Origin of the sequence: Rhodanobacter sp. C06, from assembly GCF_002001105.1 — a bacterium.
GTDB lineage: Bacteria > Pseudomonadota > Gammaproteobacteria > Xanthomonadales > Rhodanobacteraceae > Rhodanobacter_A.
In genome coordinates, this window is the sequence record NZ_MUNP01000037.1 from 1 (window position 1) to 56904 (window position 56904).

Here is a 56904-nt window from a genome sequence, read left to right on the forward strand (position 1 = left end):
CATGAGCAACGGTGGGAGACGTGCGTCCGCAGGGCGGGAAAACGCGCCATGCGCCCACCATCACGACCGTCATGCATAGATCGCGGCTATCGAGAGTGGCGCGAGACGGTGCTTCTCAACAGCCTGCAAGGTCAGAAACATAATCACTTGGTATTTCATATCGACCCTCCGTAGACGCTTCCGTCTTTTCACAACCGATTCCCCCGCTTGATCGCCAGATACCGCTCGATCAACGCCCCCGACAACTCCGCGCAACGCACATCCAGCACATTCACCCCTTCCCTTCGCAGCGTCTCGTGTACCCGCTCGCGCTCGGCAAGGTAATGCATCGCCGACGCGCTGCGGATGCTGGTTTCCAGCGTGGCGCCGGGGTCGTGGGCGGCTTCGTCCAGTGCCTGTTCACGCAGGCTGGCCAGCACCACCAGATGCTGGCGGGAGAGCAGGCTGAGCGCGGTGCGCAGTTCCTTGTCGTCCTCGTCGCGCACGTTGGTGACGAGGATCACCAGCGCGCGCCGGCGCTGCTGCACCTGCAGGGCGTTCGCGGCGGCGAGGTAGTCGGTGGCCAGCGGCTGGGCGTGCAGGTCGTAGCCGGCGCCGAGCAGCAGGTCCATGCCGCCGCTGCCCTGCTGCGGCGGCAGCCAGCGCTGCTGCTGGCCGAGGCAGGCCAGCAGGCCCACCGCGTCGCCTTCGCGCAGCGCGATGCTGGCCAGCGCCAGCGAGGCGTTGAGCACGTGGTCGAAGTGCGCCAGCGGGCCGTCCTGCGCCAGCATGCGGCGGCCGCAGTCCAGCATCAGGATCACCTGCTGGTTGCGCTCCTCGCGGTATTCGCGCGAGATCAGCCGATGGCTGCGTGCGGTGGCCTTCCAGTCGATCTTGCGCAGGCTGTCGCCGACGCGGTAGTCGCGCAGCTCCTGGAATTCGGTGCCCTCGCCGCGGCGCCGCTGCAGGCGCGCGCCCACGCTGCGCGAGGCCAGCTCCACGCTGAGCCCGGCCAGCTCGGCCAGCACCGCAAAGTTCGGATACACCCGCGTGGCGGACGGCTCGCCCAGCACGCGCCGGCCGTGCCACAAGCGCCACGGCGACGGCAGCAGCGCGTGGCAGCCGCCGAAATGGAACAGGCCGCGCGCGTCGGGCGTGGTGGCGTAGTCCAGCCGCAGCGCGCCGCCGGGCGGCAAGCTCACGCGGCGCGGCATGCCGCGCACCGCCCAGCCGCCGGGATGCAGGTCGTGCAAGCGCAGCGACTGGCGGCGCTTGGTGGGATTGCGCAGGTGCAGCGCCACGTTCGCCTCCGGCCCCAGCGGCAGCACCGGCGCCAGCTCGCGCTGCAGTTCGGGCGAGGCGAGGCGGCGCAGACGCCAGGCATCGAGCAAGGCCAGTGCGGCGAGCGCGGCGCCGAAGGCCAGCCATGCCGACAGCGGCAAGCGGCCCAGGCTGGCTGCCGCGCCCAGCGCGGCCCAGGCCAGCAGCAGCCACAGCAGCAGCGGTGCGGGCCTCAAGTGCCGCACCTTGGTCGATGGACCATGCCGCGATTTTGCTCCTCCCCCTGCGTGCAGGGGGAGGTTGGGAGGGGGTGTTTTCGGGAGCGCCGCGCAAGCAAAAGCACCCCACCCCGGCCCTCCCCTGCAGGCAGGGGAGGGAGTACCGGGACTCGGCGCCAACCGGGCGCAGGAATGACAGGCAAAACGGCGGCGACTCGGGAGTTCTTCATTGCCGCGGCGCGACCACCTTGTGCAGCAGCGCGCCCAGCACGTCGTCGGGGCGCTGGCGCTCCAGCAGCGCCTCGGGCGCCAGCAGCAGGCGGTGGCGCAGGGCCGGCAGCACCACCGAGCGCACGTCGTCGGGCACCACGAAGTCGCGGCCGTCGAGCGCGGCGCGCGCCCGCGCCAGCCGCGCCAGCGCGAGGCCGCCGCGCGGGCCGGCACCGCCGATCACGCCGGGCCACTCGCGGGTGGCGCGCACGATGCGCACGGCGTAGTCGGTGACCGCGGCATCCATGCGGATCGCGGCCACACCGCGCTGCATCGCCAGCAGGCCGGCCTGGTCGACCACGGGCTGCACCTGCGACACGTCGAGATCGGCGGCCAGCTTGCCGTCGACCACTTCCGCCACCATGCGGCGCTCGTCTTCAAGGCTCGGGTAGCCGATCAACACCTTGACCAGGAAGCGGTCGAGCTGGGCCTCGGGCAGTGCGTAGGTGCCTTCCTGCTCGATCGGGTTCTGCGTGGCCACCACCATGAACGGCGCGGGCAGCGGCAGGCGGCGGCCCTCGATGGTCGCCTGCCCTTCCTGCATCGCCTCCAGCAGCGCGGCCTGGGTCTTGGCCGGCGCACGGTTGATCTCGTCGGCCAGCAACAGGTTCGCGAACACCGGGCCGCGGCGGATGCGGAACGACTCGGTCTTGGGGTCGTACACCGCGTGGCCGGTGACGTCGGCCGGCATCAGGTCGGGGGTGAACTGGATGCGCCCGAAGCTGCAGCCCACCGCGGCGGCCAGCGCGCGCACCAGCAGGGTCTTGCCCAGCCCCGGTACGCCTTCGACCAGCACGTGGCCGGCGGCGAGCAGCGCCAGCAGCGCCTGCTCGAACACTTCGGGCTGGCCGATGAAGGCACGGCCGACTTGCTCGCGCAGCGCGCGGGCGCGTTCGCCCAGCTCGGCGATCGACATCGGCATCGCGGCAGCCGGCGCGGCGGCCGGGGCGGCGGCCAGGGCAATCGGGGTTTCGGTGGTCATGGGCGGCTCCTGAGTCGCGCCAGGGTGAATAGGGAAGCGCGGAACGCCTGTGCGTTCGCGGGTGACTGGAAGGCCTGCGCGACTTGGCCGGCGGCTAGCCCGCCGCGTTCGGCGAGACGCGCGTACAAGGCTTCGCCGTTCAAGCGCACGCTGGCGGGATCGCGCCGGCGCAGCCGCGCCAGCACGGCCTGGCAGGCCAGCTGGTGCAGACTGCGGCCACCGTCGCGGCGGTAGAGGAATTCGCCGGCGGCCTGCACGTGTTCGAGCAGCGCGCGACGATGCGGCGCGGGCGCGGGCAGCAGCGGGCCAAGGCGCGCACTGCGCATCGCCACCCACGCCGCCAGCAGCGCGGCCAGCGCCAGCAGCGCGGGCCAGCCGCGGGTCGCCAGCAGCTTGAGGAACGGCTGGCCGTCCAGCGCATGGATCAGGTAGATCTGGCCGCGGCCGCGGTTCGGCGCCAGCAGGCGCCAGGCGAAACGCTGCGCCTCGGCCTGCTTCAGTTGCTGCCGTTCCAGCGGGGCAAAGCTGGCGAGCAGGCTGACGTGGCCGCGGCCGAGCGCGGTGCGCGCGAACAGGTAGCCGCCGTCGGTGTTGCCGATCGCTGCATCCGCCTTGGAAGCGGCCGCGGGCTTCAGGCGGAAGCGCAGGCCGCACAGGCTCGCGGCCTTTTTCCCGTCGCCGAGACGGCTGCAGCCGAACGTGCTCGGGCGCGGATCGAGCAGGCCCAATGCGGCAAACACCGGCGCACGCGCGCCCGCATCGGGCGCGAGCAGCAGATGACCGCCCTCGCGCACCCATGCGGCCAGCCGCGCGGCGGTGTCCGCATCGATGCGCCCCGCGTCCGCGCCGACCAGCACTGTGTCGCCCGGCCGCAGCGGCACCTGGCGCGGGTCCAACGTGGTCAGCGAGGCCGCCGGTTCGCCCATGTCGCGCAGCGTCTGTTCGAGGGCGAACAGCGGATTGGTCTGCGCCGCGCCGCTGGCCGGGGTCGGCTCGACCACGTCGCGGCGCTGGAACGTGGCGAGGAACAGGCCGACCAGCACCGCCACACCCAGCAGTACCAGAGCGGCGACGAGCAGGCCGCGATGCTTCATGCCGCGCCTCCCGATGCCGCAGCTCCCGGCTGCAGCGGCCAGCCGTCGAGCAGTTGCTCGAACGCGGCCTGGTCGGGATAGCGGCCGGCGTAGGCGGCGAACTGCCAGGTGCGCACGATCGTGGCGACGCGCTGCGAGCGCGCCGGATCGCCCAGCGCGGCGGCATGGCGCAGCCAGTCCGACTCGGTGGCGTCGACCGCGAACGGCATCTGCAGCTGCTGCGCGACGCGCTCCGCACAGCCGCGGTAGAGCAGCGCCAGCGCCTCGCGCCGCCGGCGCGCCTGCCACAACTCACGCGCAGTACCGGCCAAGTCTTGCGGGAGGGTTTCGGGCGTCTCGTCCACCGTCGTCGACAGGTTCGCCTCGAACGACGACGGCAGCGCCTCGTCGCGCAGCCCGCTGCTCCAGCGCCACGCGAACCAGGCCAGCGCCGCCACGACCGCGCCCAACGCCAGCCACAGCACGGCGTTGAACAGGCCGGAGAGCATGCGCAACGGCCCGAAGCCCATGTTCACGTTCTGCTGCGCGGGCGGACGGCTGTACTTCAATTCCCAGCGCCGCACGTGATGTTCGCCGCCGAAACGCGGATCGCGGTACACCTGCGCCGCGGCCGCCGCGAAACGCCGGTCGTCTTCGTCCAGCGGCTGGCGGAAGACCTCCTGCGGCGTGCTCACCGCCGCGCTCTTCGCGACCGGCGGCGTCGGCGACGCGGCATGGCCGGCCAACGGCAAGCCCAGGCACAGCAGCAGGCCGAGCAGCTTGCTCGCGTCCTGCAGGCGCGCGCGCAGGCGGCGGAACGCGAGGTCGATGTCCCAGGCTTCCAGCTGGGTGCGCCGGTTGAGGTAGAGCGCGAAGCCGCAGGCCACGTACAACGGCTCGATCGCGCTGATCGCGAGGTAGGCCACGGCGGACGCCGCGAGCGTCCACGCGGTGCCGGCACTGTGCACGTCGTGGCGGAAGAAATCGGCGAACGAGGCCGGCCGCCATTCGTTCGGCAGCAGCCACAGCGCCAACAGCCAGACGCTGAGGAACAGCACCAGCTCGAACTGCAGGCAGCCCCAGGTGAGCAGGCTGGCTTCGCCCACCAGCTTGCGGCGCAGCACCTTCCAGCGTGCGGCGCGCTGCCGGCGCGGCGCGCCTTCCAGCAATTCCAGCGGCAGGCGCAGCGCGCGATGACTGTCCAGGCGCAACCAGCTCAAGCCGGCGAGGGTCGGCCGCCACGGCAGGCCGCGCTGGCCGCGCAGGGTTTCGCGCCAGCGTGGTGCGCGGTCGAACACCGCGCGCGAGAGCACGTACAACGGCACGCGGTCGAACAGCGGCAGCAGCCACCAGGTCAGCGCGAGGCCCAGCCACGGCAGCTGCAGCAGCAGGCCCAGCGCGTTGACCAGCACGAACAGCGGCAAAGTGAAGGCGAACCACGCCGACCACACGGTGCCGGCGTTCGCGCGCAGCATCGTCGCGCCGAGATCGAGGGCTTCGCGCGATTCGCGCGGGCGCAGCACCACGCCGATCCGTTCAAGCTCCATGCCGCCCCGCCCTGCCGCCGAAACCCAGCCAGCCCAGCACCAGCAGCCAGGCCAGCGCGGCCACGCTGAAGCGCAGCGGATCGGGCAACCATGCCTGCGACGACCAGTACGCCTCGATGCACGCCGCCACCACCAGCATCGCGAACGCGCCCAGCGCCAGCTTCGCGCCGATCCAGCCGGCCTCCACCAGCGCCGGCCCGCGCCGGCGCCGGCCGGGTGCGAGCAGGGTCAGCCCCAATTGCAGGCCGGCGCCGCCGGCGATCACCAGCGCGCTCAGCTCGAACGCCGAATGAGTCACCACGAAGCGCCAGAACGGGCCGCCGTAGCCGATCGCGGTGAGGTGGCCGGCCACGCCGCCGACGATGATGCCGTTCGCGGCCAGCACGTAGATTGCGCCCACGCCGAACAGCAGGCCCGAGGCGAAAGTGCGGAAGGCGATGCTGACGTTGTTGAACACGTAGAAGCCGAACATCTGCAGGTTGGTGCCGCTGCTGCGGCCCAGGTGCGGATTGGCGGGGTCGTACATGCGCTCGAACTCGGCCAGCCGCGCGCTGCTGAACAAGGTGTGCGCGAACTCCGGATGCACCTGCAGCCACGCCAGCAGTGCCAGCGCCGGCACGTAGAACAATGCCGCCGCCAGCGCCATGCAGCGCCACTGCGCGCGCACCAGGCGCGGAAAGTCGGCGACCAGGAAGGCGGCCGCGCGATGCCAGCGCGGCGGTGGCGGACGGTACAGCACGCGGTGCCCGCGCTGCACCAGCTGCTGCAGCCGTTCGGTGACCTCGTGGCTGTAGCCGCGCCCGCGCGCCAGTGCGAGGTGGTGGCAGACGCGCCGGTAGGCTGCCGGGAATTCCAGCGCCTGCTCGCGGCGCATGCCGCGTTTCGGCTGGCGGTCGAGCTCGCCCAGCCAGGCCTGCAAGCCGTCCCACTCCTGCGCGTGCAAGGCCACGAAGCGTTCCTGTTTCATGGGCGCCCCAGCAGGCCGTTCGCGTAGCCGAGCAGGCGCGCCACCGCGGCGGTGTCGCGGCAGCCGGTCAGCGGTTCCAGCAGGTTCGCCAGTTCCTCCTGGCGCTGCACGGTGAGCTGGTCGGCGCGCTCGGCGAAATCCACCAGCGCGGCCTGCTCCTCGGGTGCCAGCGGCACGGGCAACATTTGTGCCGGCGACGCCGGCACCTGGTGGCCGAACGACGACTCCTTCGCGTGCACCACCATCGTGCCGGCCACGATGTCGCCGAGCCGGCGCGCGCCGGGATCGACCAGGGTGCTGGCCAGACCTACGCCGTACACGCCGGGCAGCGCGTCGACCACGCGCAGCAGGTTGCGCGTCACCGACGGCAGCCAGGTCACCGGCGTGCCATCGGCATTGACCACGCGCAGGCCCAGCGCGCGCTTGCCCAGGCTCTGCCCGTCCAGCCACAGCTCGCAGACCACCCAGTACGCCCACAGCAGGGCGAACATCGCCAGCATCGCCAGTCCGCGGCCGCCGGTGCCGAGGAATGCCAGCGGGATCATTGCCAGCATCAGCAGCACGAGGCGGATGATCGTGTCGATCATCCACGCCTGCGCGCGCGGCAGCGGGCCGGCCGCACGCAGGCGCAGCGAGATGCCTTCGGGCGTCTCGATCTCGCGGACGGAGTCCAGCATCAAACGTCGACGACGATGGTGTCGGCGATCAGGTCATGCAGGCAACGCCGTTCCTTGCCGAAGATCAGCAGCGGATCGATCAGGCCGACGAAGCGCCCCACCAGCGGGATCATGCCGAGCAGCACGACCGGCACCACGCGCAGGAAGATGTAGCGGAGCAGCGTGATCGGACTGCCGTCGGTGCGCACCATCGCGATCTCCAGCATCCGCTTGCCGATGGTCTGGCCGCTCTGGTGCACCATCACGCAGTTGACCACGAACACGCCGAGCATCAGCAAGAAGCCGAGGAAGATCAGCATGCCGGCGGTATGCGGCGCCGGAAATCCCTGCCGAGTCGCGCTGTAATACATCACGCCCGCCCAAACGAACAAACCGAGCCAGGGCAGATTGATCAAGCCATCGATGATCGCCGCGCCGAGGCGCTTGCCGCGACCGGCCTTGCGGCTTTCCAGATCGGCGGCGTCGCTGCCGCCCACGTCCCCCACCACCGCGGCAGGCGCCGCGTACGGATTGCTTTCCATACTTTCCCCCGGTTGCTGTCCATGGCCGCCCGTCCCCCCGACGTGCGTGTCTGCGGAGTATAGGAGCGCTTTTCGCCGGCTGGCTAGGCACCGAAACCGCAGGAATTTTCGACGCAGGCAGCGCCGGCGCCGGTACGAAAACCGGCGCCCGCCGGGTGGCTCAGCGCTTGGGCTTGAGCAGCGTGCCGCTGCAGTTCGGCGCGCCGCACAGGCACTGCCACAGCTTCTTCAGGCGCGCGGTGTGCGGCACGTCGAGAATGATGCCGTAGTCGTAGGTGAGTTCCTCGCCGGGCTTGATGGCGCGGATCGTCTCGATCAGCACCTTGTCGTGGCGCGGGTTGCCGTCGGCGGCTTCCTCCACCACCGCGCGGCAGTTCGGCGCGCAGCTGTGGTTGATCCAGCGCGCGCTGTTGCCGTGGCGGTTGGCGTCGACGATGTAGTCGTCGTTGAGCGTGAACAGGAAGGTGTGGCCGGTCTCGCCGCCGTCGCCGTACATCTCGTCGGCCTCGGCATGGGTCATCAGCGTGCCCTTGTACTGGATGACTTCCTCGCCCTTCTTGATCGGGGCGACGGCGAACACGCCATTGCCGTGGATGGGGGAACGGCGGGCGACGATGCGACGGGTCATGGCAATCGATATCGGTGGGGAACGCGCCATGATGCCTGCAGTCCATTGCGCTGGAAACCTCCCGGCATTGACGCGCGCGCCGACCCCGGGTCAAGATTCAAACAATCGTTTGAGGTACATCCATGAAGCGACTGCTGCGCTGCCTCGTCCTCGTCGCCCTCGTTGCCGCCCTGGTGGCCTGCGGTCCGCCGCGCAAGAGCGTGTTCCCGCCCACGCTCAGCGTGCAGCAGTTGCAGGTGCTGCCGAACGGCGCGTGGCGCCTCACCGTGCGCATCCAGAACAACAGCTACGGCGGCATGGATTTCAAGGCCATCGACGGCACGCTGCAGGTGGCCGACGGCATCCCGGTACGCCTGCATGCCGCGTTCGATCTCGACATCCCCGCCTTCGCCGGCGACGTGACCACGCTCGACGTGCTGCCCACGCCCGCGATGGGCAGCGCGCTCGCGACCGTCGCGGCCAAGGGCAGCGCCGGTTCACTGGCTTACGCGGTCGGCGGCACGGTGCACTGCCTGCCGGATCTGGCCGACCATCCGGACGACAAGAACCCGCGCGACTTCAGCTTCCAGCACCGCGACTTCCTCTCGCCGGTGCCTGGCATCGCCCACACCTTCCGCTAGGCACGTCGCGGCTGAAGCCGCGAACCAACACAACCCGCAGCCCAGAGGCAACGCCATGACGATCTACAAGGCCCCGCTAGCCGACCAGCGCTTCGCTCTTTTCGACCTGCTCGGCGCCGAGACCGTGCTCACGCAACTGCAGGGCGGCGCCGAACACGGCCGCGATCTGCTCGATGCGGTGCTGGAGGAAGCCGGCAAGCTCGCCGAGCAGGTACTGGCGCCCACCAACGCGCCGGGCGACGCCGAGGGCTGCCGCTACGACAAGGCCACCCACACGGTGACTACGCCCAAGGGTTTCAAGGAGGCGTTCAAGGCCTTCGCCGAGGGCGGCTGGGCCGGCCTCACCGCGAAGGAGGCGTTCGGCGGCCAGGCGTTGCCGGGCGTGCTGGGCATCGCCACCACCGAGCTGTTCCAGTCGGGCAACCTGGCGTGGAGCCTGTATCCGCTGCTCAGCGAGGGCGCCTGCCACGCGATGGAGCTGCACGGCACCGAAGCGCAACAGCACACCTACCTGAAGCCCATCGTGGAAGGCCGCTGGACCGGCACGATGTGCCTCACCGAGCCGCAGGCCGGCTCCGACCTGGGCCTCTTGAAGACCCGCGCCGAGCCGAACGCCGACGGCAGCTACGCGATTAGCGGCACCAAGATCTTCATCAGCGCGGGCGAGCACGACCTCGCCGAGAACATCGTGCATCTGGTGCTGGCGCGCCTGCCCGATGCGCCGGCCGGCAGCCGCGGCATCTCGATGTTCATCGTGCCGAAGTTCAAGGTGAATGCGGACGGTTCGCCGGGTGCACGCAACGCCGCGTTCGCCGGCGCCATCGAGCACAAGATGGGCATCAAGGGTTCGGCCACCTGCGTGATGAACTTCGACGGCGCGGAAGGTTTCCTGATCGGCCAGCCGCACAAGGGCCTGGCCGCGATGTTCACCATGATGAATGCCGCGCGCCTGTCGGTGGGCGTGCAAGGTCTCGCGCTGGCCGAGCGCGCGTACCAGAACTCGCTCAACTACGCGCGCGAGCGCCTGCAGGGCCGCGCGCTGTCCGGCGCGAAGTTCCTCGACAAGGTGGCCGACAACCTGCTGGTGCAGCCCGATGTGCGCCGCATGCTGCTGACCCAGCGCGCCTTCGTGGAAGGCTCGCGCGCGTTGCTGTACTACACCGCGCTGCAGACCGACATCGAGGCGCGCGGCGTGGACGAAGCCACGCGCAAGGCGGCCGGCGAGCTGGTCGCCTTCCTGATCCCGATCGCCAAGGGCGTGGTGACGGAACTCGCGCAGGAGTGCACCAAGGAGGCGCTGCAGGTGTATGGCGGCCACGGCTACATCGGCGAGAACGGCATGGAGCAGTTCGTGCGCGACGCGCGCATCATCACGCTGTACGAGGGCACCACCGGCATCCAGGCCGCCGACCTGCTGGGCCGGAAAATCCTGCAATTGCAGGGCGTGGGCTTCAAGCATTTCGCCGGCGAGATCGGTGCGTTCTGCAAGACGCACGCGGGCGATGCGAGGCTCGCGCCGTTCATCGCGCCGCTCGGCGCCGCGATGAAGCAGTGGGGCGAACTCACGCTCGCGCTGGCGCAGCGCGTGCAGGCGAATCCGGAGGAACTGGGCGCCGCCGCGACGGACTACCTGTGGTATTCGGGCTACGTCACGCTCGCCTACTTCCAGGCACGCAGTGTGGCCGCCGCGGAAGCGAGCACGCAGGGCGCGGCGTTCAAGCAGGCCAAGCGCGACACCGCCGCGTTCTACTTCGCGCGCATCCTGCCGCGCACGCTGATGCACAAGGCGGCGATCGAAGCCGGCGTGGCGACGCTGCCCGACATCGCCTGACCGCACGCCCGCAGGAGTGGCTTCAGCCGCGATGCTCTTCGTTGCGTTACCGCGAAGGCGAATCGCGGCTGAAGCCGCTCCTACGGTTTTTCGCGCGCCAGATGCAGCCGCATGATGCGGCGCAGTTCGAGAATCGCCGCGGGCGTCTCCTGCACGCTGTGCCAGGACGGGATCACCACCTCGGAAGCCGCGCCCGCGAGATGCGCGCTGGTATAGGGCACCACGCCGTCGCTGCTCTGCGCCAGCTCGCCGTGCGGCTTGTACAAGCCGATGATCGAGTGGTAGCGCACGCCCGGCGAGATCGGCAGATTCTCGGTGGCGACGATGAAGGGGTCGGTGTCGCTGAGGTTGTCCACACTGTTGGAGACGTGCAGCGGCGCGCCCTTGCCGCTGTCGTCCTTGAGCAGGTCGGAGATGCTGGTCATTTCCTTGAGCACGCTGAACGGCAGGCGGATCAGCTCGGCCACCCAGCGGGCGAGACGATGCCGCGCCGTCGGCGTGCCGCGGTGCGGCGCGGCGAGGAACACCGCCTCATCCACCTGCGGCATCGGCGAGAACTGCAGGTAGGGCTCGAGCGCCTTGTGCAACCGCGCGCGCTTGGCGGCGGAGAGTCGGCTGCCCTCCGGCACCAGGCTCCACAGCCGGTCACCGCTGGACGACACCAGCAGGCGCGCGATCACCCCGCCCATGCTGTGCCCCACCAGCATCATGTGCTGCGTGGCCCGCGTGGTTCCGCCGGGATCGAAGTGGCGGATGGTGGCATCCAGCGCGCGGCGGATCTGCATCAGGTTCACCGCGATCGGCGCGTTGGTGGGGTAGTAGACCTGCCACACCTGGTAGTGGCGACGCAGTTGCTCGTCGCCCAGCACCTCGTTCGCCACGTTGACCCAGGCCTCGGGGCTGCTGGCCAGGCCGTGCAGCATCACCACCGTCAGGCGATCCGGATCCCACGGCTGCATGAGGATCACGCGCGGCTCCTTGATGCCGCCCTCGCGCCCCAGCAGCGAGCGGATCGACTGCATCGCGAAGCCGGAACGGGCCAGCCACAGGCCGTAGGGCGCGGTGAAGTTCGCGCCCAGCGGCACGCTGCGGCCGGCGATGGCGACGTCCGCGTCGCGGTAGGGATCGCGCACCAGCAACTGCGCCTGCCGCGTGTCCAGCACTTCGTCCAACGTGTGGCCACCGAACACCAGCACGCCGGTCATCGCCGCGTAACGCGGCTCGCGCCACGGTTCAGCCGGCGCATCCGTTGCGGACGGCGGCGCCACCGCCACGAAGTCCGAGCCGAAACCGTCGCGCCGATAGACGTTGCGCAAACCCTTGAAGCGCAGCGCCGAGGCGGGGATCAGCTCCGTCGGCGCGGTGCGCAGGTGCAGGTCGGTATCCGGCCGCAGCACGGTCCAGCCCGCCAGCTCGGTCTGCGTCCAGCCGGTGCTGAGCCTGGGCAGCTCCTCGAACCAGCGTCCGACCACGCGCTCCACCGCGTAGTCGTAGAACGCGATCACCTTGGCCTGGCGCTGGTCGAACACGCGCTCGGCGGGCGTGCGCTTCGTGTAGAACAGGTAGGCGTAGGCGTAGCGCGCGCTCTGCAGGTAGGCGTCCAGCGTGGCGTCGTCGATCGCGGGCTCCTTGTCGCCGCGCAGCGCGCGGCCCAGCCACAGCTCGGACAGCGCGGACAGCCGGCGCTCCTCGTCCAGCCCGCTGGCGTGCTCGACGATTTCGGTGCAGCTGTCGAAGGATTGCGTGCACTGCTTCGCGTTCAACGCCACCACGTTCAGCGCCTGCACGGTGCCATCGCTGAACTGCCGGCTGCCGATCACGTCGGCGCGCCGCTCGCTCACCACGTCGCTAGGCTTGAGCCGGCTTACGCCCACCATCGCGCAGGCATTGAGGCATGGCAGCAGCGTCGCCATGGCAAGCCGCGGCAACCAAGCCCAGCTGATCGAATGACCCCGCATTCCCTGCCCCGCTTCCGCCCTGGCAACTGGCGCGATTGTAGTCGCGGCCGCCGACGCCCCGTTGCCTTCCCCTGCGCATCGCGGCAGGCTGGCGACATCCGGCAAGGCATCGACAGCATGACGAACCTCCTGCGCGCGATGGGACGCGGCCTGGCGCTGCTGCTGGGCGCGCTGGTCGCGCTCGTCTCCGGCGCCTGGGGCGCGCTGGCGCTGTGGTACCAGCTGCCCGGCGGCGTCGCGCTGCGTACGCTGGGCGCCGTGCTGTGGTCGGTACTGGTGCTGGCGCTGTTCGCGCTGGCGATCCTGCGCCGCGCATGGTGGCCGCTGGGCGGCTACGCGCTGCTGTATGCGCTGCTGCTGGTCTGGTGGTCGGGCATCACACCCGGCAACGACCACGCCTGGGCCGACGACGTGACGCGCCTGCTCGCCGGCGAGGTGCACGGCAACGTGGTCGTCCTGCACAACGTGCGCGACTTCCACTGGCGCAGCGACAGCGACTACGACGCGCGCTGGGAAACGCAAAGCTACGACCTCGACCATCTGGCTTCCGCCGATGCCGTGCTCTCGCACTGGGGCAGCAAGGCGATCGCCCACGCGATGATCTCGTTCGGCTTCGACGATGGCCGCCACCTGGTGTTCTCGGTGGAGATCCGCAAGCGGCGCGGCCAGCAGTTCTCCTCGATCGGCGGCTTCTTCAAGGACTTCGAGGCGATCCTGATCGCCGCGCCGGAAAGCGACCTGATCCGCGTCCGCACCAACGTGCGCGGCGAGGACGACTATCTCTATCCGCTGGCGATCGAACGACCGACGATGCGCGCGCTGTTCCTGTCCTACGTGGACAAGGCGAACCGGCTGGCGACCACGCCGGTGTTCTACAACACCGTCACCTCGAACTGCGCCTCGATGGTGTATCGCATGGCGCGCCAGCTCGATCCCGGCCTGCCGCTGGACCCGCGCCTGCTGCTTACCGGCTACCTGCCCGGCTATCTCTACAAGATCGGCGTGCTGGACCACCGCCTCACGCTGCAGCAGTGGAACGCGCGCGCACGCATCACCGAGCGTGCGCGCGCGAGCCGGCCGGGCGAGGATTTTTCCGCGGCGATCCGCGCGCCGCAACGCTGAAGTGCGTGCCGCATCGTGCACGCGATGCCGCAATGAAATCTTCACTACCTGCACAGGAACCTGAACCTTGGCGCAGCAGCGATGCCGCGAAACGTGCATGTGCGCGCGGCATTGGGGTAGGGTCGAAACGGCAGCACCCCCACGCTTCCTCGAACGACCTGCAGACCGCTGTCAATCACGTCGCAGGCACGCACCCAGGAGACACGCGATGAACCTCCCCTCCCCCCGAATCGCCGTGCTGGCGGCGAGCATGCTGGCCGTTGGCCTGGCCGGCTGTTCGCAATACGTGAAGAAGGATGACTTCAGCGCCGCCATCCAGCAGTTGCAGCAGAAGCAGCAGGACCAGCAGCAGCAGATCGATTCGATCAAGCAACAGATGCAGGAGCAGTTCTCCAAGTACGACACGCAGATCACCGCGATGCAGGGCCGCGTCAGCGTGGACACCGTGGCGCACTTCGCCTTCAACAGCGCCACCCTGAACGAGCAGGACAAGCCGGCGCTGCAGAACTTCGCGCAGACGATCAGCAAGTACCACCCGAACGTGCTGATCACGGTGGAAGGCTTCGCCGACCCGGCCGGCTCGCGCGCCTACAACCATCGCCTGGGCATGCAGCGCGCCGACGCGGTGCGCGACTTCCTGGTGCAGAACGGCATCGGCGCCGACCAGGTGCGCGCGGTGAGCTACGGCAAGGATGCGAACCGCCAGGTGGTGAAGGGCGCCAGCCGCGACCACGGCGCCGACAACCGCCGCGTCTCGCTGACGGTGGATTCCACCGGCGCCGGCGCGGTGGCCTCGGCGCCGGCAACTTCCTGAAACCGGTTTCCGCGCAACACGAAAACGCCCGGCCTGCCCGGGCGTTTTTCGTTGGCGGCGCGTGCGCTCGCCGTCGTGCGTTCACACCGAGGCGAGACGCTGCTCCAGCATCGCCTCGAACTGCGCCGGCGGCATCGGCCGGGAGATCAGGTAACCTTGGAAACCGTGGCAGCCTTCGCGCATCAGGAAGTCGTGCTGCGCCGCCGTCTCCACGCCTTCGGCCACCACCTCCAGGCCCAGCCCGCGGCCCATGCCGATGATGGTCTGCGCGACCATCGCGTCGTTCGCATCCTCCGGCAGGCGGGCCACGAAGGCCTGGTCGATCTTCAGCTGGTCCAGCGGCAGGCGCGAGAGATAGGCGAGCGAGGAATAGCCGGTGCCGAAGTCGTCCAGCGAGATGCGGATGCCTTGCGCACGCAGGCGCGCCAGCTTGACGGCGGCCTCGGCGAGATCGCCCAGGATCGCGGTCTCGGTGATCTCCAGCATCAGCTGCGCAGGGTCGGCACCGCTCGCGGCGAGCACCCGGCACACGTCGTCCACGAAGCCCGGCTGGGCGAACTGCCGCGCGCTCACGTTGATCGCGAGCACGAGTCTGCATCTGGATGGCCGCGCCGACCAGGCGACCAACTGCGCACAGGCGCGCCGCAATACCCAGTCGCCCAGCGGCAGGATCAGGCCGCTCTCCTCGGCGACGGGGATGAACCGCTCCGGCGACACCGATTCGCCGTCGGGGCGGGTCCAGCGCAGCAGCATCTCGGCGCCGACCACGCGCCCATGCCGGTCGACCTGCGCCTGCAAGTGCAGCTCCAGCGTCTCCTCGGCGATCGCGCGGCGCAGGTCGCCGACCATTGCCTCGCGCTGCACCAGTTCGTCCTGCATGGCCGGCTCGTAGCGGCACAGCTGGTCGCGCCCGCCGGCCTTGGCGGCGTACATCGCCAGCTCCGCCTGCTTGAGCACCGATTCCGGCGAGTCGCGTCCCGGCACCAGCTCGGTCCAGCCGATGCTGACCGTCATCCCCACCGGCACGTCGTCGTCCAGCTGGAACGGCATCCGCAAGGCCTCGCGCACTTGCTCGGCGCAGTCGCGCACCTGGACGACGCGCGCCAGCGGTTCCGGCGCACGGCACCGCAGCAGCAGCGCGAACGTGCCGCCACTGAAACGACTCAGCACGCAGTCCTCGTCCAGCAGCTTGCGCAGACGCTGCGCGATCAGCACCAGCAGGCGGTCGCCGGCGGCGTGGCCGCGCAGGTCGTTGACCCGCTTGAAGTGATCGAGATCGATCAGCAGCAGGGCGACGCCGCGCGTGGCGTCCTTGCCCAGCAGGTGCTGCAGGCGGCCGTGCAGGAAATGCCGGTTCGGCAGCTCGGTCAACGGATCGAAGAAGGTCATGCGATCGACGCTCGCATGGGCCTCGCGCTCGCCGGTCAGATCGATCATCGAGCAGACGAAGTGACCCGGCTGGCCACCGGCGCCAGGCACGGCTGAAATCGCGACGCGCGCCACCCTGGGCTGGCCCCGCTTGACGTGGATCCACAGCTCGCCCTGCCCATGGCCGACGCGACGCGTCGTTTCCCAGAGGCTGTCGTAGGCATCCGGCGCGCGCTGCGGCGAGCGCAGCATCGACGACGGCTGCCCGACCGCTTCGTCGGCCCGGAATCCGGTGAACCGGGTGAAGGCATGGTTGACGCGCTGGATGACCTGGTCGGCATCCAGCACCATCGAGGCCTCCTGCGTCTCGAATGCGACGGCGGCCAGGCGCAGTTCGTTCTCCGCCTGCTTGCGCTCGGTGATGTCCTGCGCATGGATGAGCACGTACTGCGCAAGCCCGTCGGCATCGTGGAACACCGAGCAGTCCAAGCGCACCGGGAAGCGCCGGCCATCCTTCGCCACCTGCTCGGTTTCCCACACGTAGTGGTCAAGCCGATCCGAGGTCGCCCGCAAGGCCGCGCGCTCGGCCACCAGGTCTGGCGGATACAGCGCATCCACCGGCATGCCCACCATCTCCTCCGGCGTGTAGCCGTGCGCGCCGGCGAAGGTGGGGTTGGCGGAGATCAGGGTCTTGTTGCGCGCATCGCAGATGTACACGCCGAACGCGGCGTTCTCGAACGCATGCCCCCACAGCTGCAGTTGCGTTTCGGTCCGCTGTCGCTCGGTGACGTCGCGCGCCGCGCTCACCACGCTGTACAGCTCGCCCTGCGGCGTGAACAGGGGCGCGCTGATGACCTCGAACTGCCGGTTCTGGCCGTCTCCGGCGGCCAGCGACAGCAAGGCGCCGGCATTGCGCCCCAGCCGTGCCGCCTCGCCATCCAGCTCGCGCATCCCGGCCGCGAACGCCGCGTCGAACAGCTCGTCGCAGCGCCGTCCGGCCGGCGACTCGCAAGCGGAGCGGAACAAGGCCTCCGCACGGTCGTTGCCATCGCGGTAGATGCCCTGGAGATCCTTCACCCACATCGCGTCAGGGCTGGCGTCGAAGATCGCGCGCAGCTTGCCCTCTTCCGCCCGCAGCGCGGCCGTGCGCGCCGCCACGGTGCGGCGCAGCGTCCCCACCCACAGCAGCATCAGCGCGATCAGCGCCAGCACCGCCGCCAGCGCGACGCCGGCGACGCGCCCGTAGGGCGTCGGGATGAGCGGATGCTCCAGCCAGCGCTTGTCGAGCACAGCAAGCTCGGCCGGCGCGATGCCCGCCATGCCGCGTTCCACCGTCTGCAGCATCGCCGTGTTGCCCTTGCGCACGGCCCAATGGAACTGGCTGGTGTCGAGCACGAACGCCCGCTCGAAACGGCCCAGTGCGGCAGATTCGGACAGGTAGCGATATGCCCGGTTCTCGTCCATGCAGAAGACCCGCGGGTTGCCGCGAATCGCCGCGCGGACGACCTGGCGCGCATCGCCGAACTCCCGCAGTCCGGTAAAGCCCAGCGACTGCAGCTTCGGCCCGCAGGCATCGCCGCGATCCACGCCCACCTGCAAACCTTGCAAGGAGGGCAGATCGTGCACGCCTTCGACGCTCCGGTCGACGTAGACGCCGGTAGGCAGCGTGGCGTAAGGCAGGGAGAAGTCGTATTGCGCATCCCGTGCCGACGTGTGGTAGATCATGTCGATCACGTCGGCCTGTCCCGACAGCAGCGCCTGCGTGGCGGCCCGCCAGTCCATGGTCACCAACTCCACGCGGATGCCGGTGTGCGCCTGGAACAGCTTCCATCGGTCCACCTCGTAGCCCTGCGGCTTGCCGTCCGCATCGAGCGACAGGAAGGGTGGATAGTCGTCGGGCGCGACCACGCGGATCTGCGTGGGCGTGGCGGGAACGGATGCCGCGGCAGTGGCGAGCGCGGCCGGACTGCACGACAGCCATGCCACGCATGCAAGACCCCAGCCGCTCATGCGCATGCCACTACCGCCCGAAGCCTCCCCGATGACGGCTAGCATCGGCACTCACGTGCAACCACGCAAGTAGTGCGCCATCAACTTCCGGCACTGGCGGGCGCCGGGCGGCACGCGGCGCTCAGACCGCCAGCTCGAAGCGCACCAGCCGCTGCATCGGATCGGCCGCGGCCAGCCGCACCGTCACCTCCTGCCCCAGCGGCAGCGGCGTCGCGGAAGCGACGCGGGCCTCGATCGCGGGATCGCGCAGCATCACCACGCCGCCGTGCGCGAGGGCGCCGTTGCCGTCGCCGCGAGCACGCTCCGCGCCGTTCGCCTCGACGATCGCGCCTCGGAAGGTCTCGCCCACGCGCGGCGCCAGCAGCACCGCCTCGACCAGATCGATCACCTGGCGTTCGTACTGGTGCGCGCGGCGATCGGCCTCGGCCATCGTTTCGGGCAGGGCCGGCAGCGCGGCGCGCGCCCAGTCCGGTACCGGCTGGTTCGCGCACAAGGCCACGCAGACCTCGCCCACGTAGCGGTCCACCAGCCGGCGCAGCGGCGCGGTGGCATGCGCGTATTCCGCCGCCAGCGCGGACTGCAGCGGTTGCGCGGGCAGCGCGCCGTCGAAAGCCACGTAGCCGGCGCCGCGCAACACCGTGGTGCACGCGGTGAGCATCGCCACATGCGCGTCTTTCGACGGATCGAGCGCGCGAATGAAGTCGGGGTAAGACTGCGTCGCGGCCCACGCGATGCCGAGCACCTGCGCGGTGAGCTTGAGCCGTGCGATCGCGGCCGGATCGGGCGGCGGCAGCGTGCGCAACAGGCCGACCTTGCCCTTGACCATCAGCTGCGCCGCGGCCATGCCGGTGAGCAGCGAGATCTGCGCGTTCCAGTCCTCGATCGGCTGGTTGACGCGGTACTCCAGCTGCCACTGGCCGTCCGCCACGCTGATCTCCTGCTCCGGCAGCGCGAGACTGATGCCGCCGCGCGCCTGTTCGCGCCGCTGGCGCAACTCGCCCACCTCGCGCAGCAGCGACCACAGCGGATCGGCGGTGCCGGCGTCGAGCTGCTGCTGCACGCCGGCGTAGTCGAGCCGGGCACGACTCTGCACCCGCGCGCGACGCACGTCGATCGCGGCGATCTCGCCGCCCGCGTCGAGATCGATCATCCACAGCAGCGCGGGCCGCAGCTGGTCCGGCAGCAGCGAGGCGGCGCCTTCGGAGAGCGACTGCGGATGCAGCAGGATGCGCGAGTCGGCGCCGTACAGCGTCTCGCCGCGGCGGTGTGCTTCCGCATCCACCGCATCGCCCGCACTCACGAACGCAGCCACGTCGGCGATCGCGTAGTACACGCGGTAGCCGCCGTCGCGGCGCTCCAGGTGCATGGCCTGGTCCAGGTCCATCGAGCCGGGCGGATCGATTGTGACCAGCGGGATGTCGGTGCGATCCAGCGCCGGCAGCCGGGGCTGTGCCGCCGCCTGCGCCGCCGCGGCCTCGACCTCGGGCGGGAACGCACCCGGCAGTTTCATTTCGCGCTGGATCGCGGCGATGCCTTGCGCGAGCGTGGCGTCGGCGCCGGTCTGCAGGCGGATGCGGGTGGCGGGCATGGGACGTCCCTGGCATGGGCGCGGCGGCGCGCGAAGGCCGCACTATAGCCGTGGCCGGCTGGCGCGGCGCACTTCCGTCGCACGCCGCGACGGTGTAGAACCGGCGGAAGTCCCCGTACCTCCGACGACCATGAGCGAACCGTCCCTGCTGATCCGTCTGGCCGAAGACGACGACGATTTCATCCTGGCCTTGGTGCCGCGTTTCGTGGATTTCCCGCTGCCGTCCTGGCGGCGCCGCCACGAATGCATCGAGGGCATCCGCGACGAGCTGCTGCGCCACCTGGAGGAGCAACCCGCGAACAGCCACCTGTTCGTGGCCGAGGACGCCGACGGCACGCGAGTGGGTTTCATGCACTTGCAGCGCACCGAGGACTTCTTCACCGGACGCAGCAACTGCCACATCTCGGATCTCGCGGTGGTGCCGGCGCACGAGGGCCGCGGCGTGGGCAAGGCATTGCTGGCGCATGCGGAACGGTGGGCGCGCGAGCACCAGTGCCAGCTGGTGACGCTGGCGGTGTTCCCCGGCAACGAGCGCGCACGCAAGGTGTACGAGGCGGCGGGTTTCGGCGCGGACCTGTTGCGGCTGGCGAAGCCGCTGCGCTGAAAGGAACCTCGAAAACCTCTCAACTTGCGTCATTCCGGCGAACAAGTAGCGGTTATTCGAGGCACCCAGAACGGCAGAGACGAACCCGGTGCCGCGCGACGCGGCACCGGAGGGCGGTCAATCGGCGTCGTTGTTGTCCAGCGAGTTTTCCAGCAGCTTGCCCGTCTTCGCGTCCACGCCCACTTCGCGGGTGTCCTTGCCGGACTTGATGTCGAACGAGTAGCGCAGGCCGCTGCCGCCGGCCTCCTTTTCCAGTTCCTGCTTGACCACTTGGCCGGGCACCGCCTGCAGGGCGATCTTGCGCGCCTGGGTCATGCTGATCTTCGCCTGGGCGGCGAGCTGGGCCGGGGTTTCGGCCTGCGCGGCGAACACGAGGCCGCACAGGGCGAACGGCAGGGTGAGGACGATGGACTTGCGCATGGGCTGCTCCTTGGGGGTTGAGAGGTGTCGCCGGCGCGCCGGCGACACGACAACGCTACGCTGCGGTACTTAGGGGAGGCTTGCGGGGAGAGCAAGCAAATCCGAAGGCATTGGTCGCTGGAGGCGGTGTTTGAAGAACGCGATCGGTGCGGTTGCGCTTCGCGCGACATCCTCGATGGAAGCCGTGCAAGTGCTGCCCTCTCCCCAACCCTCTTCCTCGCTCCTCCACGCGGAGAGAGCACAGGGATGTGCTCGGCTCCGGGGAGCGAGGAAAGCAGGGCCATCCATGACCCTTCCCCGCGTCCGCAAGCGGGAGAGGGAGAGGGAGAGGGAGAGGGAGAGGGAGTGATCGTGCCAGCGGGTTCGTGATCTTCAACGATTGGCTATGCGGAGCGATTCAGCTTCGTTGTGCGGCGGGTTCTTTTGTGATTTACGCAGCAATGCGTAAATCACGGGCATCACCAGCAGCACCAGCGGCACCTGCACCAGCATGCCGGCGATGATCGCCACCGCCAGCGGCTGCTGCATCTGCGAGCCCTGGCCGATCGCCAGCGCCAGCGGCAGCAGGGTGAGGATGGCGGCGATGGTGGACATCAGGATCGGCCGCATGCGGTGGTGACCGGCGTAGCGCAGGGCCTCGTGCAGCGGCATGCGCTGCTCGGCGTCGGCCGCCTCGGTGAAGTAGAAGATCGCCAGCTCCGTGACGATGCCCACGATCATCGTCATGCCCATCATTGCCGAGATGTTGAGCTCGATGCCGGTGACCCACAGGCCCACGAACACCGCCGCCATCGCCAGCAGCGGCGCCACCATGATCGCCAGCGCCACGCGGAAGCTCTCGTAGAGGAACAAGAGCAGCGTGAACACCAGCGCGATCGCCGCCAGCATCACGATGCTGAGGTCGTGGAACGCGATCTGCTGCTGCGCGTACAGGCCGCCCAGCTCGTGGTACATGCCCGGCGGCAGCAGGCCCGGCTTGGCCAGCACCTGCTTCACGTCGGCCACGGTGGAGCCGAGGTCGCGGCCCACGATGCGCGCGGTCACTGCCACCATGCGCTTCAAGTTGTCGCGGTTGATTTCCGGCTGGCCCTGCACCGCGCGGATCGTGGCGATCTCGGACAGCGGCAGCACGTGGCCGTCGGGCGCGCGGATCGGCAGCGCCTGCAACTGCTCCAGCTGCGCGCGCGAGTCCGGCGGCAACCACACGCGCACGCCTATCATCTTCGGCCCCTGCGGCAGCTGCGCGGCCACGTTGCCGGCCACCGCGTCGGACACCTGCTGCGCCACCGCCACCGGATCGAGCCCGTACAGGCCGGCCTTGACCGGATCGACCTGCACGTCCAGCGCGTCGCCCGCGGGGTTGATGCCGTTGCGCACCTCGGCCACGCCGTTGACCTTGGCGATCGCCGCGGCCACCTTCTTCGCGGTGGCGTCGAGCTGCGTCTCGTCGTCGCCGTAGAGCTTGATCTCGATCGGCTGCGGCACTTCGGTGAGGTCGCCGATCAGGTCTTCCATCAGCTGCGCGACATCGACATCCAGTCCCGGCACCTGGGCTGCGACCTGTTCGCGGACCTGCTCCATCACCGTGCTGGTCGACGGCCGCGAGCCGCTCTTCAGGCGCACGAAGAAGTCGCCGGTGTTCGCCTCGGTGAGGCCGCCACCGAGCTGCAAGCCGGTACGCCGCGAGTAGGTGTCCACATAGGGATTCGCATGGACGATCGCCTCGACCTGGCGCAGCAGGCGGTCGGTCTCGTCCAGCGAGGTGCCGGGCGGCGAGAGGTAGTCGAGCACGAAGCCGCCCTCGTCCATCTTCGGCATGAAGCCGCTGCCCACCTGGCGGTAGGCCAGCACGCCGACCAGCAGCAACGGGATCACCCCGAGCAACACCAGCACCGGCCGCTGCAGCAGGCGACCCAGCGTGCGTTCGTAACCTGCCAGCATGCGCTGCGAGAAGCGGCCCGGCGGATGCTCCACGGCGTGGCGCTCGTCGATCAGCCACTCGGCCAGCAGCGGCACCGCCACCCAGGTCAGCAGGTAGGAAATCACCAGCGCGCTGGCCATGGTCAGCGACAACGCCCGGAAGAACGCGCCGGTGACGCCGGTGAGGAAGGCCAATGGCAGGAAGATCACGACGGTGGCCGCGCTGGAGCCGGTGAGCGGGCGGGTGAATTCCCACGCCGCGCCGGCGATGCGCTCGCGCACGGGCCCCGTGCCGTCGCGCAACCGGCGCATGATGTGCTCCAGCATCACGATCACGTCGTCGATCAGCAGGCCCACCGCGGCCGCCATGCCGCCCAGCGTCATCATGTTGAAGCTCATGTGCAGCAGGTCGAGCAACAGCACGGTGGTCGCCAGCGTGGCCGGTACCACGATCAGCGCCACCAGGATCACCCGTGCGTTGCGCAGGAACACGAACAGCACCAGGCCCGCCAGCACGATGCCGATCAGGATCGCGTCGCGCACGCTGCCGGCCGCGCCCAGCACCAGCTGGGTCTGGTCGTACCAGTTGGCGATGTGCAGGCCCTTCGGCGCCTGTTGCTGGTAATCGGCCAGGCGCTGCTTCACGTCGCGGGCGATCTGCACGCTGTTGCCGCTGGGCTGCTGGAACACCTGCATCAGCACCGCGTCGTGGCCGTCCGCGGTGGTGCGCACCCATTGCGGTTCGTGGCTCATGGCCACCGTGGCCACGTCCCTGAGGTGCAGCACGCCGTGCGCGTCGGCGCGCAGCACGATGTCGCCCAGCGCCGCCGCCGTCGCCGGCTGGTTGTTCGCCAGCAGCAGGTAGAGCTTGTAGTGATCCTGCAGCCGGCCCATCGCCTGGATGGTGGCGGCGCTCGCCACCGCGTGGTCGAGGTCGGCGAGGGTGAGGCCTTGCGCGCGCAGCTTCGCCGCATCCACGTCCACGTGGAACTCGGCCACGTCGCCGCCCTGCACGTCCACCTGGGCCACGCCGGTGACGCCGGACAGCAGCGGGCGCAGCTGGAACTCGGCGATGTCGCGCAGCTGGGTGGGCGTGAGCGTGTCGGAGCGCAGGCTGTAGGCGAGGATCGGGAACACCGTGGGATCGAGCCGGATCGCCCCCACGTTCACGCCGGGCGGCAGGCGCGGCAGCACCTCGCCGATCGCGGCATCGACGTCGAGCAAGGCGCGGCCCATGTCCGCGCCCCAGTCGAAGCCGATGTTGATCTCGGCGCTGCCGCGGCTGGTGGTGGAACGCACCTCGCGCACGCCGCGCACGCGACGGATCGCCTCCTCCACCGGCCGGGTCACGCTCACCACCATCTGGTCGGCGGGCTGGTCGCCGGCATCCAGCGTCACGCGCACGCGCGGGAACGACACGTTGGGGAACAGCGAGACCGGCAAGTTGAACGCGCCGGCGATGCCGCCAATGGCGAGGATCAAGGCGAGGAACAGCAGCGAACGCCGGTGGCGATGCATCCACTGGGTGATCGTCATCGGTACGGCCGTCACGGCTTGGGCTCGCTCTTGGCCTGGCTGTCCCCTTGGCGCACTGACGCGCCGTCGTCCACCTCGTAGGCGCCCTGCACGATCACCGGCAGCTTCGCGTCCAGCTTGCCGAGTACGCCCACGTTGTCGCCGGCCGACTGGCGCAGTTGCACGTCCACGCGATGCGCCTTGCCGTGATCGAGCTGGAACAGGTAGTCGCCTTGCTCATCGTGCAGCACGGCGGCGCGCGGCACCGCCCAGGCGGTGTAGCTGTCGCTCTGGATGCTGGCCTGCAGCGCGGCGCCAGCCACCAGCGCGGCATCGGCAGCCGCAGGAATCTCGGCCTGCACCGGCAGCAGATGGGTTTGCGGATCGATCGCGCGTCCCACCATGACGAGCTTGCCGGTGAATGCTTTAGCGTCGCCATACACGCCCTGCACGGACACCGGCATGCCCGCACGCAGCGCCGTGCCCGCATCGGGTTGCACGCCCAGTGTGGCGATCAGCGCGTGCGCGGGCATGAAGACCAGCAGCGGCGCATTCGCGGCGAAGCGGTCGCCCAGCGTCACCGACACCGTGGTGACCACGCCGTCGTCCGGCGCCGCCACGGTTTCCTGCGCCGCGCCGCCGCCCAGCGCCTGTTGCGCCGCGAGCGCGGATTGCGCATCGGCCAGCGTCTTGCGCGCGGTGGCGACTTGCGAAGCGGTGGCCAGATGCTGCGCCGCCATTTGCTCGGTGCGCTGCAACTCGCCCTGCGCCAGCGCCGCCGCGCTCTGCGCCTGCTGGTACGCGCTGCGCGCCGCCGGATCGGGCGCCACCGTCAGCAGCGGCTGGCCGCGCTTCACCGTCTGCCCCGCGCTCACCTTGAGCGCGACCACCTGGCCGCCGTGCGCGAGGCTGACCGAGCGCGCGGCATGCGGATCGGCCACCGCGCTGCCCCACGCCGCCACGCTGTCGTGGAAGCTCTGCTGCACCGGCATCGCCGTGGTGACCAGCGCCACGCCCTTGACATCGTCGGCGGCGTTGTCATCGCCGCCGCCCTTGCCGCAGGCGGCCAGCAGCAAGGTCGTGACGGCCAGCGCGGCACAGCGCGCGAGGAAAACCTGTTTCATCGTTTGGACGTCCGTTGCATGACGAAATCCGTGCGGCCCAGCAAGGCCTCCAGCGCGATCGCGGCGGTGGAGCGGGCCTGCCGCAACGCGACCAGGTCCGTGTCGGCGGCCAGCGCGTTGCCACGGATGGCGAGATAGGTGGGCCAGTCGAGCAGGCCGTTCTTCCATGCCTGCTCGGCGGCGTCGCGCGCCGCATCGAGGTGTTGCGCATGCTCGGCCTGTGCCGTCTGCTGCCGGTCCAGCGTGGCGAGATCGGCCACGAGCCGCTGCATGTCGCTGCGCGTGGCCAGCAGGCGCGCGTCGTAGTCGTCCTTCAGCTGCTGGCGGGTGGCGGTCTCGATCGCGATGTTGCCGCGGTTGCGGTCGAACAGCGGCAGCGTGATGCCAATGCTGAAGCCGTTGGTGGTGATGTTGCTGGTGTCACGCGCACGGGTGAGGCCCACGGTGATCGCGGGGAACTGGGCGAGGATGGCGCCGCGCAGCCGCGCCTCCTGCGCGCGATAGCCCGCCTGCAGCGCCAGCAGGTCGGGGCGCCGTTTCGGCAGGTCGGCCAGCGCGGCCGCAAGCTGCGCGGTGTCGGGATCGACCTCGTACGGCGCGCCCACCAGATCCAGCGGAGCGCTTGGCGCGAGGCCCAGCAGCTGGCGCAGGTCGCTTTCGGCCTGGTGCAGCGCCACCGCGTTGTCGCCCGCGCGCTTGCGCGCGTCGGCCATCGCGTTGAGCCCCGCACTGGCGCTGTCGTAGTTGAGATTGCCGGCGGCGAGCGCCGCCTGCACTGCCTGGTCCACCGGCGCCAAGGCGTGCTGCTCGGCGTCCAGCGCGACCTGCTGCGCGCGCAGGCTCCGCACCTGGTCGAACAGCAGGCGCGCCTGCGCGATGGTCTGCCATTCCGCCCACAGCAGGTCGAGGTTCACCTGCTCGGCCTGCGCGTTCGCCGCGTGCTTGCGCGAGGAGCGCAGCAGCAGCGCGCTCACGTCCTCGCTGAGGCCGAGGTTGTAGGCCTTGGTCAGGCCACCGCCGGAGTTGTGCGGAAAGTCCGCGCCGAAACTCAGCTGCGGATCGGGCAGCAAGCCCGCGGCGAAGGCCTGTGCGCGGGCGATGCCCAGCGCATCGCGCTGCAGCTTCAGGTCGGGACTGTTCGCCACCGCCAGCATCGCCACCTCGGTGACGTCGAGGCCATCGGCAGGATCGAAGCGGTGCGTGGCCAGTGCCGGCACCGGCATCGCGCTGGCCGGCACGCTGAGCTGCGTGGCGCTGGCGGCGCCTTCGCCCTGGCCCAGCGGCAGCGGATGGTAGGTGGCGCAGGCGCACAACAGCGTGGCCACGGCTGTCGTCAACAGCCCGGCGCGAGCGAATGGCGGTAGCCGAGCGTCGAGGATCATGAACACAGCTTGCCGGGGCGCGCTTAGCGCTTTCTTATCGTGGTCGCGCGGAACCACTCGCAGTAAGCAGTAAGCTGGGCCGGCCGTCCTCCAGGGGAGTCGATCGCCATGACATCACACCGTATCACTGCGGGGCTGCGGACTGCGCTGCTCGCCTTGCTGATCGCCGCCAGCGGCGCGCTGCCCGCGCAGGATGCGCCGCAGGCCAAGTACCCCGACTACCCCAGCGAGACGCCGGCCAGCTTCAAGCCGGCCACCGGCAGCTTCGACTACGTCGAGCGCGACGTGATGATCACCATGCGCGACGGCGTGAAGCTCAACACCGTGATCCTGGTCCCGAAGGGCGCGCAGCACGCCGGCATCGTGCTCACCCGCACGCCCTACGACGCCCACCAGCTCACCCACAACTTCATGAGCGGCCACCTCGAACCGCTGCTGCAGGGCTACGACAACGCGGCCGACGTGATCGTCGAGGACGGCTACATCCGCGTGATCCAGGACATCCGCGGCAAGTACGGCTCCGAGGGCGACTACGTGATGAACCGGCCGGTGCACGGCCCGCTCAACCCCACCCCGGTGGACGACGCCACCGACACGTACGACACGATCGACTGGCTGGTGAAGAACATTCCCGAGTCGAACGGGCGCGTCGCCACCATCGGCATCTCCTACGACGGCTTCGAACCACTGATGTCGCTGGTGCATCCGCATCCCGCGCTGAAGGCCGCGGTGCCGATGAACCCGATGGTCGACGGCTGGATGGGCGACGACTGGTTCCACCACGGCGCCTTCCGCGAGCAGAACCTCAGCTACATCTACGAGCAGGAGGCCACCCGCGACAACACCGCGAAGTGGTGGACGAATTACCACGACGAGTACGACCTATTCATGCACTACGGCTCCGCCGGCGCGATGGGCAACGCCTACGGCATGCAGCAATTGGGCTTCTGGAACAAGATCCTCGCCCATCCTGCCTACGACGCGTTCTGGCAGCAGCAGGCGGTGGACAAGGTGCTGGCCGCGCAACCGCTCACCGTGCCGGTGATGCTGGTGCACAGCCTGTGGGACCAGGAGGACATCTACGGCGCGCTGGCCGTCTATCGCGCGATCAAGCCGAAGGACACGAGCGGCGACATGGTGAAGCTGGTGATGGGCCCGTGGCACCACGGCCAGGAGATCGAGGAAGGCAGCTCGCTGGGCGCGATCCGCTTCGGCAGCGACACCGCGAAGTATTTCCGCGAACACATCCTGCGCTCGTTCCTGGCGCAGTACCTCAAGGATGGCGCGCCGAAGGCCGGCCTCGCCCCGGTCACCGCGTTCCAGACCGGCACCGACCGCTGGCAGCGGTTGGACCGCTGGCCGCTGTCATGTGATGGCGGCTGTCCCGACAAGAGCCGTGCGCTGTACCTGGAGCCCGGCATGCAGCTCGGCTTCGACGCATCCGCAGGCGGCAACACTTACGACGAATACGTCTCCGATCCCGCGCATCCGGTGCCGTTCCGCGCGCGGCCGATCCAGCCGATCGGCTACGACCACGGCCTCACCTGGTCCGAGTGGCTGGTGGACGACCAGCGCGAGGCTTCCGGCCGCACCGACGTGCTCAGCTACGAAACCGCGCCGCTGACCGCGCCGCTGGCCATCGCCGGCGTGCCGGTGGTGCACCTGGTCGCCTCCACCAGCGGCAGCGACAGCGACTGGGTGGTGAAACTGATCGACGTCTATCCCGACCAGGTGGCCGAGCAGCCGGAGATGGGTGGCTACCAGCTCGCGGTGGCGATGGACATCTTCCGCGGCCGCTACCGCAACGGCTGGGACAAGCCCGAGGCGCTGACGCCCAACCAGCCGCTGGCCTACCGCTTCGACCTGCCCGCTGCCAACCATGTGTTCCTGCCCGGCCACCGCATCATGGTGCAGGTGCAATCGAGCTGGTTCCCGCTGTACGACCGCAATCCGCAGACCTTCGTGCCGAACATCTTCCTGGCCAAGCCGGCGGACTACGTGAAGGCCACCCAGCGCGTCTACCACGCACCCGGCGAAGCCAGCTACATCGCGTTGCCGGTAGCGGGGCGCTGAGACTCCCCCAGTAGGTGCCTGCGCGAATTCAAGTCACCCGACTTCGTTGCTCAAGCGAGCGCCGGTGATGCTCGCGGCAGCTCGATGCCGTGGAAACGCACCGGGCGGCCTCAAAAGAGAACGCCGCGACGGTTCCCCGTCGCGGCGTTTTCCGATCACGAAACGCTGCTTGCCTCAGTTGCGGGGAGCGCCCGCCTCGGCCTGCTCGCGCTCGCCCAGGCGCTGGCCCAGGCGGTCGATGTTGTTGAGCGACAGCAGGTGCGCGTAGATCCAGCCGAGCACGCCCTCGCGCAGGAACTCCTGGGCGGTCTTCTCGTCGAGCTGGCGCAGCTTCTCCTCGTTCACCACGAACAGGCCGTTGAGGTTGATCACGTGGCCGTCCGCGCTGTCCGGCGCGCCCTTGCGCAGGCTCATGTTGCGGGCTTCGAGCAGGTTGTGCTTGCGCAGCTGGTCCATGAACCAGCGGGTGCGCGCCACGTGCTGCTGGAACTCGCCAAGGAAACCCACGGCACGGCTCAGCAGCTCGGTGTCGCTGCCGTCCTCGTTGAACAGGCGGTCGCCCTCGGCGCCGAAGCCTTCGTAGCCCTCGTCGAGGAACACGGCGAAGTCGTCGCCTTCCTGGCCGGCCGGCTTCTCGGCCAGCACGAACGGATAGCGGCGCACGAAGGCGGGGATGTAGACGTTCGGCGCCCACTGGCCCTCGGCGTCGACGAACAGGTTCTCGTTCTGGCGCAGGCCCAGCAGCGCCACCGGGCCGGCATCGGCGAGCTCGTTGCCGGCGAACACGATCGGCAGGTCGCGCGCGGCCAGGCCGAACTCCACGCCGGTCAGCGGCACGGAATGCGCGCCCAGCGCGAACTTCATGTTCGGGATCGGCTTCAGGCGCAGATCCTTGTGGTCGTTGCGGTTGAGCGGCACCGGGCGCTCGTAGAAAAGAACTTCAGCCACGTGATTTACCTCTGCCCCGCCGTGCCGGGGTTGCCACCATCGGCTTCCCCTCCCAAACCCGGCGTCGGGTCTACAGATGAACAACCACTATATCAGCGCCCGTGCCCGTCCGCGAATCCCCGGCACGGGATCTATCTGATTGACCGCAAAGAGTTTCGCCTGCGCACCATCCACAAATGTGTTCTATGCTGCAGCGCATAAGGGAGCGTGGGCGGCAAAAGCCGCTCGGGCTGCAAAGCTCGCTGGGCGGTCCATATTTCCGCCGTTTCTTGGCCCACAGAACCACTATGGGCCGGCGAATCGGCGAAAATCTGTCCTCGCGCAGCAAGCTTTTCGCCTCGATCGTTTCTGCCGCACACACTCCTGGCACCGTTGCATGGCCGCAGCGCTCTTTCTGGTGAGGAAGGACGAACCGCATGCTGATGGAAGTCACGAACCGGGCCGACCTGTATTCGACCCGCGTGCTGTCGCTGGACGCCGCCGGCCGCATCCTGGACTGGATCAGCTGGCAGGACGCCGTGTGCCTCTACGTGCGCGGCGCAGTGGCCTGGACGCTGGGCGATCCCTGCCTCACCGTGCACGGTGGCCACAACCGCATGCTGGGCGCGCAGAGCCGGCTTGACCTGCATCCCATCGTGGCCAGCACCGGCCACTGCCACGAGCACGCGATCGACCCCGCCCCCGCGCTCACCAACACCGCGCTGTTTGCCCGCGATCGCCACCTGTGCCTGTATTGCGGCGAGCACTTCAACCGCGGCGAGCTGACCCGCGACCACGTGCAGCCGGTATCGAAGGGCGGCCGCGACGAATGGGAGAACGTGGTCAGCGCCTGCCTTGCCTGCAATCTCAGGAAGGGCAGCCGCACCCCGCAGCAGGCGCACATGCCGCTGCTGGCCGTACCCTACCGGCCGAGCTGGGTGGAGCACCTGATCCTGTCCAACCGCAACATCCTGGCCGACCAGATGGAATTCCTGGTCAGCCACCTGCCGCGCGACCGGCGTCCGCAAGCCGCTTGACGGGGCGATGGCGCCCACGCGCCCGGGTTGCGCCCGGCCCCCGCCCTTGCCGCGCCCCGCCGCTGGCTCAACAATACGCGGATGAAAGATCCTGCACGTTATCCCCATCTGGCGGCCATCGAGGCGCCGGCCGACCTGCGCCGTGTCCCCGACGAGGAATTGCCCGCTGTCGCCGACGAGCTGCGGCAGTACCTGATCGAGGCCGTGGCCAGCTCCGGCGGTCACTTCGGCGCGGGGCTGGGCGTGGTGGAACTCACCGTGGCGTTGCACCACGTGTTCGATACGCCCACCGACCGCCTGGTGTGGGACGTGGGCCACCAGTGCTACCCGCACAAGATCCTCACCGGCCGGCGCGAGCGCATCACCACGATCAAGAAGAAGGACGGCCTCGCACCGTTCCCGCGCCGCGAGGAGAGCGAGTACGACACGTTCGGCGTCGGCCACTCCTCCACCTCGATCTCCGCCGCGCTGGGCATGGCGATCGCCGCGCAGCGCAAGGGCGACCCGCGCAAGGTCGTGGCGGTGATCGGCGACGGCGCGATGACCGCCGGCATGGCGTTCGAGGCACTGAACCACGGCGGCGATGTCGAGCCGAACATGCTGGTGGTGTTCAACGACAACGGCATGTCGATCAGCGAGAACGTAGGCGCGATGACCAAGATGATGTCGCGTGCGCTGGCCAGCCGCCGGCTCAATGCGGTGCGCGAGCGCGCCAAGCGGGCGATCCCGAAGCAGTCCTTCGTGGGCCGTTTCGTCAAACGCTGGGAGGAACACGCCAAGGGCATGTTCGTGCCGAGCACGCTGTTCGAAGAGCTGGGCTTCCACTACACCGGCCCCATCGACGGCCACAACATCCCGCAGCTGCTGGCCGCGCTGCGCACGGTGAAGAACCTGCCCGGCCCGCAGCTGCTGCACGTGATCACCACCAAGGGCAAGGGCTACGCCCCGGCCGAAGAGGCGCAGATCGAGTACCACGCGGTGGGCCCGTTCGATCCGCAGGCCGGCCTGGTCAAGAAAAACGCGCCGGCCAGGCCGACCTACACCGACATCTTCAGCGACTGGCTGTGCGACCAGGCCGCCGCCGACGAGCGCCTGCTCGGCATCACCCCGGCGATGCGCGAAGGCTCGGGCCTGGTGCGCTTCTCGAAGGAATACCCCGAGCGCTACTTCGACGTGGCGATCGCCGAGCAGCACGCGGTGACGCTGGCCGCGGGCATGGCCTGCGAAGGTGCCAAGCCGGTGGTGGCGATCTACTCCACCTTCCTGCAGCGCGCCTACGACCAGGCGATCCACGACGTGGCGCTGCAGAATCTCGACGTCACCTTCGCGATCGACCGCGCCGGCGTGGTCGGCCCCGATGGCGCCACCCACGCGGGCAGCTTCGACCTGAGCTTCCTGCGCTGCCTGCCGAACTTCGTGATCATGGCGCCGGCCGACGAGAACGAATGCCGGCAGATGCTCTCGACCGGCTTCCAGCATGCCGGCCCCGCCGCGATCCGCTATCCGCGCGGCACCGGCCCCGGCATCGCGATCCGCCCGCAACTCGATACCTTGCCGATCGGCAAGGCCGAGCTGCGCCGCCGCGGCCACGGCCTGGCCCTGCTCAGTTTCGGCGCGATGCTGGCGCCCGCCGCGGTGATCGCCGGCGAGTTGGACGCCACCCTGGTCAACATGCGTTTCGTGAAGCCGCTGGACGAGGCGCTGATCGTGGAACTGGCGAAGAGCCACGACGCCTTCGTGACGCTGGAAGACAACGCCATCGCCGGCGGCGCCGGCAGCGCGGTGGCCGAATGCCTCGCCGCGCACGGCATCGTCAAGCCGATCCTGCACTTGGGCCTGCCGGACGTTTATCTGGAACATGGCAGCCGCGAGGAAGTCCTCAGCATGGCCGGCCTCGACCTGCCCGGCATCCGCCACGCGATCCACGTGCGCTTCCCGCAACTCGCCGGCAGCAACCTCGCCAGCGCGGGTTAGCGGCACGGCACCCGCGGCTGCGTCCTCCGCGGACACACGACCTGGCAACGACAATGACGACGGCACATATCACGCGCCGCCGCATGCCGATGCGCGCCCTGCACCAAGCTCGACGACAACGGACGCAAGCCCGGGGACAGCATGACTCATCCGCTGGATGACGCCGCACGACGCGAGCCAGCCTCAGCAGGTCCGCGGGGCGACCGCGCTCATGAGTCCGATTCGGCCACGAAGCATTCACGTGGATTAACGCGGGCGGACCGCGGCTTTAATCCAAGCTGACCGAAATCGCGGCCGTTCACGGTCACCTCACCGGTCCCCGCCTATCACTGTATCCGCCTTCGCTCGCCGCGCACGCATGCCGGATCGACGCGAAGGCGCCAGCAATCTGCCGGCCCTCGTCATCGACTCGAAATCGACTCGCGGCATCGAACCGATGCCCGCAACGAGGGGCCGCCCCCTTCCCAATTGCCGGAGGCACTGATGAAAACCATGACCAGCCTGACCACACTCGCCCTTGCCGCGGCCCTTGGCCTTGGCAGCCTCGCCTCCCCGGCGCAAGCCCAGACAGCCTCGAGCAGCGAGCACTCGTCGAGCATGGGGCAAGCCGGCAGTGATGCTTGGATCACCACCAAGGTGAAGACGGAACTGGCCACTACCAAGGGCGTGTCGAGCACCGACATTTCCGTCCAGACCGTCGATGGCGTGGTGACCCTGACCGGCGTGCTTCCCACCAAGGTTGCGGTGAAGAAGGCAGTCGCCGCGGCCCAGAGCATCAAGGGCGTCAAGAGCGTGGATGACTCCGGCCTCAAGGTGAAGTGACCCACCACGCCGCGGCACCGTTTGCTGGCAGTCCGCCAGTTTCCCCCTCCCCACCGAGAGAGACCGACATGAATGAAGATCGCATCAAGGGACAGTGGAAGCAGCTCCACGGCAAGCTCAAGGCGCGCTGGGGCAAATTGACCGACGACGACCTGAAAATCGCCGATGGCACCACCGAATATCTCGCCGGCAAACTGCAGGAACGCTACGGCATCGCCAGGGACGAGGCGCAGAAGCAGATCAAGGAATTCGACCGCAACCTGTAAGTACATCCTGGCCGCCGGGAGCGGAGGGACCCGCTCCTGGCGGCAGCGTGCAAATGCAGGACCGCCTCCGCGACAGCATCAGGCATGCCCAAGGATGCATCGGCTCGCCGCTGCCGCATCACCGAGCGCAACTGGATACCGGTTTGCGCCCCAACATGGGAGAAACCCATGCTCTACTACGCCATTGTCTTTCTGATCATCGCACTGGTTGCCGGTTTCTTCGGGTTTTTCGGCATCGCCGGCCTCGCCGCGAGCATCGCCAAGATCCTGTTCGTCGTCTTCATCATCCTGTTCATCGTGTCGCTGATCTTCGGGCGCCGCCGGCCACTCTGACGGGAGCGGTTCAGTCCTTGCGATTCGCCGCCCCGACGAATCGCGGAAAGCCGCCGTGTCCGGCATGCAACCGGAGCGGCGGCTTTCGCATGCCGCAATCTTTCCGCTGAAAATGCCAGGAGGTGGCGGCGATCCGCCGGCGCAATCCGCCGGCATTCCAGCTGTAGTGCGCGCTTTGACTGTAGCCACGCCGGCATCACGACCCTGCCTGCGCGCTACCCATCCCGGTCGCCGCATCCGGGCGCAAGACCAAGGCGTGCACGATCACGGAAAGCGCATCATCGACGCATGATCCATCGCCGTCGCACGGGCAACGATCGCCGGCCCGGCCAGACCCCGCGCGGCCAAAGGTGCACTCGTCCGGGATCATTCGCCGGTTTTTCCGCCGCTCACCCGATCGCGCGCTTCCAGGTCCTGCGCGGTGAACACCTGCGCATAACCTGCCTCGCGCAACAGCGCGCGAGCGGCATCGCCCTGGTTCCAGCCGTGCTCGAACAGCAGCCAGCCGCCGGCTTCGAGGTGTGCCGGGGCGTCGGCGATGATGCGGCGGATGTCATCGAGACCGTCGGCACCGGAGGCCAGCGCCGCGGCCGGTTCGTAACGCAAGTCGCCCCGTGCGAGATGCGGATCGGCCGCCTCGATGTAAGGCGGGTTGGACACGATCAGCGCGAAGCGCTCGCCCGCCAGCGGCGCCAGCCAGTCGCCTTGGACGAAACGCACGTTGCCGAAGCCCTGCCGTTGCGCGTTGCGACGCGCCACCGCGAGCGCATCCGCGCTCGCATCCGTGGCGACGACCTGCGCCTGCGGACGCTCGCTGGCGATCGCCAGCGCGATCGCGCCGCTGCCGGTACCCAGGTCTGCCACGCGACAAGCCATGTCGCGTGGCAGACGTTCCAGCGCCAGTTCCACCAGCAGTTCGGTCTCCGGGCGCGGGATCAGCGTGGCCGGTGTCACTTCCAGCTCCAGCGTCCAGAAGCCGCGCCGCCCGGTGAGATAGGCCACCGGCTCGCCGGCTGCACGGCGCGCGACCAGCGCCTCGAAGGTCGCCTGGACGTCCGTATCCAGCGCATCGTCGGCATGCGCGAACAGCCAGCTGCGCAGCTGTCCGAGCACGTGCAGCAGCAGCGCTTCGGCATCGGCGCGTTCGCCAAGTCGCGCCGTGGCGGCGACCAGCAGGGTGCGCACGTCAGCCACGTGGCGCCTCCCCCGGCGAGGGCGGCAGCGGCGGCGGTGGCGGTGGCGTCACCGATTTCGGCTCGCTTCGATGCCAGTAACCGCCGTGCGTCCATGCGCCGAAGGCCCACTGCAGCCAGCCGATCAGCGCGAACGCCAGCCACAGCGCCCATGCCAGCATCGCGAGCTTGTACCACCACAGTGACACGCTGAGCACGCCGCTCACGGGCAGCGCGCCGCCGCTCTGGTCGGCGAACCAGCGCAGCCGCCAGGCGTCGGAGCCGTTGCCGGCCACGTGCATGTCCGGCACGCCGAGCAGGCCCTTGGGCACCGCGGCCACCAGCACGAGCAGCGCCAGCACGGTAAGCAGTGCCAGCCCGAGCTGCGCGAGGTTGAAGCCTTTCGCTCGCAGCCGCTCCGGTGGCGTCCAGCGCGCGCGCAGGCCGAGCAGGATCAGCCACGCCGCCACCAGCGCATACGCACCCCACGCGAACGCGGAGAAGCCCAGGCCCAGCAGCAGCCAGTGGCGGTAGCGCAGCGGCGTGGGCGCGTAACGCGCCAGCAGCCAGGCGACCAGTAGCAACACCACGAGCTGCGACCAGTACAGCACCGCCGGACCGGTGGTCGGTCCCCAGGTCCACAGCACCCAGCGGTCCTGCGGCAGATCCAGCTCGGTGGCGATGTTCGCCACCGGCGCCTCCAGCGCGAACGCTGGCGTGCGCGTGCGCGCAGCGATGCCGTGCGGCTCGCGCAGGCGCACGCGGTAGTCGTGTTCACTGGGCAGCAGCGGCAGGCCGAGCTTGCCGTTGCGCACGGCGAGGTTCAGCGGCTCGCCGTCGCGGCCGGCCTCCAGCAGTTCGGCGCCGGCCGGCAGCGTGATCGCGTGCTCGCCGCCGCGCGTGCTGCGCGCCGTGAGCGCGAGCGTGGTTTCGGTGCTGCGCTCACCCACTTTGCTTTGCACGACCACGTTGTCGAAGGCGAGGCTGCCGCCGCCGACCGCGACCGGCTGGCTGAAACCGAGTTGCAGGGTTTCGCCGGGCAGCGGCTGGAAGCGCAGGCCCGCGTCGCTGGCGCTGGTCGGCACGCCTTGCGCATCGACGTGCCACATCGGCGCGGCGACGATTTCCCAGACTTCGACGCGCTCGCCCAGCGCGGGCGCCCTGAGCGCGAGCTTCGCCGCGTGATCCAGCCGGCTCGTCCAGCGCACGGTGTCGCTGCCTGCGTTGAAGGTGACGTCGATGCGGCCGCTCTTCACCAGCGCGCCATCGCCCTGCGGATGTTCGCCGGGCAGCAGCGGCAGGCTGAGGCTGAAGCCGCCATTCGCGGGGGCGATGCGTTCGACCGTGTTTTCCACTCGCCAGTCCACGCCCAGCAGCAGGCGGCGGGTAAGCCGCACGTAGGGCGGGAAGTCCTGCGCGGCCACCGCCGGGCCGCCGTTGTCGGCGACGCGCACGCGTTGCAGCGCGAGGCTGTCGCCCAGCATGCGTCCGCCGTCCACGCCATCGAGCGACCAGCCCTGCCCGTTGAAGGCCACCCGCTGCGGGCGCAACGCGAAGCGCAGGCTGGCGCTGTCCACCGTGCCGATGCGGTAGCGCAGGCCGATGCGATGCACGCCGCGGTCGAGGCGCAGCAGCGCATCGTCGTCGCGGACCAGCGCGGCGGGATGCCCGTCCACGCTGGCATCGAGCAGTTGCAGCGCGGCGTCGGGCTGCGGCAGCGGCAACGCCACGGTGGCACCCGCGGCCACCTCCAGCGCCACGTCCAGCGTGTCGCCGCTGGCCTGCAGTTGCGCCTGCGCCACGCTGGCGCAGTCTGGCGCGCACTTTGGCGCTTCGGTGAGGCGGGCCTTCAACTGATCCAGCAGTTGTTGATTCGGCAAGCTCTGCGCGTGCGAAATCGAAGGCAGCAGCGCGACGGCGAGCAGCAGCGCACCGGCCACACCGGCGCCGCGTGCAGCGGTCCAAGGCAGGCGCCACGGGCGCAGGCTGGCGAGCAGTTTCGCCAGCAACGCCGCCAGCAAGGCGACCATCGCCACGCGCAACAGCCGCACCAGCCAGCGCGGCGCGATCAGCAAGCGCGTGGTTTGCTCCGCAGTCACCGGGCCGGACCAGCCGAGTTGGTAGTCGTTGCCTTGATCCCAGCCCGGCGTGCCCGCGCCGGCCTGGATCGTGCTGCGGCTGTCGAAGTCGTCGAGGCCGGGACTTTGCAACGCCGTCGCAGTCACGACAACGGAAGAAAGATATTGCTCATTGGTGCGTACGCGTGGCGCCGGCTGCGCCGGAGCCGCAGGCTCAGCCAGCACCACCGAAGGCGGCGCGGGTGGCGCAGGTGGTGGTGGCGGCACGGCGTTGCTGGAAGCCAACTCCGCCTGTGGTCGCACTTCCTGCTTGAGTCCCGGGTTATGCATCGCATCCGCAAATTGCACGTATATGGATGCCCCGCCCTCCAACTGCGGATGCAGGGCGTACTGCAATTGCCGCGCAGCGAACGGCAGGCTCCACAGCACGGCGAGCGCGAACACCGCGATGGCAGCGCCGCGCGCCGCGACACGCAGGCGCCCATCCGGCAAGGCGCGCAGCAGCAGCGCCAGCAGCAACACCACGGCCAGCGTCCACAGTGGCGCGCCGCTTTCATGGCGGCCCAGCGCGAGATAAAGCGCCGCCAGCAAGGCCCAGCGCCAACCGAGCAGACGGCCGGCCAGCAAAGCGACCAGCGCGAGCACGAACAGGTCGAGCAGGCTCCATTGCGCCACCCAGGTATCCGGCGCGCGATCCGCGCCGGGCGCCGCGATCAGGCGATAGCCGAACGGCAGGTGCAGGCTGGCGCTGATGCCTTCCAGCGGCAGTCGCCAGCCGGAACTGGGGATCGCGCCACCGTGTACGGGCAAGCGCAGGCCAGCGTCGAGATCGAGTTTGCGCGTGCGCAGTTCGACACCGCTGCGGCCGTCGCTGCCCTTGCTGACCAGCAGCGGCGTGCCGCCTTCGCTGGCGCGTTGCAGTTGCCACGGCGCGGTCACGTCCAGCCGCTGGTGGTGGCGCAGTTCGCCGCTGAGATGATCGGCCGTGCGCAAGCCGCCGCCGTCGAAGTCCAGCCACATCTCGCGTTGCAGATGGATCTGGTCGCCCTTGCCGCCTTCGTCGCCGCGTGCGCCGGCGGTGATGGTCAGGCCCGAGCCGTCGTTCAGCGCGAACGCGGGCAGGTCGCTCCAGTCGCCGGGCACGCCGGCCTGCGCGGCGTCGATGCCCTGCCCTTCCGCGCGGCTGCCGCGCAGCGCGGGGTCGTCGCGGTAGCTCCAGATTTCCTGCCGCGGCCAAGGCGCGGCGGGCAGTTTCAGCGCCACCTTTTCCAGCGGCGCAATGGCGCGCGCCGTCAACGTCAGCAGCCAGTGTCCCGGCCGCAGCTGCACGCGCAGGCGGCCGTCGCTTTCAAGCTTGGCCGGCAGGTCGCCGGACAGCGCGGCGGCGACGAAGCCCGCGGGCAAGGCCGGGCCCAGCACCACTTCGCGCGCGCTGCCGGCCACGTCGAGTTGCAGCTGCGTCAGCAGCATCGCAGGCAGGCCGTCGCCAAGCTCGCGATAGACGCGCAGCGACAAGGCATCGGCGACGCGCTGCGCGGCGGCGGCTTCGCCCAGGGTGAGTTCGTCGCCGTTGCGCTCGACGCGCGCCACCGCCGCGCCGTCCAGGCTGAGCGCGACGAGGCCGATTTCCGTGGGCACGCGCAGGCGTGCGGGCCGCTCCGACCACGGCAGCGTGCCGCGCAACTGGTAGTCACCGGGCGCCAGCCACAGCATCGGCTGGTCGTCGTGCTGCAGCACCACGGCAGGCTGGTTGTTCGAGGTCACCGCCTGCGGCCAGGCGTGTTCGTCGCCCGGCAGCGCCACCCAGCCGGGCGCGTCCACGTGTACGTCCAGGCTGAAGGTCGCGCCGTCCTTGCCGGCATCCAGCGCCAGCCGGCCGGGCCAGGCGCACTGGTAGCTGTCCGCGCCCGGCGACTGGTTGGCGAGGAACGGGCAAGCATGCTGCGGCACGTCGTGCAGCACCCAGCCCTGCCAGTCGCGCAAGGGCGGCGGTACGTCCTGCGCCGGCAATGGCGCGGCCAGCAGCAGGCACAGACCCAGCAGTGCTATCTGTCGAGCAAGCATGCGTTTCTCCCTGGATGCCGCGCGGCCGGCAACAACAAGTAGAACATGCCACCCGCATACCGCGGAACGGCCCGGTCGCTCGGCTCAGTCCGACACCGCCAGCACGCACTCGTCGGCGCCGAAGCTGCGGCAGCAGACCGGGAGGACCGACAGGCTGCGCCGCGCCAGGGCCGGCACTAGCAGGCCTTCGAGGAAGCCACCATAGAAGCCGCAACCGGAATGGCCGTCCCCGGCGCACAACGCGCTGTGCCGGATATGCAGCTGGCCATCCTGCAGCTCCGCCTCGGCGAAGGCATGCAGCGCCGGCACGGCGAGGGCGGAAAGTGCGGCGGCTAGCGCGAGTCCGGTGTCCAGCGAATATTCGCGCGCGAACACCCACGCGCCCACGCGCTGGCCGGCCAGTTGCAGCGTGGCGGCGCGCGCCCCCGGCTGCACGCCACGATCCAGCGCCAGCAGGCGCGGCAGGATGCGCGGGTATTCCTGCTCCAGCGCTGCCAGCGCTTGTTCGACTGCTGCCTCGTCGGCCGCCAGCTCCGGCAGTTCGACGTAGGGTTCGGGCTCCGGCTCGGTCGGTGCGGGCGGCGGCGCGGGACGGCGGATCACCAGTTCCTCGAAGGTCTCCGTTTCCGGTGCGGGCTGCGGAGCCGCCGCGATGGCGACTCCGGCCTCCGCGCTCACGGCCGGCGCGGGCGCGGCATCCTGCTCCGGAACGGGTGCCGGAACGGGTGGCGGCTCGGGTGGCGGCGCCGGCGGCGGCACGTAGCCGCTGGTGACCTTGCTGGTGGCGGCGAAATGCGTGCGCACCTCGCCCTCGACGGCGGGCGCCAGTTCGAAGCTGATGAGCCGGTCGCAACCTTCCAGCGCCTGGCGCAACGCGCGCTTTTTGAACCACGAGCCACGCACCACCATGCTCAGCAGCGTGCCATGGGGGTCTTGCGCCAGGCGCTGCCGCAGCAGGGTGAAGCCATTCGCGGCCGCCAGGCGGCCAACCTCGATGAGCAGGCCCTCGCGTTGCAGCGCGAGCGCCTGGATTTCCAGCTCGATCATCCGTCCCCCTGTAGACGATGTCGGTGCGTTGAATTTCCGCCCATGCTACGACTTGCGTCGGCGGGCCACCACAAACGACAAGCCCCGCCGCAGCGGGGCTTGTCGCATCCATGACTCAAACCGATCAGCGCAGGATCGAAGCCGGCTCCTGCTTGGCCTGCAGCGCCGCGCACAGCTCGATAGCCTCGGTGGTTTGCGCCAGGCCGCGCGAGATGCCGGCGGCATCGTTCATGCGCGGCTTGAAGAACGCCTGCACGCGCTGCGCCTCGGCGCTGGAGCAGCCGCCGCCCGCGGCCAGCATCGGCAGGTAGCCGCCGGCGAAGCTGCCGGTGCGCTTGAGGATCTGCGGGTAGTGGCCGGCGAACCAGCTCCACATCGCGTCGCGCTGGGCCTCGGTGTCGCGACCCGAGCGCAGCAGCGAGGCCATCTCGCCCACCTTGACCGGCTTGCTGATCGCGAAGTCGCGTACCTGCTCGGCGAGCGCGGGGTCCTCGACGCTGGCCAGGCCGCCGAGAATGCCGTTGCGCAGTGCCGGATCGCTGGTCTGCGGCAGTTCGGCGATCAGCGCATCGACCGCACTCTTGCCCTGGGTCTGCACCGCCACGCCCAGCGCGTCGCCGAGCAGGTCGGGGTTCGCGGCCGCGAGGTCGAGGCGACCGTCGGCCTTCTTTTTCAGCGCCGCCTCACCCTGCTGGAGCAGGGCCGCACGCACCGCGGGCAGTTTGTAGTCGAAGGCCAGCGTGGCGGCGAGCGTGCTGCGCAGGAGCGCATCGTCCTCCGACTCGCCAGCCTTGCGCTGGTAGCCCAGCGCTTCGAGCTTCGGCAGGTAGGCGGCCTTCACCCAGTCCGCGACGCGGGCGCGCTGGACATCGGTCTTCGCCACGTGATGGTAGATCCAGCTCACGCGTCCCAGCGGTGCGGTGAACACCTGGCTCGTCTTCGACTGGGTGAGCGGCTTCAGCGCGGCGAGCACTTGGCCGGCATCGAGATCGCCATGCTGGAAGCTGGCGCCGATCGCGTCGGCATAGGCCAGCTGCTCGGCATCGCTGAGCTTGGCGACCTCTTTCACCAGCGCGGCCAGCTCGCCCTTGTCGAGGCTGAAGCGGTAGTAGCCGGCGGCGTTCGCGTTCGGCATCACCCAGGTCGGGTTGCTGGCGCCGGCCAGCACGATGGAGCCGGTCGCCTTGTCGAGCATGTCGCAGGCCACCTTGCTTCCGTCAGCAGTGCCATAGCGCACGCACACCGGCACGCCCCAGATGCGCGAGGCATCGCCATGGCTGCCCAGCGGCAGGTAGCGGCTCTGCTTCAGTTCCAGCACGGTCTGGCCGTTCCTGTGCTCCAGCTTCGTCTGCACGTAGGGCACGCCGGACTGGTCGAGGAAGCTCTTGAACGCGTGCTTGAACGCGTCGCCCTTACCCGCCGCGGTGGCGATCGCGTTGACGAGATCATCCGCGGTGGCGTTGCCGAACTTGTGCGCCTGGATGTAGGCGCGCATGCCCTTCTGGAACGTCTTGTCGCCCACGTAGTTCTCGAACATGCCGATGACGGCGGCGCCCTTTTGGTAGGTGATGCCGTCGAACGCGGTCTCGATGTCGCCGTTGCCGGTGATCGGCTGGCGGATCTTGCGCGCGCTGACCAGGCTGTCGTTGCCCATCGCGCCCTGCGCGCCGCGCACGCGGTCGAGGTCGGCGCGGTATTCGGGATGCACTTCCTCGGTGACTTTCTGCTGCATCCAGGTGGCGAAGGCCTCGTTGAGCCAGATGTCGTTCCACCAGGCCAGCGTCACGGTGTCGCCGGTCCACTGGTGGGCCAGCTCGTGCGCGGTGACGTTGAAGGAGCCACGCACGTTGCGCGCCGGCGAATCCTTGTCGAGCAGCAGCAGCCAGTCGCGGAACGTGACCAGGCCCGCGTTCTCCATCGCGCCGGCGGCGAAGTCCGGCGCCGCGAGCACGTCCAGCTTGTCCCACGGATAGCCGAAGCCGTAGTAGTTCTCCAGCGCGTGGATGATGCTCGGCGTCTCGGAGATCACGTGGCTCATGCGATGCGCCTCGCCGGCGGCGGCGATGCCGCGCAGCGGCAGCGGCTTGCTGCGGTAGGCGTCGGGCGAGATTTCCGCGGTCGGCGTGATGTCCCACGGGCCCACGGCGAACGCCACCAGATAGGTCGGCAGCGGCAAGGTCGGCGCGAAGTTCACCGTCTTCCAGCCCTTGCCCGCCGGCTTCTCGCTTACCAGTTGCGTGTTCGCCACCGCGGTGTCGCCTTCCGGCAAGGTGATCGAGATGTCGAACGGCGTCTTGAAGCCGGGCTCATCGAAGCTCGGGAAGGCGTAGCGCGCGCTGATCGGTTCCATCTGCGTCATCGCGTAGGGCTGGCCCTTGGCGGTGACCTTGTACAGGCCCTGCAACTGCGCGTTGAGCGGCGCGGTGTACTCGAACTTCAGCGTGATCTCGCCGGCCGGCAGCGTGCTGCCGAAATCCACGCGCACCACGCCCGCCTTCGAATCGGCTTCCACGTACTTCGCGTCATGCGTCTTGCCCGCGGCGTCGGTCACCGTCACCTTCGACACCGTAAGCGAAGCGCCGTCCAGCCACACGTGGTCGGAGGCCTTGGCCAGCTTCACCTTGATCGTGGTGGTGCCGGAGAAGTCGGTTTGCGCCGGATCCACCTTGAACGCGATCTGGTAGGACTGCGGCACCGCCCAGGACGGCAGGCGGCCCGTGGGTGCCTGGTCGGCACCGGCGGCGAACGCCAGGCCGCAGCCGGTGGCCAGCGCGGTGAACAGGAGAGGACGGACAAGACGACGCATGAGGGGTTCCCCGGGTGTGTACAGGAACCCGTCACGCTAGGCGGCACATGACTTTCCACACAGTGCCATAAGGCATGTCGACGCCGGCGCGGCGCGCGCGCTTGCGTCAAGCGGCTCAATCACTACTATGGGCTTTCATAGTTCACGTCTATGATGGGGCTCGTCATGAACCTGCGCGACCTGCACTACCTGGTGGCCCTCGCCGAGCAGCGCCATTTCGGCCGCGCGGCGGAGGCCTGCTTCGTCAGCCAGCCCACCCTGTCCACCCAGATCAAGAAGCTGGAGGAGGAACTGGGCGTGGCGCTGGTGGAGCGCACGCCGCGCAAGGTGCTGCTCACCGACGTGGGCCGCGAGATCGTGGCGCGCGCGCGCGACGTGCTGAACGAGGTGGAGCAGATCAAGGGCATCGCGCGGCGCACGCTGGATCCCGAATCCGGCACGGTGCGGCTGGGCATCTTCCCCACGCTGGGCCCCTACCTGCTGCCGCACGTGGTGCCGCGGGTGCGCGAGCGCTTCCCGCGGCTGGAACTGCTGCTGGTGGAGGAGAAGACCGAGGAAGTGCTGCGCCGCCTGCGCGAAGGCCGGCTGGACGCCGGCATTCTCGCCCTGCCGGTGCACGAGGACAGCCTGCATGCGGAATTCCTGTTCGAGGAGCCGTTCGTGCTCGCGGTGCCGCAATCGCATCCGCTGGCGCGGCGTCCCTCGCTGAAGCTGGCCGACCTTGGCGACCAGAGCCTGCTGCTGCTGGAGGACGGCCACTGCCTGCGCGACCAGGCGCTGGAGGTCTGCCACCTCGCCGGCGCGGGCGAGAGGAGCGGCTTCCGCGCCACCAGCCTGGAGACGCTGCGCCAGATGGTGGCCGCCGACGTGGGCATCACCTTGCTGCCCACGCTGGCGGTGAAGCCGCCGGTGGCGCAGGCGCCGAACGTGCAGCTGATCGAGTTTCGCGGCAGCCATCCACCGAGCCGGCGCATCGCGATGCTGTGGCGCAAGAGCTCGGCGATGGGCGGCTTCCTCAAGCAGCTTGCCGGCGTGTTCCGCGAACTGCCCAAAGGCCTGCTCGATCCGCACGACGCAGCCACGCCGGCGGCCGCGACGGCCACGCCCACGAAGCCGCGTCGCGATAGTCCGAAACGATCGTCCTGATAAGCACAATCAATTTCAACGAATCCTCCCGCAGCGCTAGGCTCGGAACGTAGCGACCGCTCTGGAGCGTGGGCGGTAGAAACCAAGCGGGCGAGGCAAAGTCGTTTTGAGGCAGATTTCGTGACGGCTTGCAGGCCCATAGTGGTTCTATGGGCCAAAAGCCGGCGCGGAAGATGCCCAAAACGGCGCAGCCGCAGCCGCTTGTGTTTCTGCCGCCCATGCTCCTTGGGCCGCTCCGCATTGCCCTCCCAGCCCGACGCCACGAGGTGATGTCATGAGCAAGCTGAAAGGCTCGAAAACCGAGCAGAGTCTGAAAGACGCGTTTGCCGGCGAATCCATGGCCAACCGCCGTTACCTCTACTTCGCCGCCAAGGCGGACGTGGAGGGCTACAACGACGTTTCCGCCGTGTTCCGTTCCACCGCCGAAGGCGAGACCGGCCACGCCCATGGCCACCTCGAATACCTGGAACAGTGCGGCGACCCCGCCACCGGCCTGCCGTTCGGCGAGACCCACGCCAACCTCAAGAGCGCGATCGCCGGCGAGACCCACGAGTACACCGACATGTACCCGGGCATGGCCAAGACCGCGCGCGACGAAGGTTTCGATGAGGTGGCCGACTGGTTCGAGACCCTGGCCAAGGCCGAGCGCTCGCATGCGAACCGCTTCACCAAGGCGCTGGGCGAAATGGGCTGAGCCGCCTGCCGGCAGCCATAGGCTGCCGGCATCGCCATCGCAGGGTCATGGGCGCCGCGGCGCCCGCGGAGACGCCCATGTCGGAACCGGTCGACAGCAGCCGCGAAGGCAACCTCGAAGCGCCCACCCGGCATCCGCTGGGCCAGGACGCCCCCGCGTTCTGGGATCAGGCCGCGCTAGCCGCGGAACTGGAGCGCGTGTTCAACATCTGCCACGGCTGCCGCCGCTGCGTGAGCCTGTGCCACGCCTTTCCCACCTTGTTCGACCTGATCGACGAGTCGAAGACGATGGAGATCGACGGCGTGGCCAAGGCGGACTACCCGAAGGTGGTCGAGCAGTGTTATCTCTGCGACCTCTGCTACCAGACCAAGTGCCCGTACACGCCGCCGCATCCCTGGAACGTGGATTTCCCGCACCTGATGCTGCGCGCCAAGGCGGTCGAGTTCCGCGAGCACGGCGTGCCGCTGTCGGCGAAGATCCTTTCCAACACCCGCGCGGTGGGCAAGCTCGCCTCGATCCCGGTGGTGGTCGAGGTGGTCAACGCCGCGAACCGCAACAAGGGTGCGCGCAAGCTGCTGGAGAAGACGCTGGGCGTGGATGCGCAGGCCCGCGTGCCCGCGTACCACACACCTACCGCGCGCAAGCGACTGAAGCCACTCGACGGTCACGGCGATGCGGTCCCCGCCGGACGCACGCGCGGCAAGCTGGCGATCTTCGCCACTTGCTACTGCGACCATTCCGAGCCCGGCGTGGTGGAAGCGCTCGCCGCGGTGCTGGCGCACAACGCCATCCCCAGCAAGCTGGTCGAGCAGGAAAGCTGCTGCGGCATGCCCAAGCTGGAGCTGGGCGACCTCGACACCGTGCGCAAGTACAAGGAGCGCAATATCCCCGTGCTGGCTCGGATGGCGCGCGAAGGCTGGGATTTCACCGCAGCGATTCCCTCCTGCGTGCTGATGTTCAAGCAGGAGCTGCCGCTGATGTTCCCCGACGACGCCGACGTGGCGCTGGTGCGCGAGCGCTTCTTCGACCCATTCGAATACCTCGCCGAGCGCCACAAGGCCGGCCTGCTGCAAACCGACTTCAAGACCTCGCTTGGAAAAGTCGCCTGGCAGGTGCCCTGCCACCAGCGCGTGCAGAAGATCGGCCCGAAGACGCGCGAGATCCTGCAACTGGTGCCGGGCACCGAAGTCATCACCATCGAGCGCTGCTCCGGCCACGACGGCACCTACGGCGTGAAGCACAAGACCTACGCGCTGTCGCGCAAGCTGGCCAAACCGGTGGAGAATCGCGTGGCGCAGGCCGAGCCCACCCACTTCACCAGCGACTGCCCGATGGCCGGCGGGCATATCGCACACGGGCTCGATGACAAACCGTCGGCCGAACATCCGCTCAGCCTGCTGCGCAAGGCTTACGGCATTTGAGGAGTGCGTTGAGAAGAGCAAGGAGCGAGAGAAAGCCTCGCAACTCGCCGGGCCGCTCCTGCTTTTGCCCTCTCTCACCACCGCACTTCTCTTCCCTCACTTCCGATCAAAGATCATGGACATCCTCGAACGCGGCGACCTGCTCAGCCTGGAGAACTACGCGCTGGAACGCGCGGAGTTCCGCGCCCGCGTGATGGCGCACAAGAAGCAGCGCACCGTGCACCTGGGCGGGCATCTCACGCTGATCTTCGAGGATCGCCTGAGCATCCAGTACCAGGTGCAGGAGATGCTGCGCATCGAGCGCATCTTCGAGCCCGCCGGTATCCAGGACGAGCTGGATGCCTACAACCCGCTGATCCCCGACGGCGACAACCTCAAAGCCACCTTGCTGATCGAGTATGACGACGTGGAGCAGCGCAAGCGCGAGCTGGTGCGCCTGCGCGGTATCGAGCACGTGATCACGCTGACCGTGCAGGGCCACGCACCGGCCATCGCGGTGGCCGACGAGGACATGGAGCGCAGCAACGAGGAAAAGACCGCCGCGGTGCACTTCCTGTGCTTCCCGCTGGACGCGGCGCGCATCGCCGCATGGAGGGCGGGCGCGCCGGTGACGCTGGCCTGCACGCTGCCGGCGATGCCGGTCGAGGCGGTACTGACGCCCGAGCAGCGCGACACGCTGGCCGCGGATTTCGACTGAATGCGCCGCCCCTGGCTGGTCGCGGCCGCCCTGCTGGCGCTGTGGGGCGGCTGGTCATGGTGGCACATGCGGCCGCTGCATCCGCCACCGGGCGTGCTGGCGCCGGACGATCCCGTGCAGACACCGCTGGCCGCTCCGATGGCGACTATCCGCATGGGGGACTTCACGCTCACCCCGCGCGCGCAGTTCGATCTCACCGCACGCGTGCTGTCCACCGAGCGCTACCGTTTCGACGCCGGTGCCGCGCTGGTGCCCGAGGATTTCGCGCTGGGCTGGGGGCGCATGTCCGACAGCGCCGTGCTGCAGCAGATCGACATCACGCAGTCGGCGCGCTTCTACTACTGGAGCGTGCGACAGTTCCCGATCCCGCGCCGCGAGATCGAAACGCACAGCGCGAACATGCACCTGATCCCCGCCGATGCGGGCGTGCGCCGTGCACTGGGGCGCGTGCGCGTGGGCCAGTTGGTGGCGCTGGACGGCTACCTGGTGGACGCCGACCGCGCCGGCGGCTGGCACTGGCGCACCTCGCTGACCCGCGACGATACCGGCGACGGCGCCTGCGAGTTGTTCTACGTGACGTCGGTCGATGTACCCGCCGGGCAGGTATCGTCCGGGGTGCAATAGCCGCCCGGATGCCTGGACGGCCCGTCGCCGGCATGCTCGCCGGCGGCATGGCGATCAGTAGCGCAACAGCGCGTGCAGCGGCTGGCCGCCGTTCCAGCGCCCCCGCCCATGCAGCGCCTCCAGTTCGATGACCACCGACGCGCCCGCAAGCTCGGCGCCGAAGCGCTCGACCAGCGTCTGCGCCGCGGCCAGGGTGCCTCCAGTGGCCAGCACGTCGTCCACCAGCAGCACGCGTTCACCGCGTTGCAGCGCATCGCTGCGTGCCTCCAGCCGGTCGCTGCCGTATTCCAACTGGTAGTCCACCGCCAGCACCGGTGGTGGCAGCTTGCCCGGCTTGCGCAGTGGCACGAAGCCCGCGTGCAGCACCTGCGCCAACGCAGCCCCGAAGATGAAGCCGCGCGCCTCGATGCCGCACACTGTCTGCACTCCGGCATCCCGCCATGGTGCAGCCAACGCGGCGATGCATTCCGCAAAACCGTGCACATCGGCCAGCAGCGGGGTGATGTCGCGGAACAGCACGCCTGGCTTGGGGAAGTCCGGCACGGCGCGTATCAATCCGGCAAAAGCAGGCATCGGGTTCTCCATGGTGATCGGGTGCGGCGTGCCGGCACGGGCATTCGACGCCGAAGCGGACACCGCGCGGCTCAGCAGGGCACGGCCAGCGGATCGCCGGGATCGTCGCCCAGCTCGCGCATGGCCTCGCGCGCCTCGGCCAGCTGCGCCTCGACCTCGCGCACGATACCCTCGGCGACACCCAGGCTGGAATCGGGCACCATCACCGCGAGATAGTCCAGCGCCGGCAGCTGACCCACTCCGCCGGTGAGGTACTCGCCGGCGATGAAAGCGGGAATCTGCGCATGCTCCAGCGCATCCTTCACCAGGTGCGCATCGAACAGGTTTTCGGCGCGGTAGACGGTATGCATGAGCCGCACGCTAGCCCCGCCGCACGCCGACGGCAAGCCCCGCGGCGCCCCAGTAGCGGCGCGGCGGCCATCTGCTCTATCGTCGCGCCAGCGGCGCCGGTAGCGACGCAAGGCGACACGGGGGATGGCCAGCCTATGGGCAAGCGCGACGAAGGCTTGAGGTTCGTGAGCCTGGCGCATCGTCTGCGCACGTTGGGGCTGGGGCTGGGCATGCTGCCGGTGGCGGCCGTGCTGTACCAGCAGCAGGCGCCGGCTTGGCTGTGGTCGCTGCTGCTCGCCAACGGCTTGCTGTGGCCGCACCTGGCGTGGCTGCACGCCGTGCGCGCCACGCGGCCGGTGCAGCACGAACAGTTCAACCTGATGGCCGACTCGGCCATGCTGGGGACGTGGATCGCGGTGATGCGGTTCAACCTGCTGCCCTGCGTGATGCTGGCCTCGATGATGGCAATGGATCGCATCAGCGCCGGCGGCGGGCGGGTGCTGCTGCGCGCGCTGCTGCTGCAGGTCGCGGCCTGCGCGCTGGTCGCGTGGCTGGGCGGCTTCGCCTGGCAGCCGACCAGCGACATGTTCGACATCGTCGCCTGCATCCCGATGATGGCGATCTATCCGGTCTGGCTGAGTACGGTGAACTTCAAGTTCGGCCGCCGCATCCGCCAGCAGAACCGCCTGCTGGAACAGCTCAACCGTACCGACACGCTCACCGGCCTCGCCAACCGCGCGCACTGGCTGGAAACGGCCGCGCACGAGATGCACCGCTACCTGCGCAACCAGCGGCCGGCCACGCTGATCCTGCTCGACATCGACGGTTTCAAGCAGGTCAACGACCGCCACGGCCACGCCACCGGCGATGCCCTGCTGCAGGAGATCGCCGCAGTGCTGCGCGAGAGCCTGCGCAGCGTGGATACGCCCGGCCGCCTCGGCGGCGACGAATTCGGCGTGGTGCTGCCGGAGACCAGCCTCGAACGCGCCCGCGAGGTGGCCGAGCGGATCCGCCAGCGGGTCGAGCGGATCGGTCGTGGCGACGGCTCGTCCGTGCACCCGTGCACGCTCAGCCTGGGCGTGGCGGAGGTCGGGCCGCGGCACGCCAACGTGGAAGCCTGGATCAAGCAGGCTGATGTCACGCTGTACCTGGCCAAGGCGCAGGGCCGCAACCAGGTCTGCGCGAACCCGGCCGAAGTCGCGGCGCACTGAGTCGTCCAGCCCCCGTAACTTCGGTCGCCAGCGGGGACAAGGTAAACTTCGCGGATTCTTTCGCCAGCCCGCGAGTCGCTTCATGTCGATCCCGTCCAGCCCCGCCGAGTCCGCCACCGCCGCCGCGCCGGCCGACGGCCCGCGCGACTTCATCCGCCAGATCGTCCGCGAGGACTTGGCCGCGGGCAGGCACGTGGCAATCCACACCCGCTTCCCGCCCGAGCCGAACGGCTACCTGCACATCGGCCACGCCAAGGCGATCTGCCTGAGCTTCGGCATCGCCCGCGAGTTCAACGGCTGGTGCAACCTGCGCCTGGACGACACCAACCCCGGCAAGGAAGACCCCGAGTTCGTGCAGGGCATCAAGGACGACGTGCGCTGGCTGGGCTACGACTGGCACAGCCTGCGCCACGCCTCGGACTATTTCGACGTGTTGTACCGCGCCGCGCTGAAGCTCGTCGAAGACGGCCTGGCCTACGTCGACGACCTCAGCGCCGAGGAGATGCGCGAATACCGCGGCACGCTCACCGAGCCGGGACGCAACTCGCCGCACCGCGAGCGTTCCATCGCGGAGAACCTCGACCTGTTCCGCCGCATGCGCGCCGGCGAGTTCGCCGATGGCAGCCACACCCTGCGCGCGAAGATCGATATGGCCGCGGGCAACATCAACCTGCGCGACCCCGCGCTGTACCGCATCCGCAAGGTCACCCACCAGAACACCGGCGACGCCTGGCCGATCTACCCGATGTACGACTTCGCCCACGCACTGTCGGACGCGATGGAAGGCATCACCCATTCGCTGTGCACGCTGGAATTCGAGGACCACCGCCCGCTGTACGACTGGTGCGTGGACAAGGTCGACCTGCCGAACCACCCCGAGCTGTGGCAGTCGGTGGTCGCCGCCGGGCTGGAGGCGAAGCCCGCCAAGCCGCGCCAGATCGAGTTCTCGCGCCTCAACCTCAGCTACTGCATCACCAGCAAGCGCAAGCTCGCGCAACTGGTGAACGAAGGCTTCGTGGACGGCTGGGACGATCCCCGCATGAACACGCTGCGCGGCCTGCGCCGGCGCGGCTTCACCGCCGCCGGCATCCGCCTGCTGATCGAGCGCGTGGGCGTGTCCAAGCAGAACAGCGTGATCGACTATGCGATCTTCGAGAACTGCGTGCGCGAGGATCTGGACGCCGCCGCGCCGCGCCGCATGGCCGTGCTCGACCCGCTGAAGCTGGTCATCACCAATCTGCCGGAAGGCCACGCGGAAACGCTCACATTCGCGAACCACCCCAAGGACGACAGCTTCGGCATGCGCGAGATTCCGTTCGCGCGCGCGCTGTGGATCGAGCGCGAAGACTTCGCCGAAGTGCCGCCCAAGGGCTGGAAGCGCCTGGTACCCGGCGGCGAAGTGCGCCTGCGCGGCGTGGGCATCGTGAAGTGCGAGGAGGTGCTGAAGGACGGCACCGGCAACGTCACCGAGCTGCGCTGCACGCTCGATCCCGAATCGCGCGCGGGCCTGCCCGGCGCCGACCGCAAGGTGAAAGGCACCATCCATTGGGTCAGCGCCGCGCATGCGGTGGCCGCCGAGGTGCGCGTCTACGATCGCCTGTTCAACGTGGCCGCGCCGGATGCCGAGGACGACGGCCGGCCATGGACCGCACACATCAATCCCGAGGCCAAGCGCGTGGTGCAGGGCTGGGTCGAGCCCGCCGCGGCGCAGGCCGTGCCGGAGCAGCACTACCAGTTCGAGCGGCTGGGCTATTTCGTGGCCGACCGCGTCGACCATCGCGTCGACGCGCCGGTGTTCAACCGCGTGGTGAGCCTGCGCGACACCTGGGCGGCGAAGGCCTGAGCGCGATGTTCCTGCCGCGCCAGATCCACCTCACCCTGCCGCCGTGGGTCGACGAGTTCGTCGACGACACGCGCCACTACGTCACCGACGAGGAGCGCGTGGGCCTGGCCATCGCGCTCTCCCGCCGCAACATCGAGCACGGTCCCGGCGGCCCGTTCGGCGCCGCGGTGTTCAATGCCGAGGGTCGCGTGGTGTCGGTGGGCGTGAACCGCGTGGTGCCGCAGACCTGCTCGGTGGCGCACGCGGAAATGCTGGCCTACATGAGCGCGCAGCAACGCCTCGCCAGCTTTCGCCTCAACGCCGACGGCGGCCGCTACACGCTGGCCACCAGTGCCCAGCCCTGCTGCCAGTGCTACGGCGCCACGGTGTGGGCCGGCGTCGACGAGCTGCTGATCGGCGCGCGCGCCGAGGATGTCGAGGAACTCACCGAGTTCGACGAAGGCCCGCTGCCCGCCGACTGGATCGGCGAGCTCGCGCGCCGCGGCATCGCGGTGCGCCGCGACATCCTGCGCAACGAGGCGCGCGACGTGCTCGCCAGCTACGGCGCCCGCGGCGCAGCGTATTGAAACGCCTGCGCGCCGCCTTGCCGCTGGTCCTGCTGCTGGTCGCCGGGATCGTGCTGTACGCCTCGGGCGCGCTGGACCGGCTGAGCCCGCAGCACCTGGTCGCCCATCAGCACGAGCTGCACGCGCACATCGCCGCACATCCGTGGCTGAGCCGGCTGGCCTACGTCGGCCTGCTCGCGCTGGCGATGTCCACCGGCATCCCCGGCACCATCGTGATCATCCTTGCCGGCGGCTTCGCGTTCGGTGTCGTCGACGGCACGCTGTGTTCCTCGGCGGGCCTGACCCTCGGTTCGCTGATCCTGTACCTTGCCAGCCGCTACGCCTTCGGCGCGGGCACGCGCCCGCCGCCGCCGTTCGCCGCCCGGCTGCACCACGGCTTCGAACGCCATCCGGTGAGCTACACCCTGTTTCTGCGCTTCGTGCCGGTGATGCCGTTCGGCGCGGTCACCGTGGGGTTGGCCTGGCTGCGCTGCCCGCTGTGGCTGTTCCTGGGCGCCAGCTGGCTGGGCGGCACGGTGTCGCTGGTGTTCGAATGCTCGATCGGCGCAGGGCTGGGCGAGGCGCTGGGCCGCGACGGCGCGCTCGACGTCGGACTCTTCCTGCATCCCTCGGTGCTGTTGCCGATGGGCGCACTGGCCCTGCTGGCGCTGTTGCCGCTGGCAGTCGAGCGCCTTACCCGGCGCTGGCGGCAGGCCCAGCCGCCGGACCCGCGAGACTGAGCGCCCACAGCGTTTGCTAATCATCCGGCGCGCATGCTTGGCGGAACTGTGTCGTCCATCCCGCCGGAGCCCGTCATGAAGTCCATCGCCTCGCTGCTGTTCCTCGCCGTCGGCAGTGCCGCCGCCGCATCGGCCTTCGCCGCCACGCCGGATTACGCCGTACTGCAGCGCCACCCGCTGGGCGGCAGCGGCGGTTGGGACTACCTCACCATCGACGCGGCCACGCACCACCTGCTGATCGCCCGCAACGACCGCGTGATGGTGGTGGACACGGAGAATGGCAAGCTCACCGGCGAGATCCCCGGCATGCAGCACATCCACGGCATCGCGCTGGTGCCGAAGCTGCGCCACGGCTACGTCAGCGACGGCGCCGCCAACAGCGTCCACGTGATCGACCTGGATACGCTGAAAGACCTGCGCGACATCCCGATCGCGGGCAAGGGCCCCGACGCCATCGTGTTCGATCCGGCCAGCGGCCACGTGCTGACCATGAACGGCCACAGCGGCGACGCCAGCGTGATCGATCCGGCCAGCGACAAGGCCATCGCCGAGATCGCCCTGCCCGGCCGCCCGGAGTTCGCGGTCAGCGATGGCCAAGGCCACGTGTTCGCGAACCTCGAGGACAAGAACGAGCTGGCGCGCATCGACACGAAGACGGACAAGGTCGACGCCGTGTGGAAGCTCGCGCCCTGCGACTCGCCCAGCGGGCTGGCCATCGACACGCAGTCGCACCGCCTGTTCTCGGTCTGCGACAACCAGTTGATGGTGGTTACCGATGCCAATGACGGCCACCAGGTCACCACCGTGGCGATCGGCAAGGGTCCGGACGCCGCCCGCTTCGATCCCGCCACCCGGCTGGTCTACAGCTCCAACCACGACGGCACGCTGACCGTCGTGCACGAGGACGATGCCGACCATTACCGCGTGCTGGCGAACGTGCCCACCCAGGTCGGCGCGCGCACCATGGCGCTGGACAAGGCCACCCATCGCGTCTGGCTGGTCGCCGCCGCCCCCGCGCCGCGTGGCGCGCCGGTGAAGGACTTCACCGCGCTGGTAGTGGGTACGCGGTGAGGCGCTGCAACGCACGAGCCGGGCAAGCGGCCATCCAAGCCGCCATTCCAAAAAAAAGGAGCGCCCTTGCGAGCGCTCCGGAAATCTTGGTGGGTCGTCCGGGACTCGAACCCGGGACCAATGGATTAAAAGTCCAGTGCTCTACCAGCTGAGCTAACGACCCGTCATCAAGCGGACTGGCGATTTTAGGGATTGCGCCGCAAGCACACAAGCAAAGATGGCTCAGACATAACGCGTGGGATCGGACAGGCCTGCCTCGCGGAAACCTTGCGCACGCAGGCGGCAGGCGTCGCAGTGGCCGCAGGCGCGACCCTCGGCGTCGGCCTGGTAACAGCTCACCGTGGCGGAAAAATCCACGCCCAGCCGCGCGCCCTCGCGCGCGATGTCGGCCTTGCTCATCGCCATCAGCGGCGCGTGGATGCGGATGCCCGCGCCCTCCACGCCGGCCTTGGTGGCGACGTTGGCCAGTCGCTCGAAGGCCTCGACGAAGGCGGGGCGGCAGTCGGGATAGCCCGAGTAGTCCACCGCGTTGACGCCGCACCAGATGTCGCAAGAGCCCAGCACCTCGGCCCAGCCCAGTGCGATCGACAGCATGATGGTGTTGCGCGCCGGCACGTAGGTCACCGGGATGTGGCCGTCGCCGTCGTGGGCGTCGTCATCCAGCGGCACAGCGATGTCGGCGGTGAGCGCCGAACCACCGATGCTGCGCAGATCGACGTGCACGGTCTTGTGCTCGACCGCGCCGAGCATTTTCGACACCCGCCCCGAAGCTTCCAGCTCCGAACTGTGGCGCTGGCCATAGGCCACGCTGAGCGCATGCACCTGGTAGCCCCGTTCGCGCACGATGGCAATGGTGACGGCCGAGTCCATGCCACCGGAAACGAGCACGACGGCCTTGCGGGGAAGTGTTTCAGACATGGGATTCATCCACTGGGCTACGACCGGTCACCGGTCGGAAAACGCTTACGGCGACACAGGCCGCAGCGCGGGATTCGCTTGTCGTCCGTGGCGGCACGGCCAGCGCGAATTTTCCTGGGAAGTGCGGCCATCGATGGCCGCCTTTTGACTCTCGCGCCCAAGGACGAACGCACTCATTACCTTCCCGGTGCGTCATTCCACAGCAGCTTGTGCAGCTGCAGCTGGAAGCGCACGGGCAGCTTGTCGGCGATGATCCATTCGGCCAGTTCGCGCGGCGCGACCTGGCCCCAGACCGGCGAGAACAGCACCATGCAGCGCCGGTCGATCGCGTGTTCGGCCACCACGCCGCGCGCCCACTCGTAGTCGGCGCGGCTGGCGATCACGACCTTCACCTGGTCGTGCGGCAGCAGGTGGTCGAGGTTGGACCACAGGTTGCGCGCGCTTTCGCCGGAGTCCGGCGCCTTCAGGTCCATCACCTTGCGCACGCGCGGGTCGACTGCGGCCACGTCCAGCGCGCCGGAGGTCTCCAGCGAGACTTCGTGGCCGGCGTCGCACAGGCGCTGCAGCAGGGTCAGGCAACGCTTCTGCGCCAGCGGTTCGCCACCGGTGACGCAGACATGCCGCGCACCATGGCGCGCGACCTCGGCGAGGATGTCGTCGATCGTGCGCCACTCGCCGCCATGGAACGAGTACGTGGTGTCACACCACACGCAGCGCAGCGGGCAGCCGGTGAGGCGCACGAACACGGTGGGCCAGCCGATCGCATCGGCCTCGCCCTGGATCGAATGGAAGATCTCGGTGATGCGCAGCCGCTCGGCGGCGACCGCGGGCGCGGCCGTGGCCGCGCTGGTGCTGGCATCACTCACGGCCATGCCCTCAACCGGCCTGGATGCGGCGCAGCCGCTCCTTCGCGAGGCTGGCGGCCTTGGAGCTGGGGTATTTGCTGACCACGGACTCGAGCGTGGCCTTCGCGGCCGGCGCCTGCTTCAGTTCGAGCTGGCAGTAGCCAACCTTGAGCAGGGCGTCGGGCGCCTTCTCGCTCTGCGGGAACTGGTTCAGCAGATGCTGGAACGCCTCCAGCGCCACCTTGTAGTTGGTAGTGACGTAGTACGACTCACCCAGCCAGTAGAACGCATTCGGGGTGAGCGAATGATCCGGGTACTGCTCGATGAACTTGCGGAACTCGCGCGAGGCGCCGACGTAGTCGCCACCGCGAAGCGTTTTGAAGGCGGCGTCGTAGGCGGCCTGCGCCGCGGCGTTGTCCGCTGCCGAAAGCGGCTTGTTGCCGCCCTTGGCAGGCGGTGCCTGGGTGGTCGGAGTTGACGTGGCGTTGGCCGCCGGATTGCCCGCAGCGGCGGCCGTGCCCGTGGCGGCGGCTCCCGCGGCGGCCGGTGCGCTGCTGCCGGAAGCCGGCGCCGCGCCCGTCTTGCTGGCGGCCTCGAGACGTCCCAGACGGGAGTCGAGGTCGATGTATTGGTCTTTGCTCTTGTCCTGGAGCTGCTGCAGCTGGTGCTGCAGTTCCTCGATCTGGCCCTGCATGTCACGCAGCTGCGACTGCACCTGCTGCAGCTGGTTGACCAGCGTGGCGCTGCTCTGGTCCTTGTTCTGCGCCCGCTGCTCCAGCAGGGAGACGCGGTCGGCAAGGCTCAGGCGCGAGTCCTGCGCGAATACCGGCAGCACGAAAAGCATGGCGGACGCTAATGCGCCCGCCATGCCGATCCTGGCTGCAAGTTTGCTGGCCAGAGGCTTCATCGCTTACTCGGCCGTGTAGACGATCTCGACGCGACGGTTCTTGCTCCAGCAATCCTCGTTGTGCTCGCGGCACACCGGCTTCTCCTTGCCGTAGCTGATCACGCTGATCTGGCTGGCGGAACCGCCGTTGGCCTGCAGCGCGCTGGACACGGCGTTCGCACGACGCTCGCCCAGGCCCAGGTTGTATTCCTTGGAGCCGCGCTCGTCGGTGTTGCCTTCCAGACGCATCTGCGCCATCGGGCGGTCCTGCAGGTACTTGGCGTGGCAAGCCATGATCTGCTGGAACTCCGGCTTGATCTCGGACTTGTCGAAGTCGAAGTA

General features: G+C 69.3%; 47 protein-coding genes and 1 tRNA gene (1 of these 48 only partly in view). 21 read left to right on the forward strand and 27 right to left on the reverse strand.

Going from position 1 to position 56904, the window contains the following annotated elements:
• Positions 1–188: 188 nt before the first annotated feature.
• The 8 genes from B0E52_RS05130 to B0E52_RS05165 all read right to left on the reverse strand — a co-directional run bounded on the left by B0E52_RS05130 (position 189) and on the right by B0E52_RS05165 (position 8143).
• Positions 189–1496, reverse strand: coding sequence for a DUF58 domain-containing protein (locus tag B0E52_RS05130; protein ID WP_077482320.1), 1308 nt, complete (start codon positions 1494–1496; stop codon positions 189–191).
• A 208-nt stretch (positions 1497–1704) separates the two neighbouring features.
• Positions 1705–2670: an AAA family ATPase gene (locus tag B0E52_RS05135; RefSeq protein ID WP_254426715.1), complete on the reverse strand. Its 966-nt coding sequence runs from the start codon at positions 2668–2670 to the stop codon at positions 1705–1707.
• A gap of 56 nt (positions 2671–2726) precedes the next feature.
• The gene (locus B0E52_RS05140) at positions 2727–3824 is read right to left on the reverse strand and encodes a DUF4350 domain-containing protein (protein ID WP_077482322.1); all 1098 of its coding nucleotides are present in this window, start codon (positions 3822–3824) and stop codon (positions 2727–2729) included.
• Positions 3821–5350, reverse strand: coding sequence for a DUF4129 domain-containing protein (locus B0E52_RS05145; protein WP_077482323.1), 1530 nt, complete (start codon positions 5348–5350; stop codon positions 3821–3823). Before B0E52_RS05145 ends, B0E52_RS05140 begins: the two co-directional genes overlap by 4 nt.
• The gene (locus tag B0E52_RS05150) at positions 5340–6317 is read right to left on the reverse strand and encodes a stage II sporulation protein M (RefSeq protein ID WP_077482324.1); all 978 of its coding nucleotides are present in this window, start codon (positions 6315–6317) and stop codon (positions 5340–5342) included. The genes B0E52_RS05145 and B0E52_RS05150 overlap by 11 nt, the downstream gene beginning before the upstream one ends.
• Positions 6314–6994 carry an RDD family protein gene (locus B0E52_RS05155; protein WP_077482325.1) on the reverse strand — a complete coding sequence of 227 codons (681 nt, stop codon included), beginning with the start codon at positions 6992–6994 and terminating at the stop codon, positions 6314–6316. Before B0E52_RS05155 ends, B0E52_RS05150 begins: the two co-directional genes overlap by 4 nt.
• Entirely contained in the window at positions 6994–7515 is a 522-nt protein-coding gene (locus tag B0E52_RS05160; protein WP_077482326.1) for an RDD family protein, read from the reverse strand. The genes B0E52_RS05155 and B0E52_RS05160 overlap by 1 nt, the downstream gene beginning before the upstream one ends.
• Positions 7516–7675: 160 nt before the next feature.
• Positions 7676–8143, reverse strand: a complete 468-nt coding sequence (locus B0E52_RS05165) for an SET domain-containing protein-lysine N-methyltransferase (RefSeq protein WP_077482327.1) — start codon at positions 8141–8143, stop codon at positions 7676–7678.
• 122 nt (positions 8144–8265) lie between these two features.
• On the opposite strand from B0E52_RS05165, the gene B0E52_RS05170 reads away from it, so the two are divergent.
• Together B0E52_RS05170 and B0E52_RS05175 are read left to right on the forward strand one after the other, a co-directional pair.
• Positions 8266–8763, forward strand: a complete 498-nt coding sequence (locus B0E52_RS05170; protein ID WP_077482328.1) for a hypothetical protein — start codon at positions 8266–8268, stop codon at positions 8761–8763.
• A gap of 55 nt (positions 8764–8818) precedes the next feature.
• A complete protein-coding gene (locus B0E52_RS05175) occupies positions 8819–10594 on the forward strand; it encodes an acyl-CoA dehydrogenase C-terminal domain-containing protein (protein ID WP_077482329.1) in 1776 nt (591 codons plus the stop codon).
• Positions 10595–10674: 80 nt separating this feature from the next.
• Here B0E52_RS05175 and B0E52_RS05180 read toward each other — a convergent pair whose 3' ends face one another.
• Positions 10675–12507 carry an alpha/beta fold hydrolase gene (locus B0E52_RS05180; RefSeq protein ID WP_077482330.1) on the reverse strand — a complete coding sequence of 611 codons (1833 nt, stop codon included), beginning with the start codon at positions 12505–12507 and terminating at the stop codon, positions 10675–10677.
• Positions 12508–12669: 162 nt separating this feature from the next.
• On the opposite strand from B0E52_RS05180, the gene B0E52_RS05185 reads away from it, so the two are divergent.
• Both B0E52_RS05185 and B0E52_RS05190 read left to right on the forward strand, forming a co-directional pair.
• Positions 12670–13674 (forward strand): DUF4105 domain-containing protein, encoded by a 1005-nt coding sequence (locus tag B0E52_RS05185; RefSeq protein ID WP_254426712.1) that lies wholly within the window; start codon positions 12670–12672, stop codon positions 13672–13674.
• 208 nt (positions 13675–13882) lie between these two features.
• On the forward strand, positions 13883–14488 hold the full coding sequence (locus tag B0E52_RS05190; protein ID WP_077482331.1) for an OmpA family protein: 606 nt from the start codon (positions 13883–13885) through the stop codon (positions 14486–14488).
• 81 nt (positions 14489–14569) lie between these two features.
• On the opposite strand, the gene B0E52_RS05195 is transcribed toward B0E52_RS05190, so the two are convergent.
• Both B0E52_RS05195 and B0E52_RS05200 read right to left on the reverse strand, forming a co-directional pair.
• Positions 14570–17866, reverse strand: a complete 3297-nt coding sequence (locus B0E52_RS05195) for an EAL domain-containing protein (protein WP_168174127.1) — start codon at positions 17864–17866, stop codon at positions 14570–14572.
• A 121-nt stretch (positions 17867–17987) separates the two neighbouring features.
• Positions 17988–19454, reverse strand: coding sequence for an RNB domain-containing ribonuclease (locus tag B0E52_RS05200; RefSeq protein WP_077482333.1), 1467 nt, complete (start codon positions 19452–19454; stop codon positions 17988–17990).
• 130 nt (positions 19455–19584) lie between these two features.
• Between B0E52_RS05200 and B0E52_RS05205 the strand changes: the two genes are divergently transcribed.
• A complete protein-coding gene (locus tag B0E52_RS05205; protein WP_077482334.1) occupies positions 19585–20058 on the forward strand; it encodes a GNAT family N-acetyltransferase in 474 nt (157 codons plus the stop codon).
• 117 nt (positions 20059–20175) lie between these two features.
• On the opposite strand, the gene B0E52_RS05210 is transcribed toward B0E52_RS05205, so the two are convergent.
• From B0E52_RS05210 to B0E52_RS05225, 4 genes are all read right to left on the reverse strand, one after another.
• Entirely contained in the window at positions 20176–20478 is a 303-nt protein-coding gene (locus B0E52_RS05210) for a PepSY domain-containing protein (RefSeq protein ID WP_077482335.1), read from the reverse strand.
• 372 nt (positions 20479–20850) lie between these two features.
• Complete coding sequence (locus B0E52_RS05215) at positions 20851–23934, reverse strand: efflux RND transporter permease subunit (protein ID WP_077482336.1); 3084 nt, start codon at positions 23932–23934, stop codon at positions 20851–20853.
• Positions 23935–23945: 11 nt separating this feature from the next.
• Positions 23946–25037, reverse strand: coding sequence for an efflux RND transporter periplasmic adaptor subunit (locus B0E52_RS05220; RefSeq protein ID WP_077482337.1), 1092 nt, complete (start codon positions 25035–25037; stop codon positions 23946–23948).
• The gene (locus tag B0E52_RS05225; protein WP_077482338.1) at positions 25034–26419 is read right to left on the reverse strand and encodes a TolC family protein; all 1386 of its coding nucleotides are present in this window, start codon (positions 26417–26419) and stop codon (positions 25034–25036) included. Before B0E52_RS05225 ends, B0E52_RS05220 begins: the two co-directional genes overlap by 4 nt.
• Before the next feature lie 108 nt (positions 26420–26527).
• Here B0E52_RS05225 and B0E52_RS05230 point away from each other — a divergent pair, with 108 nt between their 5' ends.
• Positions 26528–28492 (forward strand): CocE/NonD family hydrolase, encoded by a 1965-nt coding sequence (locus B0E52_RS05230; RefSeq protein ID WP_077482339.1) that lies wholly within the window; start codon positions 26528–26530, stop codon positions 28490–28492.
• Between the two features lie 174 nt (positions 28493–28666).
• Here the strand turns inward: B0E52_RS05230 and B0E52_RS05235 are convergent, their stop codons facing one another.
• Positions 28667–29440, reverse strand: a complete 774-nt coding sequence (locus B0E52_RS05235) for a SapC family protein (RefSeq protein ID WP_077482340.1) — start codon at positions 29438–29440, stop codon at positions 28667–28669.
• Positions 29441–29856: 416 nt separating this feature from the next.
• Between B0E52_RS05235 and B0E52_RS05240 the strand changes: the two genes are divergently transcribed.
• From B0E52_RS05240 to B0E52_RS05260, 5 genes are all read left to right on the forward strand, one after another.
• The gene (locus tag B0E52_RS05240) at positions 29857–30456 is read left to right on the forward strand and encodes an HNH endonuclease (protein ID WP_077482341.1); all 600 of its coding nucleotides are present in this window, start codon (positions 29857–29859) and stop codon (positions 30454–30456) included.
• An 81-nt stretch (positions 30457–30537) separates the two neighbouring features.
• The gene (gene dxs / locus B0E52_RS05245; RefSeq protein ID WP_077482342.1) at positions 30538–32430 is read left to right on the forward strand and encodes a 1-deoxy-D-xylulose-5-phosphate synthase; all 1893 of its coding nucleotides are present in this window, start codon (positions 30538–30540) and stop codon (positions 32428–32430) included.
• Positions 32431–32913: 483 nt separating this feature from the next.
• The gene (locus tag B0E52_RS05250) at positions 32914–33252 is read left to right on the forward strand and encodes a BON domain-containing protein (RefSeq protein WP_077482343.1); all 339 of its coding nucleotides are present in this window, start codon (positions 32914–32916) and stop codon (positions 33250–33252) included.
• 68 nt (positions 33253–33320) lie between these two features.
• Positions 33321–33518: a CsbD family protein gene (locus B0E52_RS05255; protein ID WP_077482344.1), complete on the forward strand. Its 198-nt coding sequence runs from the start codon at positions 33321–33323 to the stop codon at positions 33516–33518.
• Between the two features lie 168 nt (positions 33519–33686).
• Complete coding sequence (locus B0E52_RS05260) at positions 33687–33851, forward strand: DUF1328 domain-containing protein (protein ID WP_077482345.1); 165 nt, start codon at positions 33687–33689, stop codon at positions 33849–33851.
• 366 nt (positions 33852–34217) lie between these two features.
• Here B0E52_RS05260 and prmC read toward each other — a convergent pair whose 3' ends face one another.
• The 4 genes from prmC to B0E52_RS05280 form a co-directional block, all read right to left on the reverse strand.
• The gene (gene prmC / locus B0E52_RS05265) at positions 34218–35045 is read right to left on the reverse strand and encodes a peptide chain release factor N(5)-glutamine methyltransferase (protein ID WP_077482346.1); all 828 of its coding nucleotides are present in this window, start codon (positions 35043–35045) and stop codon (positions 34218–34220) included.
• Entirely contained in the window at positions 35038–39165 is a 4128-nt protein-coding gene (locus B0E52_RS05270; protein ID WP_077482347.1) for a hypothetical protein, read from the reverse strand. Before B0E52_RS05270 ends, prmC begins: the two co-directional genes overlap by 8 nt.
• Before the next feature lie 84 nt (positions 39166–39249).
• On the reverse strand, positions 39250–40212 hold the full coding sequence (locus B0E52_RS05275; RefSeq protein ID WP_077482348.1) for a hypothetical protein: 963 nt from the start codon (positions 40210–40212) through the stop codon (positions 39250–39252).
• 124 nt (positions 40213–40336) lie between these two features.
• Positions 40337–43018 carry a M1 family metallopeptidase gene (locus tag B0E52_RS05280; protein WP_077482349.1) on the reverse strand — a complete coding sequence of 894 codons (2682 nt, stop codon included), beginning with the start codon at positions 43016–43018 and terminating at the stop codon, positions 40337–40339.
• A 165-nt stretch (positions 43019–43183) separates the two neighbouring features.
• Here B0E52_RS05280 and oxyR point away from each other — a divergent pair, with 165 nt between their 5' ends.
• From oxyR to B0E52_RS05305, 5 genes are all read left to right on the forward strand, one after another.
• Positions 43184–44164 carry a DNA-binding transcriptional regulator OxyR gene (oxyR, locus tag B0E52_RS05285; RefSeq protein ID WP_077482350.1) on the forward strand — a complete coding sequence of 327 codons (981 nt, stop codon included), beginning with the start codon at positions 43184–43186 and terminating at the stop codon, positions 44162–44164.
• 274 nt (positions 44165–44438) lie between these two features.
• Positions 44439–44858: a rubrerythrin family protein gene (locus B0E52_RS05290; RefSeq protein ID WP_077482351.1), complete on the forward strand. Its 420-nt coding sequence runs from the start codon at positions 44439–44441 to the stop codon at positions 44856–44858.
• A gap of 77 nt (positions 44859–44935) precedes the next feature.
• Complete coding sequence (locus B0E52_RS05295) at positions 44936–46279, forward strand: heterodisulfide reductase-related iron-sulfur binding cluster (RefSeq protein WP_077482404.1); 1344 nt, start codon at positions 44936–44938, stop codon at positions 46277–46279.
• Between the two features lie 115 nt (positions 46280–46394).
• Positions 46395–46976, forward strand: coding sequence for a DUF3501 family protein (locus B0E52_RS05300; RefSeq protein ID WP_077482352.1), 582 nt, complete (start codon positions 46395–46397; stop codon positions 46974–46976).
• The gene (locus B0E52_RS05305; protein ID WP_077482353.1) at positions 46977–47600 is read left to right on the forward strand and encodes a hypothetical protein; all 624 of its coding nucleotides are present in this window, start codon (positions 46977–46979) and stop codon (positions 47598–47600) included.
• Between the two features lie 54 nt (positions 47601–47654).
• On the opposite strand, the gene B0E52_RS05310 is transcribed toward B0E52_RS05305, so the two are convergent.
• On the reverse strand, positions 47655–48173 hold the full coding sequence (locus B0E52_RS05310) for an adenine phosphoribosyltransferase (protein ID WP_077482406.1): 519 nt from the start codon (positions 48171–48173) through the stop codon (positions 47655–47657).
• A gap of 71 nt (positions 48174–48244) precedes the next feature.
• The gene (locus B0E52_RS05315; protein ID WP_077482409.1) at positions 48245–48523 is read right to left on the reverse strand and encodes a DUF2007 domain-containing protein; all 279 of its coding nucleotides are present in this window, start codon (positions 48521–48523) and stop codon (positions 48245–48247) included.
• A 165-nt stretch (positions 48524–48688) separates the two neighbouring features.
• Between B0E52_RS05315 and B0E52_RS05320 the strand changes: the two genes are divergently transcribed.
• The 5 genes from B0E52_RS05320 to B0E52_RS05340 all read left to right on the forward strand — a co-directional run bounded on the left by B0E52_RS05320 (position 48689) and on the right by B0E52_RS05340 (position 53913).
• A complete protein-coding gene (locus B0E52_RS05320; RefSeq protein WP_168174129.1) occupies positions 48689–49714 on the forward strand; it encodes a diguanylate cyclase in 1026 nt (341 codons plus the stop codon).
• Between the two features lie 82 nt (positions 49715–49796).
• Positions 49797–51557 carry a glutamine--tRNA ligase/YqeY domain fusion protein gene (locus tag B0E52_RS05325; RefSeq protein WP_077482355.1) on the forward strand — a complete coding sequence of 587 codons (1761 nt, stop codon included), beginning with the start codon at positions 49797–49799 and terminating at the stop codon, positions 51555–51557.
• 5 nt (positions 51558–51562) lie between these two features.
• Positions 51563–52123 (forward strand): nucleoside deaminase, encoded by a 561-nt coding sequence (locus B0E52_RS05330; protein WP_077482356.1) that lies wholly within the window; start codon positions 51563–51565, stop codon positions 52121–52123.
• Positions 52120–52842 (forward strand): VTT domain-containing protein, encoded by a 723-nt coding sequence (locus B0E52_RS05335; protein WP_077482357.1) that lies wholly within the window; start codon positions 52120–52122, stop codon positions 52840–52842. Before B0E52_RS05330 ends, B0E52_RS05335 begins: the two co-directional genes overlap by 4 nt.
• Before the next feature lie 75 nt (positions 52843–52917).
• Entirely contained in the window at positions 52918–53913 is a 996-nt protein-coding gene (locus B0E52_RS05340) for a YncE family protein (protein WP_077482358.1), read from the forward strand.
• Between the two features lie 87 nt (positions 53914–54000).
• On the opposite strand, the gene B0E52_RS05345 is transcribed toward B0E52_RS05340, so the two are convergent.
• From B0E52_RS05345 to pal, 5 genes are all read right to left on the reverse strand, one after another.
• A tRNA-Lys gene (locus tag B0E52_RS05345) sits at positions 54001–54076 on the reverse strand.
• Positions 54077–54135: 59 nt separating this feature from the next.
• Positions 54136–54831: a 7-cyano-7-deazaguanine synthase QueC gene (gene queC / locus B0E52_RS05350; protein WP_077482359.1), complete on the reverse strand. Its 696-nt coding sequence runs from the start codon at positions 54829–54831 to the stop codon at positions 54136–54138.
• Positions 54832–55007: 176 nt separating this feature from the next.
• Positions 55008–55703 carry a 7-carboxy-7-deazaguanine synthase QueE gene (gene queE / locus B0E52_RS05355; RefSeq protein ID WP_077482360.1) on the reverse strand — a complete coding sequence of 232 codons (696 nt, stop codon included), beginning with the start codon at positions 55701–55703 and terminating at the stop codon, positions 55008–55010.
• Between the two features lie 4 nt (positions 55704–55707).
• The gene (gene ybgF, locus B0E52_RS05360) at positions 55708–56544 is read right to left on the reverse strand and encodes a tol-pal system protein YbgF (protein ID WP_077482361.1); all 837 of its coding nucleotides are present in this window, start codon (positions 56542–56544) and stop codon (positions 55708–55710) included.
• Positions 56545–56586: 42 nt separating this feature from the next.
• Positions 56587–56904: the 3' portion of a peptidoglycan-associated lipoprotein Pal gene (pal, locus tag B0E52_RS05365; RefSeq protein WP_077482362.1), read on the reverse strand. It continues 192 nt past the right edge of the window; the window shows 318 of its 510 coding nt (coding positions 193–510); its start codon lies beyond the right edge, outside the window — the gene reads right to left on this strand; it ends in the stop codon at positions 56587–56589.

Coding starts and splice junctions, on each gene's coding strand:
- B0E52_RS05280 (WP_077482349.1), bottom strand. CDS start 43,018: ATGCGTCGTCTTGTCCGTCCTCTCCTGTTCACCGCGCTGGCCACCGGC.
- B0E52_RS05310 (WP_077482406.1), bottom strand. CDS start 48,173: ATGCCTGCTTTTGCCGGATTGATACGCGCCGTGCCGGACTTCCCCAAG.
- B0E52_RS05275 (WP_077482348.1), bottom strand. CDS start 40,212: ATGATCGAGCTGGAAATCCAGGCGCTCGCGCTGCAACGCGAGGGCCTG.
- B0E52_RS05325 (WP_077482355.1), top strand. CDS start 49,797: ATGTCGATCCCGTCCAGCCCCGCCGAGTCCGCCACCGCCGCCGCGCCG.
- B0E52_RS05160 (WP_077482326.1), bottom strand. CDS start 7,515: ATGGAAAGCAATCCGTACGCGGCGCCTGCCGCGGTGGTGGGGGACGTG.
- B0E52_RS05215 (WP_077482336.1), bottom strand. CDS start 23,934: ATGACGATCACCCAGTGGATGCATCGCCACCGGCGTTCGCTGCTGTTC.
- dxs (WP_077482342.1), top strand. CDS start 30,538: ATGAAAGATCCTGCACGTTATCCCCATCTGGCGGCCATCGAGGCGCCG.
- ybgF (WP_077482361.1), bottom strand. CDS start 56,544: ATGGCGGGCGCATTAGCGTCCGCCATGCTTTTCGTGCTGCCGGTATTC.
- B0E52_RS05170 (WP_077482328.1), top strand. CDS start 8,266: ATGAAGCGACTGCTGCGCTGCCTCGTCCTCGTCGCCCTCGTTGCCGCC.
- B0E52_RS05250 (WP_077482343.1), top strand. CDS start 32,914: ATGAAAACCATGACCAGCCTGACCACACTCGCCCTTGCCGCGGCCCTT.
- B0E52_RS05210 (WP_077482335.1), bottom strand. CDS start 20,478: ATGCGCAAGTCCATCGTCCTCACCCTGCCGTTCGCCCTGTGCGGCCTC.
- B0E52_RS05300 (WP_077482352.1), top strand. CDS start 46,395: ATGGACATCCTCGAACGCGGCGACCTGCTCAGCCTGGAGAACTACGCG.
- B0E52_RS05240 (WP_077482341.1), top strand. CDS start 29,857: ATGCTGATGGAAGTCACGAACCGGGCCGACCTGTATTCGACCCGCGTG.
- B0E52_RS05175 (WP_077482329.1), top strand. CDS start 8,819: ATGACGATCTACAAGGCCCCGCTAGCCGACCAGCGCTTCGCTCTTTTC.
- oxyR (WP_077482350.1), top strand. CDS start 43,184: ATGAACCTGCGCGACCTGCACTACCTGGTGGCCCTCGCCGAGCAGCGC.
- B0E52_RS05230 (WP_077482339.1), top strand. CDS start 26,528: ATGACATCACACCGTATCACTGCGGGGCTGCGGACTGCGCTGCTCGCC.
- B0E52_RS05180 (WP_077482330.1), bottom strand. CDS start 12,507: ATGGCGACGCTGCTGCCATGCCTCAATGCCTGCGCGATGGTGGGCGTA.
- B0E52_RS05270 (WP_077482347.1), bottom strand. CDS start 39,165: ATGCTTGCTCGACAGATAGCACTGCTGGGTCTGTGCCTGCTGCTGGCC.
- B0E52_RS05295 (WP_077482404.1), top strand. CDS start 44,936: ATGTCGGAACCGGTCGACAGCAGCCGCGAAGGCAACCTCGAAGCGCCC.
- B0E52_RS05145 (WP_077482323.1), bottom strand. CDS start 5,350: ATGGAGCTTGAACGGATCGGCGTGGTGCTGCGCCCGCGCGAATCGCGC.
- queE (WP_077482360.1), bottom strand. CDS start 55,703: ATGGCCGTGAGTGATGCCAGCACCAGCGCGGCCACGGCCGCGCCCGCG.
- B0E52_RS05195 (WP_168174127.1), bottom strand. CDS start 17,866: ATGAGCGGCTGGGGTCTTGCATGCGTGGCATGGCTGTCGTGCAGTCCG.
- B0E52_RS05205 (WP_077482334.1), top strand. CDS start 19,585: ATGAGCGAACCGTCCCTGCTGATCCGTCTGGCCGAAGACGACGACGAT.
- B0E52_RS05225 (WP_077482338.1), bottom strand. CDS start 26,419: ATGATCCTCGACGCTCGGCTACCGCCATTCGCTCGCGCCGGGCTGTTG.
- B0E52_RS05155 (WP_077482325.1), bottom strand. CDS start 6,994: ATGCTGGACTCCGTCCGCGAGATCGAGACGCCCGAAGGCATCTCGCTG.
- B0E52_RS05305 (WP_077482353.1), top strand. CDS start 46,977: ATGCGCCGCCCCTGGCTGGTCGCGGCCGCCCTGCTGGCGCTGTGGGGC.
- B0E52_RS05290 (WP_077482351.1), top strand. CDS start 44,439: ATGAGCAAGCTGAAAGGCTCGAAAACCGAGCAGAGTCTGAAAGACGCG.
- B0E52_RS05340 (WP_077482358.1), top strand. CDS start 52,918: ATGAAGTCCATCGCCTCGCTGCTGTTCCTCGCCGTCGGCAGTGCCGCC.
- B0E52_RS05150 (WP_077482324.1), bottom strand. CDS start 6,317: ATGAAACAGGAACGCTTCGTGGCCTTGCACGCGCAGGAGTGGGACGGC.
- B0E52_RS05135 (WP_254426715.1), bottom strand. CDS start 2,670: ATGCCGATGTCGATCGCCGAGCTGGGCGAACGCGCCCGCGCGCTGCGC.
- queC (WP_077482359.1), bottom strand. CDS start 54,831: ATGTCTGAAACACTTCCCCGCAAGGCCGTCGTGCTCGTTTCCGGTGGC.
- B0E52_RS05330 (WP_077482356.1), top strand. CDS start 51,563: ATGTTCCTGCCGCGCCAGATCCACCTCACCCTGCCGCCGTGGGTCGAC.
- B0E52_RS05260 (WP_077482345.1), top strand. CDS start 33,687: ATGCTCTACTACGCCATTGTCTTTCTGATCATCGCACTGGTTGCCGGT.
- B0E52_RS05185 (WP_254426712.1), top strand. CDS start 12,670: ATGACGAACCTCCTGCGCGCGATGGGACGCGGCCTGGCGCTGCTGCTG.
- B0E52_RS05315 (WP_077482409.1), bottom strand. CDS start 48,523: ATGCATACCGTCTACCGCGCCGAAAACCTGTTCGATGCGCACCTGGTG.
- B0E52_RS05140 (WP_077482322.1), bottom strand. CDS start 3,824: ATGAAGCATCGCGGCCTGCTCGTCGCCGCTCTGGTACTGCTGGGTGTG.
- B0E52_RS05190 (WP_077482331.1), top strand. CDS start 13,883: ATGAACCTCCCCTCCCCCCGAATCGCCGTGCTGGCGGCGAGCATGCTG.
- B0E52_RS05200 (WP_077482333.1), bottom strand. CDS start 19,454: ATGCCCGCCACCCGCATCCGCCTGCAGACCGGCGCCGACGCCACGCTC.
- B0E52_RS05255 (WP_077482344.1), top strand. CDS start 33,321: ATGAATGAAGATCGCATCAAGGGACAGTGGAAGCAGCTCCACGGCAAG.
- B0E52_RS05165 (WP_077482327.1), bottom strand. CDS start 8,143: ATGACCCGTCGCATCGTCGCCCGCCGTTCCCCCATCCACGGCAATGGC.
- B0E52_RS05220 (WP_077482337.1), bottom strand. CDS start 25,037: ATGAAACAGGTTTTCCTCGCGCGCTGTGCCGCGCTGGCCGTCACGACC.